Here is a 57,671-nt window from a genome sequence, read left to right as displayed (position 1 = left end):
TGACGAACGCAACCGTGCCGGACCGCTCCGCGGCGGCCGTACAGACATACACCGCACCCCGCCGGGGCTGGGCGCTCACCGGCGCCATCGGCGGGCTCGCCGGCGCCGTCGGCATCTTCCTCGGCGCGAACCTGACCGCCGACGTCGGCGACGGCATCAAGGACAACGCACAGCTCGTCGCGGCGATCGTCGCGCACCGCGACCTCGTCTGGGTCTACCAGGTGAGCAGCGTGATCGCCGCCGTGAGCCTGATCGTGTTCGCGGCCGGGCTGCGCCGGCACCTCGCCGTGCAGGAGCCCGCCGGCAGCCTCGTGCCCGGGGTCGCGGCCGCCGGGGTGGGGCTCGTCGCCGTGGCCGCGTTCATCGGCGGCGGCATCTGCACCGAGCTGTACTGGGCGCTCGGCGAACCCGACCGCTGGGACCCCGACACGATCGCCGCGCTGGTCGAGGTCTACAACACGATCAGCTGGCTGTGGGCGGGCGCCGGGATCGCCGCCGCCGCGGTCGCCTTCGGCGGGTTCCGGCACGGCTCGGCCAGCAAGTGGCTGGCGGGGGCCAGCGCCGTCCTCGCGCTGCTCGTGGCCGCGACGCAGGCGTTGCCGGTGCAGTACGCGTCGCTGTTCCCCGGCGCGCTGTGGGTCCTCGTCGCGGGCCTGGGGTTCGGGCTCCGGAAAGCTCGTTAAGGTCGGTAGGCGATGCACCGTGCAGCCTGGGCCACCCTCGCCGTCGCGGGCGCGGCGGTGTGGCTGGCGATGGCCAACGGCGCCCCGCTCGCCGGCGTCAGCCACCTGTTCGCCGTCTCCGCCTGTACGGTCGCCGGCGGCCTCGTCCTGCGGCAGCGGCCGGCCAACCCGTTGGGCCGGCTGCTGCTGCTCGGCGCCGCCTGCTTCGTGTTCCTGGAGGCGTTCGGCCAGTACGCGATCCGCGGCCTGCCGGGCGCGACCGCGGCGGCGTGGCCGCAGACCTGGCTGTGGGCGCCCGCGAACCTCGCCCTGGCCGCGGTGCCCGCGTTCTTCCCCGACGGCCGCCCCGGCCGGTGGATGCGCCGGGCACTGTGGACGGTCACCGCCCTCGCCGCCGCCGCGGCGGTCACCGGCGCGCTGCGGCCGGGGCACAACGACCAGGTCGGGCCCGACGGCCTGCCCAACCCGTTGGGTGTGGCCGGGTTCGGCGGCGTCGCCCCGGTCGTCGAGTCCGTGTTCACCGCGGCGGCGGGCCTGCTGTTCGTCGCCGGCGCGGCCGGGGTCGTCGCCGAGGCCGTCACCGCGACGGGCGCCAGGCGCGCGCAGGCCCGCTGGCTGGCGTACTCGATCGGCCTCGTCGCGCTCGTCGTCGTCGGCCGGCTCGCCGCCGGGCTCACCGACGGCCACCGGGACAAGATCTGGCCGGCCGGGAACGTGTGGTGGGACCTCGCCGGCAGCGTCTCCCTCGCGCTCGTCCCCGCCGGGATCGGCGTCGCCGTGCTGCGGCACCGGCTCTTCGACATCGACCTGCTGATCAGCCGCACCGCCGTGTTCGTCGTGCTGACCGGCGGCGTCAGCTGCGCATACCTCGTCATCGTCGGCTACCTGGGCGCCTCGTCCGTGGTGGCCGCGGTCACCGCCGCCCTGGTCTTCGGCACGGCCCGCACCTGGGTGCAGCGCCGGGTGAATCTCCTGGTGTACGGCGAACGCGACGACCCCTACACGGTGCTCGCCAGGCTCGGTGAGCGGCTCGCGCAGACCCAGGACCCCCTGGCCGTCCTGGCGACGAGCACCGCGACGGTCCGGGAGGCGTTGCAGCTGTCGTACATCCGCATCGACGCCGACGGAGGGCGCTCCTATGAGATCGGGACCCGCCCGGCGGAGCCCGTCGAGCTGCCGCTCGTCGCCGGTGGCGTCACCGTCGGCACGCTGCTCATCGGCCCGCGACCCGGCGAGCCGGCGCTCGGCCCCCGCGACCTGCGGCTGCTCGCGGACGTGGCCAGGCACATCGGGCCGGCCGTGCAGGCCGGCCGGTTCGCCGCCGACCTGCAGCGCTCCCGCGAACAGCTCGTCCAGGCGCGGGAGGAGGAGCGCCGCCGGCTGCGCCGCGACCTGCACGACGGCCTCGGCCCCACCCTCGCCGGGCTCACGATGCGGGCGGAGACCGCCCTCGCGGTCGGCCCGGACGCGGCGGAGCGACTCCTGGAGGAGATCGTCCGGGACGCGGAGACCGCCATGGCCGACGTGCGCCGGCTCGTGGAGGGCCTGCGCCCGCCGGCCCTGGACACGCTCGGGCTGCGCGGCGCGCTCGTCGGCCACCTCGCCGGCTGGCCGCCCGGCGGGCCGCGGGCCGGCGTGGACGCCGCCGACGACCTGCCGGCGCTGCCCGCCGCGGTGGAGGTCGCGGCGTACCTGATCGCGGTCGAGGCGCTCAGCAACGCCCGCCGCCACGCCGGCGCGACCACGGTCCGGCTAGCGTTGCGGGTGGACGGCGACCGGCTGCGGTTGTCGGTCACCGACGACGGCCGGTTCACGACCAGCGGGGCGGGGGTGGGCATGCATTCGATGCGCGAACGCGCCGACGAGCTCGGCGGCACCCTCGACGTGACGGCCACCGACGACGGCACCACCGTCACCGCCACCCTGCCTATCGGAGAGACTGCGTGAGCGAGTCCGTACGGGTGCTGATCGTTGACGACCACGCGCAGTTCCGGGCCGGGCTGCGGGCGTTGCTCGCCACCACCGGCGAGGTCGAGGTCTGCGGCGAGGCGGCCAGCGGCGAGGAGGCCCTCACCGCGCTCGCCCGCGCGCAGCCGGACGTCGTGCTGCTCGACCTCGCGATGCCCGGCATGGGCGGGATCGCCGCGACCCAGCGCATCCTGGAGGCCAGCCCGCACGTGCGCGTGCTGGTGCTGAGCATGGCCGACGACGACGACTCGGTGTTCGCCGCGCTGCGTGCCGGGGCTCGCGGGTACGTGCTGAAGGGCGCCCGGCGGTTGGAGATCATCCGCGCGGTGAAGGTGGTCGCCGACGGCGAGGCGATCTTCGGCCCGGCGATCGCGACCCGGCTGATGGGCTACTTCGCCAACGTCGACCGGGACCCGCCCACCCCGGCCATCCCCGGGCTGACCGCGCGCGAGCACGAGATCCTCGCGTTCGTCGCGCAGCACCTGACGAACCCGCAGATCGCGCAGCGGCTCGGGCTGAGCCAGAAGACGGTCCGCAACCACGTCTCCAACATCTTCGCGAAGCTGCAGGTCGCGGACCGCGCCCAGGCCATCGACCTGGCCCGCGAGGCCGGTCTGGGCTGATCGATTCCCAAGATCCGCGGCCGGTGGCGCCGGTAGGCTCGCTGGTGCCGGCCCCCTCCCTTGGTTTGGACCTCACCCCACCATCACGGAGGTCATCGAAGCCATGCACACCGCAGCATCGACCCCGAACGCCAACTACGGCTACCCGTTCCCCGGCCCGCAGCGGCCGACCGGCCAGGACGTGATGGACAACGTCTTCTTCGTCGGCGCCGGCGACTGGGAACGCATCCGCGCACAGGAACGCTTCGACCACATCGTCATCGGCACCGGGCACTGCGGCCTGGCGTTCGCCGAACAGGTCCTGCAGCGCCGCCCCGAGGCCAGGATCCTGATGCTGGAGCGCGGGACGTTCTTCCTCGCCGAACACTTCCAGAACCTGCCGCTGCCGTACGAGCAGACCCTCGGCGGGCTGTCGGAGACGTTTCCCTGGACGCTCTCGTCGCGGACCGTCAACGGCAAGCACATCCGCTGGCAGCACGGCATGGTGCCGTTCGTCGGCGGCCGGTCCATCATGTGGAGCGCATGGTGCCCACGGCCGACGGAGGCGGAGATGGCCGGCTGGCCACGGCCGGTCATCGACGTCGCACACGAATACTTCCGCTCCGCGGAGCGGCTGCTCAACGTCGTGTCCGCCAGCGACATCGACAGCGGCCCGACGGCCCCGCCGCCCGGCTTCCGCCCCGTCTTCGGCGCGCTGCAGCACCGGCTCACCGCCCGCCTCGCCGAGGACCTGCACCGGATCCCGGCCGCGACCCGGGTCATGCCCGCTCCCCTGGCGGTCGGCGCGCCGCAGCTGCACGGCCTGGACTTCGACAAGTTCGCCACGCCCGGCCCGCTGCTCGGCCTCGTCGACCGGCAGCGCCGGCTCGCCGTCGAGGGGCACGGCAGCCCGCTGCACATCCTCACCGACTGCACCGTGCGGCGGATCGTGTCACAGGACGGCCGGGCGACCGCGCTCGACACCAGCCGTGGCATGATCACCGTCGGCGACGCCGACGTGGTGCTCGCCATGGGCACGCTGCCGCCGACGACGTTGATGCTCAACTCGTTCCCGCAGCTGCGGCACGCCGGAGAGCGGTTCACCGCGCACTTCATCAGCGCCGTCGTCGCCCGGGTGCCGCGCCAGGACTACCCGTTCCACGGCGAGATCGCCGACCTGGAACTCGGCGCCATCTACCTCGCCGGCCTCGACGAGGGCAGCCACGGCCAGTTCCACGTGCAGCTCACCGTCCTCGCCGACCGCGACCCGCAGGCCAACGCGCAGACCGCGGCCCGCCACATGCCGGACGTCGTCGCGACCGCCACCCCGGAGCAGCTGCGCACGTCGACCGACCACGTGGTCTTCGTGTGCGCGGTCCTCGGCGAGCTCGACGCCGACAACCCCGACAACTGGTTGCACCGCCACCCCGACGGGCCCGACGCCGAGGACCCCACCTCCAACGTGCTGCTGCAGGTCGTGCAGAACGACCGGGACGGCGCCACCTGGGACACCATGGACACGGCGACGTTCGCGATGCTGGAGGAGGTCCTGTCCCCGAAGGGCGCCGAGCGGGTCGAGTACTGGCACGTCGACCCCGACGGCCGGCACGGCCGCTGGCTGCCGCACCGCCCGCCGACCGACCAGATCCGGGTCCCCGCCCTGGTCCATGAGGGCTCCACGATGTGGATCGGCGAGCACGACGACGCCCCCGTCGGCCTGGACTACCGCCCGCGCGGCGTCGACAACGTCTACGTCACCGGCGGGTCGCTGTGGCCGCGCGGCGGGTCGTGGAACCCGACGATGACGATGGTCGCGCTCGCCCAGCACCTCGCCGACCTGCGCACCGACGCGGCGAAGAACCGCTCCCGCGACCCTTACGGCTCCCTCGAACAGCGGCACACGCCGTACACCATGTCCTGAACCATCTATCCTGCACCGGTGGACTGGCTCGACTACCTCGGCTGGGCCGGCTCGGCGGTGCTCGTCTGGTCGCTGTCCCAGGCCCGTCTCCTGCGCCTGCGGGTGCTCAACCTGATCGGGTCCGTCGTCCTCGTCGTCTACAACGCCGCGTTGAGTGTCTGGCCGATGGTCGGCCTCAACGCGGCGATGACGGCCATCAACACCTACCACCTGTACAAGATGCTGCGGACCCGCCACGACGAGGCCACCTACACCGTCGTGCAGGTCGGCACCGACGACACGTTCCTCGCCCACGTCCTGCGCGTGCACTGGGCGGACCTGGCGAAGTTCAACCCGTCGTTCCGGTTCGACGACAACCCCGACCGCGCCGCCTTCCTCATCACCCGCGCCGACGAGGTCGTCGGCGTCCTCTTCCTGCGCCCCGCCGACGGCCCCGGCGCCGAGGGCGTCGCCCAGATCGAGCTCGACTACGTCACGAAACGCTTCCGCGACCTCAGCCCCGGCGAGTTCGTCTTCCGCAGCAGCGGCCTGCTCACCGCCCGCGGCTTCCACCGCGTCCGCACCCCACCCGGCATGCTCGCCCCGTACTACGGCCGCCTGGGCTTCCACCGCGTCGGCGACCACTACGAACTGGAGCTGCCCAGCACGCCGTCACCGGCTTGAGCCGGACCACGTCGCCGGCGGGCAGCCCGTCGGCGCCGCCGCTGCCCGCGCGCCGGAGCCGAACCGCGCCATCGGCCGCGAGCAAGTACGCGTCGATGGCGGCGGCGAGCGTGGCGGTGACGCCCCACTCCCGACGCGGAGGAGCCGCCGGGCGGACAGATGTCGTACAGTGGCAGGCACTTCCGGCCGCGGTGCCGCACGTCCGCCCGCCCGAACCGGCCCGGCGGACAACACGCCACCTCGCCACCCGGACAGCCGTCGGCGACGGGCCACAGCCGCCGCAGCGGGAGATCGAGGCCGCCGGGGCAGGACCTGTCGCCGCGACGGACCCACCGATGGTGGTCGTCCACCGTGAGCCGTATCTGATGTCTCCGGCACTGGCCGAGGTCGTCAACGCGGCGATCGCCATCGGTCGGCCGCTGCTGTTGCAGGGCGAGCCCGGCGTCGGGAAGACCCGCCTGGTCAACGCCGTCGCGTACGAGTTCGGACTTCCGCTGGAGCAGGTCCCCGTCGACTTCGGCACCCGCAGCCGCGACCTGCTGTACGAGTTCGACGCCGTCCGCCGCCTCGCCGACGCCCAGACGGGTCACCTCGCACCTCCGCACGCCTACGTCCAGTTCGGTCCGCTGGGCCGCACGATCGTCCGGGCCATGCACGGCCGCCGGTCCGTGGTCCTCATCGACGAGATCGACCGCTCGGGCCCCGACTTCCCCAGCGAGCTGCTACGCGTCCTCGAGAACCTGCGCTTCGAGATCGCCGAGGCGCCGGGCGAGTCGTACGGGGTGCCGGCCGACCGGCCTGACCTCCGCCCGATCGTGATCATCACGAACAACGAGGAGCGGGCGCTCCCGAGCGGCTTCCTGCGCCGCTGCGTGACCCATATCGTCGAGCCGCCGGACGACTCTGCGACGCTCGACCAGATCCTCGTCCTGCACGGCATCGACGACCCGGACCTGCGATGGCACGCGATCCGCGTGTTCCTCCGCCTGCGGGCGATGAACCTCGAGCGCAAGCCCGGCCTCAGCGAGCTGCTCGACTGGGTCGCCTACCAGCAAGCCGTCGGCGCCCGCCCGGCCAACCTGCCGTTGTTGCCGTCGCTCGGCATGTTGGTGAAGCGCCGCGCCGATCAGGTGGCCGTCGCCCGGGCGTTCGCGTTCGACGACGGGTGACGTACGGAGGGCGATCCGCTTGTACGGCCGCCGACGGGACGACATGTCAATGTGTCGACCGGTTGGGGGGATCTGACACACGCAGCGTTGTCGTACAGTGACAGGCGCTCCGGCCAGTCGATCGAAGGTGGTGCCGCATCTCCAGTCCGTTGACCGACCGGCGCGCCCTGCCGCCGGCCCTCGCCACGTTCTGAGGGGGCACGGCATCGAGCGCGCGCAGGTCCAGCAGTTCGCCGCCGCGATGCTGGACGCGTACACCAGCTGGTCGCAGGTCGACAAGGTGGTGTTCTACGCCGACCACGACCTGGCGGCGATCGTCGGCGACGTCGGGCTCGACACCGTCGTGTTCCGGCTGCTGCGGCAGGCGAAGGCCGAGGGCTGGCTGGACTCGCTCGTCGACGCCGTGATCGAGGATCGGGCGGGCAACACCCTCGTCAAGCGCTTCGCCGAACAGCACGGCCGGTCCGCCGAGGTCGCGTCCAGTCTGGCGGTGCCGCCGAACGTCCGCGTCCTGGACTCCACCTACTTCGACCTGGAGGCGATCAGGAAGACGGTCGTGCACCGGGTCGTACGCCAGCCGCCGGGACTGCACGCCATCAGCCTGGCCTCGCGCGAGGACATCCTGGTCAGCAAGTTCAGCACCTGGCTGCAGCACCTTCTCGGCGAGGCCGAACACGTCGGCACACTGACGCTGCAGCCCGAGTTCGCGCAGCCGGACCTGCGGGTCAAGCAGGTCCTGCAGCAACTGCCGGACCCTGACGACGGCGGCCGGATCTGGTCGATCCGCGTCGATCACGCGCCGCTGACCGTGGTCCGCGACTTCTGGCAGGGAGTCCGCGACAACTGCCCCCAGCTCGACCAGTGGTTCGTGCTGATCCTCACCGGTGCACCGGGACCCCTGTGCCTCGACGACGTCATCGACCTGGCCGAGCCGGTGTTCGGCGACGAGGACGTCTCGGCGTGGGTCTCCGACGCCCTGATGGAGATGCGGTGGGACCGCCAGCTCCTCGCGCCGTGGAGTCGCTACGTCGAGCAGGAGGCGACCGTCGCGGGGGTCCTCGACGTCCTGCTCACCTACGGCGCGCTCGACAAGAGCATCGGCGCGCTGCGCAAGGATCCGCACCCGCAACGATTCCGGCACTGGCTGGAGAAGGTGAGCTGACGTTGTACGTCCACACCGTCGACACCTCGATGCGCCTCAGGGCCGACCGGCCGGCACCGGAGGTGCAGGACATCGAGGACGTCGAGGTCCACCCGATCGCCGAACAGGATCCGCCGGTACGGCAGATGCGTCCGGAGCCGTATCTGCTGACACCGCAGCTCTGCGAGGCGGTCAACGTCGCGATCACCCTCGGCCGGCCGCTGCTGCTGCAGGGCGACCCGGGCGTCGGCAAGACCCGGCTGGCGCACGCCGTCGCGTACCGCCTCGGGCTGCCGCTGGAGCAGGCGCACATCAAGTCGACCAGCCGCGGCCGGGACCTGCTGTACGTCTTCGACGCCGTCCGCCGGCTCTCCGACGCGCAGCTCGGCGGCGTCGGCGGCGCGCCCCTGCCGGACCAGGCGGCCTACGTGCGCTTCGGCGCCCTCGGCCGGGCCATCGTGCGGGCCTCCTACGGCCGCCGCTGCGTGCTGCTCATCGACGAGATCGACAAGGCCGACCTCGACTTCCCCAACGACCTGCTCCGCGAGCTCGACGAGCTGCGCTTCGACATCGACGAGGTCCCCGGCGCCCGGCACCAGGTCCCACCGGACCGCGCGGACCTGCGCCCGATCATCATCGTCACGAACAACGAGGAGAAGCAGCTGCCGGGCGCCTTCCTGCGTCGCTGCGTCTTCCACTTCGTGGAGTTCCCCGACGACAGCCTCGACACGATCCTGCAGATGCACGGCATCCGCAGCCAACGCCTGCGGCACAACGCGATCGAGGTGGTACGCCGCCTGCGGGGCATGGGCCTCAACCGCGCGCCCGGCCTCAGCGAGCTGCTCGACTGGGCCGACTGCCTGCAGGCCGACGACGCCGACCCCGCCGGGCTGCACACGCTGCCCAACGGCGGCGCGCTGATCAAACAGCGCGACGACCAGCTCAAGGCCAGGGAACGGCTCAGCGCACCGTGACCGCCCCGATGCCGTCGTTCGTCCGGGATCTCGTCACCCGGCTGCGCCGGCGTGGCCTGCCGCTCGGCGTCGACGACTGCGCCGCCCTGCGGACCGCCCTCGCCGCCGGGCACGGCCTCGACTCCCCCGCGAAGCTGCGGGCCCTGTGCGTCACGCTCTGGGCCAAGTCACCCCGCGACGCGGAGCTGATCAACGCCACGATGCATCTGGTACGGCTGCCGGACTGGCCCACCGCCGACACCCCTTCCCCGTCCAAGCCGGCCGACGTCGCCCTCGGGAAGCGGGCCGCACAGACCGCACCGGACATCGACGCTCCCACCGCGGCACCCGCTCCCGAGCAGGTCGAGGAGGAGCTGACGGTCGTAGTACCGCCGCGCCGCGCCGGCCCGGCCGAGCCGCCCCACTCGGGCATGCCGTCGCCGTTCCTCGTCGTCCGGCCGCAGTATCCGGTCGCCGAGCGGGACGTCGCGCAGATCTGGCGGCGGCTGCGGCGCCCGGTACGCCGCGGCCCGCTGACCGAGGTCGACGTCGACGCGACCGTCGACCGCTTCGCCCGCACCGGCCTCGCCGAAGGCCCGGTCCTGATGCCCCGCCGGGTCAACGCGGCCCGGCTGCTGCTGCTCGTCGACCGCGACGGCTCCATGGCGCCCTACCACGGGTTCGTCGACCACGTCGTCGGTTCCGTCGTGCGCGCCGGGCGCCTCGACGACATCACCGTCGCCTACTTCCGCAACACCCCCGGCCGCAGCCGCGACCGCAGCGCCCTGGCGTCGCTGCCGGACACGCTCGCCGCGGACCTCGACCCGATCCTCGACCGCGTCCCGCCGATGAACACCGGCCGGGTGTACCGCGACCCCGAGATGCTCACCTCATGGCCCGTCGCCGACCTGCTCTCCGGCGTCACGCCCGCCACGGTGGTCGCCGCGATCAGCGACGCCGGGGCGCTGCGCGGCGCGTTCGTCACGACCCGGCTGTTCGACACCGTGGCCTTCGCCCTGTCGGTGCTGCGTCGCGGTGCCCGCCTCGCCTGGCTCAACCCCGTCGACCCCGACCGCTGGCCCGGCACGACCGCCGGGCAGATCGCCCGGCACGTGCCGATGTTCCCGCTGACCCGCGCCGGCATGTACAGCGCCGTCGACGCGCTACGCGGCCACCCCGTCCCGCTGGAGCGCCCGCTGTGACCGTCTTCGACCGGGTGTCGACGGCGGCCGCCAGGCTCGCCGAGGCCCGCGCGACCCTCCCGCCGGGCGCCATCGAGCTGGCCTGCCACGCCGCCGTCCCCGTCGCCGTCGACCCGACCCTGCTCAACCTGCTGCGGATCAACTTCTTCGTCGACCCGCCGCACGACCTGCCGTGGTCGGTGGAGGCCGCGCTGCTGACGTCGCCGCTGTTCAAGGAGCTCGGCGGCGACCTGTACGAGATCGACGACGACCTGCGCCGCCACCTGCTGATCAGCCTGCGCACCACCTACGGCCCGGACCGCGCCGTGCAGGTGGCGCTGCTGCTCGAACGGTACTGCGACCGCCCCGGCGTCTGGGGCGCCCACCCGTTCCTGGAGCAGGCGCAGCGGCTCACCGCCATCGGCATCATCGACCCATCGACGGCCCACCGCTGGCTGGAGGACGCCGCCGGCGACTCCCGCGCCGAGACCGGCCTGTCGAAGGACTGGTTCGTCGCGATGCGTGGCCGCCTCGACCGCCAGCCGGACCCGGCCCTGCGCCTCGGCGCGGAGATGGAGGACGCGATCGGCCTGCTCCCGTCCAATGCGGCGGTCCAGAGGCTGGCCGAACTCGGCCAACTCCCCGGCGCCGACCTCGACGCCATCCGCAACGCACTCAGTTTCGTGCGCTCGGACGCGGCGGCGTCGGCCCTGGCGCTGCTGGACCGCCTGGCCGGCCCTGAGCCCTCGGACGCGGACCTGGAGGACGCACCGGTCCCGCTGACCGACCTCCTCGGCGGGTTCCCGATGTGGGACGAACACCTGGACGGCCGCCTCGTCCCAGTCCCGTTCGGCGTCGACGACGCCGGCAGGCCAGTCACGCTCGACCTGGAGCGGCACGGCCCGCACGGGCGGGTCGTCGCCCCTGTCGGCACCGACCGGCGGGAGCTGCTGCGCACGGTCGTCCTCGCGCTCGCCGCCGCCCACCCGCCGCACGAGCTGGAGCTGCTCCTCGTCGACGCGGGCGGCGCTCAGACGTTCACCGACCTGAAGTTCCTGCCGCACACCGTCGGCGTCATCTCGGGCCTGCTCACCCCGGTCAGCTCCGGACGGCTCGCCAACGACATCGGCCGCGAACTGGACCGCCGCCTGCACCTGCCCGCGAGCCGGCCGAAGCTGGTCATCGTCATCGACGACTCCCGGCACTTCCCACCAAGACAGGCCGGTCTTCTCGGCCGGCTCGTCGACGGCACAGACGCCGGTCTCCACGTCCTGCTGACGGACCGAATCCACGACGTCCGGTCGTACGGATTGCCGGGGCATCTGGGGTTCGAGATGCGACTCGAACCGAACGCGCTGCCCGGTTTCGGCACCTTCACAGCTCGCTCCAGCGAGCCGCAACAGTTCCGGGGCGCCGTCACGTTCCTGCCGCACGACCCTCCGAGGCGTGGCACCGTCGCCGAGTGGCTGGTCGGACGAATGGCCGCACTCGCCAGACCCCGACCATGGATCGCCGCGCCGGCCCCGTCCACGCAGCCGGCGTTGCTGGACCTGCTCGGCCCCGGCCGCGTCGTCGAGGGCCGCGGCCTCACCGCCGGCTCCCAGGCCCTCTGGGGCAAGGCCGCCGGCATCGCCGGCAGCGTGGGCCGCAAGGACGGCACCGGCTACGAGCCGCTGGAGCTCGACCTCACGGCCGGGAACGTCGCGATCGTCGGCATGCCGTACACCGGGCGCGTCGACATCCTGATCTCGCTGGTGCTGTCCCTCGCCCTGACGAACACCCCGGACGAGGTGCAGTTCCTCCTCCTCGACCACGGCGGCGGCCTGGCCCCGCTCTTCGCCCTGCCGCACGTCGGGCTCGCCGTCGACGACGAGGACGACCCGCAAGCCCGAGGCACAGCGCTGCGTGCCGCGTTGCGGTTCATCGAACGGCGCCGCAGCACGCGCCGGCTCTTCCTGGTGATGAACCGGTGGGGCCCGCCCGACCTGCCTGAGCTGCGCACGCTGGCGGCCGCCTCGCGCGACCCGTCACACGGCTTCCACATCCTGGCGTCGGCCGTGTCGTGGGACGTCGGCGGCATCGAGTCGTTCACCACGAAGATGGAGACGAAGCTCGGGGACCCGTCGACCTCCCGCATCGACGCCGGCCGCGCCGCGGAGCTGCACGCCGAACGACTCGACTACGGCCTCGCCCCGGACGGCGAACCCTTCGTCATCGGTCTCATCGGCGAGCACCGTGCGGACAACAGCGACAACGCCGCGGCGCTCGCCGCCGACATCGCCATCCAGTGGATCACCTCGGCGGCCGGCGGTCAGCGGTCGTTAGGCAGCGGACGGTTCGCGTTGGTGATCGGCAACGTCAGGTACGGCGACACGATCGCCATACGGGGGAACGTCGCGGCGATGTCCGAGGTGCTCGGCGATCCGTCGATCGGCGGGTTCGCCGTGACCAGCACCGTCGACCGTGACCCGCGACGGATCCGTCAGGCGATCGGCGAGTTCCTGTCCGATCGCACGCACACCGATCAGGTGGTGCTCTACCTGGCCGGCCACGTGCTGCGTGACCTCGACGGGCCGGACGCGGTCGCCGGGGTCGGCGTCCAGTGGCTGCGCACCCGGCTGAACGCGTGCCGGGCCCGCCGCCGGCTGGCGATCCTCGACGTCTGCACCGACGACGAAGGCGACGGCACGCGCCTCGCCGACCTGCTGAGCGCCACCGGCGACGTCACCGGGGCGTGGATGGTCGGTTCCTATCCGCGCGGCGGGTTCCCGAGCTTCACCCGCGCGCTGGTCAGCGGGCTCCGCGGCGGCTCGGCGGACAACGACGGCGACGGCGTCATCACCGCCGGCGAGGCGTTTCGACACGCGGTCGCCCACGGCGTGGCCGCTGATGCATGGACACCGCTGCTGCGCGGGAACGGCTTCGGGGACGAGTTCGTCGTCGCCGCCGCCTGAACAGCGAGGCGCCCCGGTGTGGTCTCCCGAACTGGACCACACCGGGGCGGTTCCCCCGCCCCTGGGGGCTCAGCCGAACGCGCGCAGCTCGTAGATCCGGGTTGCGGTGTCCGTCGTCTGGGTGGGTGTGGTGATGTTGAGGCGGACGTAGCGGGCCGAGACCGCCACCGGATGGGTGGTGTTCGCGGCGGTGTTGTTGGTGACCGTCACCGGGGTGCTCCAGGTGGTGCCGTCGTTGGAGACCTGGATGGTGAAGGCCTTCGTGTTGTAGTCGGCGGACTCGCCGCCGGCCTGGGCGTGGGCGACCTCGAAGCGGGTCAAGGCGCGGACCGAGCCGAGGTCGACCTGCAGCCAGGCGCCCGCGACGCCGGAGCAGAATTTGTCGGTGTTGCCGCCGGAGACGCTGCCGTTGACGGCCTTCTCGGGGCCTTCGGTGGCGGCGCACGCGGTGGAGCCCGTGGCCGGCCGGTTCAGGGCCAGGTTCACCGGGACGGTCGCCGAGCCGTACGCCTCCAGCTCGTAGATGCGCGTCGCCCCGTCGGTGGTCTGCGTCGGGGTGGTGACGTTGAGCCGGACGTACCGGGCGGACGTCGACGCGAACTGGTGGATGGTGACCGGGTCGGCGTTGTTGGTGACGGTGACGGGGGTCGACCAGGTGCTGCCGTCGGTGGACAGCTGCAGGTTGAACGCCTTGGTGTTCAGGTTGGCCGTTTCCGCGCCGGCGCCGGCGTGCTTGACCACGATCTTGTTCAGCGACGCGGCGGACCCGAGGTCGACCTGCAGGTAGGCGCCGGCGACCGTGGAGCAGAACTTGTCGGTGTTGCCGCCGGTCACGCTGCTGTTGACGGCCTTCGACGGGGACTCGTCGGCGGCGCACGCGGTGGAGCCGGTGGCGGGCTTGCCGGCCGCCAGGTTCACCGCAGGGGCGGGGAGGGCGGTGTGGTTCGACGACGGCGGGGTGTCGCCGGCGCCGGTGCCCCACGAGCCCGGCGTGCCCGTCACCGTGTAGGCGAGGTTGCCGCCGTGCGCGATGTCCGCCTGCGACAGCCAGGTGCGGCTGAAGCCGGTGCCGTTCAGCGAGGCGGTGCCGATGTAGCGGTTGCTGTCGCTGACCGACGGGGCGGTGATGTTCAGGACCCCGCCCTGCTGGCTGCCGTACGAGCCGATCGTCACCTTCGCCGACGGGAACTGCGGCGTGCTCACCCCGTAGAAGTTGGCGCCGTTCATCAGCGGGTACAGGCCCAGCGACGAGAACACGTACCACGCCGACATCGTGCCGAGGTCGTCGTTGCCGGTGACGCCGTTGGGGCCGTTGGTGAAGAGGGTGTAGGCGGCCCGCAGCACCGTGGAGGTCTTGTACGGCTGCCCGGTCCACAGGTACGTGTACGGCGCGAGCAGGTCGGGCTCGTTGTTCGGGTTGTACGTGGTGAAGCTGTAGTAGTCGTAGGCGCCGTTGACCCAGGTGTTGTGCGCGGTCCCCGACGGGTCGGTCAGCAGGTTGTTGTAGGCGAAGAAGCTGTCGAGCCGGTTGTTCGCCGCGGTCTTGCCGCCCAGCAGCGAGACCAGGCCGTCGGGGTCCTGCGGGACGAGCCACTGATACTGGTAGGCGCCCGCCTCGTGGAAGGTGTGCGAGCCGTCCGTCGGCGAGTACGGGGAGCCCCAGACGCCGTTGGCGTTGCGCGGGCGGAAGAAGCCGATCGACGGGTCGAACAGGTTGCGGTAGTTCTGCCCGCGCGCCTCGAACATGGTGGCGTCGGCGGTGTTGCCGAGGCCGCGCGCCATGATGGCGAGGGCGGAGTCGGCGGCCGCGTACTCCAGGGTGGCGGAGCTCGGGAACTTGCAGTCGTGGTCCATCGGCAGCACCGGGCCGCACGTGACGCCGGTCGGGATGTAGCCCAGCGACGCGTAGTAGGGGTTGCCGTTGCGGCCGTTGATGTTGGTGGGTACGCCGAGCGCGTTCTTGCGCAGCGCCGCGTACACCTGTGACTCGTAGCCGCCGAGCAGGCCGCGCGCCCACAGGTCGACGAGGAACGGGGTGACCGGGTCGCCGGTCATCGTGTTGGTCTCGGTGTTGGCGAGGGACCACTTCGGCAGCCAGCCGAGCTCGCGGTCCACGGCGAGCAGCGACAGCCCGTAGTCCCGGGCGACCTGCGGCTCGAGCAGCGCGACGAGCTGGTTCTGCGCGCGGTACGTGTCCCACAGCGAGAACGTCTGGTAGGGCGTGTACCCGGACGCGGTCCGCACCACGTTGTCGAAGCCGCGGTAGGAGCCGTTGACGTCGCCGGACAGGTTGGGGTGCAGCAGCGAGTGGTACAGCGACGTGTAGAACGCCACCTGCCGGTCGGTCGTGCCGCCGTCGACCTCGGCCTTGTGCAGCTTCGCGTTCCACGTGTCGCGCGCGGCGTTGCGGATGGTGTCGAAGTCGAAGCCGGCGGCGCTGGTCTCGGCGCTGAGGTTGGCCTGGGCTCCGGCGATCCCGGTGTACGAGAGGCCGACCTTCGCCGTCACGACCCGGTCGGACGAGGTGTCGAAGCGGACCCAGCCGCCCTTCGCGCCGCTGCCGGACGAGGCGCGGCTGCCGCCGGTGAACGTGGTGCCGGACCAGGTGCCGAAGGAGGCGAACGGCCGGCTGAACTTGGCCGAGAAGTACACGGTGTGCGCGGGCGCCGAGGCGCAGAACCCGGCGGTCGTCACGGACCCTTCGACGGTGTCGCTGCCGACGATCGAGATCGACGACGACTGCGCGCCGGTGCCGCTGCCCCGCGCCTGCGCGGTGTTGAACAGCACGTTGGCCTGGGTGCTCGACGGGAAGGTGTACCGCTGCCAGCCGCTGCGCAGCGTCGCCGTCAGCTCGGTGGTGACGCCGTTGGGGGTGGCGAGCCGGTAGTAGCCGGCGGTCGCCTGCTCCTGGGCGTGGTTGAGCGTCTGGCCGTAGGTGTTGGGGTCGGCGGAGTTGACCGCGCCGATCGTCGGCATGAGCGGCACCTCACCCATCACGGGGCAGCCGACGCCGGACAGATGGGTGTTGGAGAAGCCCCACACCTTGCCGTGGTCGTAGTTGTACCCCGTGCCGTGGCCGGTGTCCGGGCTGACCTGCACCATGCCGAACGGCAGCGCCGCACCCGGGAAGGTGTTGCCCTCCTTCTGGGTGCCGATCATCGGGTTGACCAGCGTGGTCAGGTCCGCCGGCACGGCCGCCTGAGCCGGCACCGCGGGCAGGCCGGCGACGGCCGTGGTGACCGCCGCGGTGACCGCCACCAGCAGTGCGCTGAACCGCAGTCTTCTCACAAACGCTCCGTTCGGATGCCACGGCACAGCCGCGGTGAGTGTCCCTGTGACCGCGGCGCGCCGATCGCCGAGGGAAGGAAGCTGGCGGGCTTCCTGCTGGAGAGGTTGGTCGCTGCCCCGAGTTCTGTCAATACTTGACATTTGCTACGGCCGTCGATCCGGTCCATCCACGGACACGAAAACGCCCGCCGCGCCGGACGGCGGGCGGGCGTTACCGGAACAACGGGCGTCAGATCATGCCGATGACCGCTCGCAGGACGATGATCGACAGGAAGACGACGATGAACGCGAGGTCGATCCCGACCCCGCCGAGGCGCAGCGGCGGCAGCACGCGCCGGACCGGCGCCAGGATCGGCTCGGTGACTGCGAACACGCCCGCGGACACCCGCGAGCGGATCGAGCCTTGGGCCGACGGACCGGCCAGGACCACACTCCAGTCGAGGATCGCGCGCGCTATCAGCAACAGCTGCACCACCAGCAGCACCAGACTCACGATGCCGAGAACGAGACCCATCGGATGCCTCCAGTGACCGGGCGGGACGTTCCTCCAACTGTGCGTCACGAATCTGTGGATCCGCTGAGCGCCGGCTGAGTTTTGGTTCATGATCCCGGTCACCCGGCCGATGCCGACCTGTGTGAGAGGTGTGGCGGTCTGGCGTCCGACCGGTCTCCTGATCGGCGCGGCCGTCGTGCTGGTCGTCGCGGAGGCGTGGTTCCTGGTGGGCCTGGCCCGGACGACGCCGGCCCTGGTGAGCTGGCTCGCGGTCCCCCTGACGGTCGGGTGCGCGGTGCGGGCCTGCTGGACGACGAGCGCGGCGGAGGGGATGGCGCCCGGCGCGCGCCGCTTCTGGCGGCACGTGGGGCTCGGCATGGTCTTCATCGGCCTCGGCGGCGCCAGCAACGGCGTCGACATGTTCCTGCGTCTGGTGGCGCCCCAGCACGTGAGTGGCCTCACCGCGGCGGTGTACCTGATGGGCCTGGTGGTGATGCTGTGGGGCCTGTTGCGGATCCCGGGCGCCCACCGCAGCCGGGGCGAGTGGCTGCGCTTCGGCCTCGACACCGCGACCGTCCTCGTCACCGTGGTCACCTTCGCCTGGCACTTCATCTTCCGGCGCTGGGAGACGTGGTCCGGCGGCAACACCAGCGGCATGTGGGCCGTCATCGCGATCGTCGCGACCGGGTCGGTGTGTGTGTTCGCGTTCATCAAGGTGGCGTTCACCGGCACCGGCCCGCTCGACCGCAAGGCCCTCTACCTGCTCGCCCTCGCCGGCGGCGGCGGCGCGACCGGCGGTGCGCTGACGCCGCTGCTGACCGACCGCCCGCACCTCAACGGCACGCCGGTCGTGCTGCCCCTGACCTGCTTCATCCTGTGCCTGGCCGCGGACCGGCAGCGGCGGGCGGCCGGGGTCGAGCCGCCGGCGGCGGTGCGGCGGGACCGCCGGCCGCTGGTGCCCTACCTGGCGGTCTTCGCCACCGGGGTGCTGCTGCTCGCCGACGCGGCCGACGGCGGCGACGACGTGCTCGGGGTCGCCCTGGGCACCGTCGCGCTGGTCCTGCTCGTCGCGGCCCGGCAGGCGGCGGCGCTGCGCGACAACGCCGTCCTCGTCGACACGCTCGACAGCCGGCTGCGGGAGCTGGAGGAGTATCAGCAGACCCTCGCCTGGCAGGCGACCCACGACGCCCTCACCGGGCTGGCAAACCGCCGGCTGCTCATGCAGTACACCGGCGAGATCCTCGACACGGGTCAGGACCCGGTCGCGGTCGCGCTGGTCGACGTGGACGACTTCAAGGGCATCAACGACGACCTGGGGCACGCCGTCGGCGACGCACTGCTGACCGCGGTCGCGGCGCGGCTGGAGTGCCTGCAACCGGACGGCGGACTGGTCGCCCGGCTCGGCGGCGACGAGTACGCGCTGGTCTTCCCCACCACCGGCGAGCAGCACGCGCTGCACGTCCTGGACACCGTGGCGGCCGAGCTGCGCCGCCCGCTCGACGCCGCGGGCCACGCCCTCGTCGTCGAGGCGAGCATCGGCCTGGCATTGCACGCCGGCGACGCGACCGCGGAGGAGCTGCTGCGGCGCGCGGACGTCGCCATGTACGAGGCGAAGGCGCAGGGCAAGGGGCGGCGCGTCACGTATGCGCCGTGCCTGGACCAGCACAGCGCCGAGCAGGCCCGCACCGCCGCCGACCTGCGGGTCGCGCTGGACACCGGGCAGCTGCGCCTGCACTACCAGCCGATCGTGCGGCTGTCGGACGCCCGTACCGTCGCCGTGGAGGCGCTCGTGCGCTGGCAGCACCCGGAGCGCGGCATGGTGCGCCCCGACCTGTTCATCCCGGCCGCGGAGCGCACCGGCCTCATCGTCCCCGTCGGCCAGTGGGTCCTCACCGAGGCGTGCCGGCAGGCCGCCAGGTGGCGTGACGAGCTCGGTCCCGACGGCCTGGAGTACGTGTCGGTGAACGTGTCACCGCGGCAGCTGCGCGAGGCCGGCTTCGCCGCGCAGGTCCAGGCGACCCTGCACAGCGTCGGCCTGCACCCCCGCCACCTCACCGTCGAGGTCACCGAGACGGCCGTGTTCGACGGCGGGTCCGGCCTGGAGGAGCTGCACCAGCTCAAGCGCCTCGGCGTCAACGTCGCCCTCGACGACTTCGGCACCGGCCACTCGTCCCTCGGCCTGCTGCGCACCTGCCCCGTCGACCTGCTGAAGGTCGACAAGTCGTTCGTCGACAACATCACCGACCGGGGCGACCGTTCGGTGATCGCGGAGGCCCTCATCGGCATCAGCGACGGCCTGCGCCTGCGCGCCGTCGCCGAGGGCGTCGAGACCGGGGCCCAGGCGGGGGTGCTGCGCCGGCTCGGCTACCGCTACGCGCAGGGCTACCACTTCGGCCGCCCCATGCCGGCCGCGGACCTCGCCGCCCACGTGCGGGGCGCCCACCCCGCCGCCGTCGGCTGACCGCCCCGGCGGCGTCACCCGTCGACCGGGAGCGGGGTGTCGCAGACGGCGCAGGCGAAGTCGCCGTCGTGCACGATGTTGCGCTGGCCGCAGGCGGCACAGCGGCGGAAGACCACCGCATCGGTGAATCCGCCCGGGTGGGGTATGCCGGCCGCGTCGAGGGCGGCCGCGACGGCCGGCCAGCATTCCGGGCCGGGGCAGTAGCCGGTGGACTGGTTGCTCACCCGGTCGACGCGCCAGCCGGCGGCGAACCCCGACTCCCCCGTGGCGAATCCCATCTCCCCCGCGGCGAGGACGGGCCGGCCGCCGGCGCAGGCGACGTGCTCGCTGCGCCGCGGGGCGAGCCGGAGCATGCCGCCGAGGTCGACGACGAACGTGAACGGCTCGGCGCGCTCCCCGCGCGGGCGGGCCGCGAGCCACGCGGCGAGGTCGTCGCGGGAGCGGATCCAGGCGACTGCCACGGGCGGCAGGTCACGCAGCTCGGCGGGCCCGACGTACCCGTACCGCCGCATCACGCGGCCAGGCGGGCCGTGGCGGCGGCGCGGACCTCGGGGGTCTCCAGGGGGTCGTCGCGCAGGACGGCGAGCCGGTGTTCGACGGCGGGGCTCAGCGGTGCCCGCGCGGCGGCGAACTCGCGCACGTCCGCCTCGCAGTCCCAGAGGCCCTCGGTGAGCTGCCGGGTCGCGGCGTCGGGGTCCAGGGCGGTGAACGCCTTCAGGGTGGCGGCGCGCTCATAGGAGTGCGGGGTGAACCAGGCGCGGCGCAGCTTCGGGACCGCGGCCCGGGCCGCGTCGCCGCCGATCCGGGCGAGGCCGGCGGCGAGCTGGTCGTAGCCGCACAGGTCGTCGCGGCCGTCCAGCCACGTCCAGCCGGCGAGCAGCGCCGGCCCGTCGGACTCGTCGCCGTGCTCGGCGAGCAGCCGGCACCCGGTCCAGCCGATCGGGTGCGGCAGCCTGGCCGCCCACGCCCGGGCGACCGGCACGGCCGCCGCGCCGAGCTCGCTCAGGGCGTTGCCGAGCGGGCGGTGCAGCTCCTCCACGGGCAGGGTGGCGACCAGGTCGAGCAGCGCCGGCTGCGGGCCGTGCCGGCGCAGGTGCCGCAGCGCGTGCCCGCGCTCCTTGACGGTGCCTGTGCGCACCTTGGCGAGCAGTTCGCCGGCGGTGTCCCCGCGCCACGGGCACTGCCGGTCCGGCGGGCGGCACGCCGCGATCGCGGCGGCGACCCGGTCGTCGCGGGCGGCCCAGCCGGTCCACGGCCGCGCCGCCCAGCCGATCATGTCGCCGGGACGGAGCCGGTCCGCGGCCACGGGCAGCAGGTCGTCCCACAGCCCGGCGGGCCACGCCGCGGCGATCTCCTCCAGCGCGTCGACCCAGTCCGCCCCGTGCCGGACGTGCTCCCGGAGCCCGTCGATCGCGACCTGGTCGCCGCCGCGGCCGAGCTCCACCAGCACCTGCGTCGCGTTGCCGACGGCGTTGTCGTCGTCCTCGCCCCGCAGCACGCCGACGATCCGTCCGGCGTCGATCCCCAGGTCGCGGACAAGCCGCGCCAGGTACAGGGCCCTGTCGTCGAAGATCCGCCAGTACCGGTGGTCGCGCCGGACGCAGGCCATGACGTCCTCGGGGTCCCGCACCAGCGCGGCGCCCCGGCCGAGGCCGCGCTGCAGCGCCCCGGCGACCGTGGACGGGCTGTCGTAGTACCACTCGCTGCTCAAGCACCACATGCTCCGCCCGCCGTGCCCGGTCCGCGAGCGAATTGCCGCCTGCCGCTCAGTAGGTGCGGTGGTGGCACCAGGAGCGGGCGGCGCGGGTGTTGAGCAGGATCAGGAACAAGGCCGGGAAGGCGGCGCTGACGATCGTCGACATGGTGAGCAGCGACGTGGAGTAGGCCTGCCACGCGACCGAGGCGAGGCTGAGGACGTTGAGCACGGTGAGCAGGATCCGGGCCCAGTTGCGGCCGCGCTGGACCTTGCGGCCGAGGATGATGGCGATCAGGCCGACCCCGGCGAAGACGGCGACGACGACCGCGACGGCCGACGTGACGGACGCGTCGTAGGTGCCGAGGCGACCGCCGAGCTGCTTGGTCATCTCCGAGGCGGCCAGGGCGAAGAGCGCGGCGATCCCCAGCATGAGGAGGCCGCCGAGGTACTGGAAGATCGCGACGACGTGCAGCGAGGCGGGTGCGGTGGTGCGCATCGCGTACGCCTGCTGCGGCGGGTATGCGTAAGCCATACCGAGGAGCATGGCCCGGCGCCGCCGCGGGCGACTCGCACGTTCATGCCACTTCAGTCCGGTGGGCCCCGGCGGATGTACGGCAGCACGGCCCCGTCGTCGGCGCGGACCACGCGGCGGTCGCCGAGCGGCCTGGACAGCGTCAGCGAGTCCCAGGCCGTCTGACCGTCGGAGCCGAGGCCGGCGCAGGCCCCGCCGGAGCGCGGCGTCCTGCTGACGACGTCACCGACGCGGACCTCGGTCGACGTCTCCGCGGCGGCGATGGTGAACTGGCCGGAGCACCAGCCGTCGTGCGGCCAGTCGAAGCGGATCATGATGGTGTCGGGGTCGCCGCCCTGGCCGAGGTCCGAGTACGCGGTCGGCCGGTGCCGCGTCTGCGCCGGCCCGGCGGAGCCGCCGTAGAAGAGCGCGGTCACGACCAGGCCCGCGAAGGCCAGCAGGACGATCCACCAGTGCCGCACGCGCCGATGGTACGGTCGCGGCGCGCTACGTGAGGGCCCGCAGCGCGGCGGCGATCTGGGCGACGGCGACCGCCGCGTCCTTCGTCAGCGCCAGCTTCCTCGGGAAGTTGTGGAAGGTTCCCTGGTAGCGGGTGGCGATGACCGGCACGCCCGCGGACGCGAGGAAGGCGGCGTACCGCTCGGCCTCGTCGCGCAGGATGTCGAGCTCGGCGGTGACGACGACCGCCGGCGGCAGGCCGGCCGGGTCGGCGAGGAACGGGTCGAGGTCCGGCTGGTGCCGGTCCACGCCCGGCGGGCAGAACAGGTCCCAGAACTCGGCCATCTCCTGCGGCCACAGCCCGTCGTTGCCGAGATCCGGGTAGTCCATGGCGGGGCTCAGCGCCGGGCAGATCAGCACCTGCGCCAGCAGCCCCCGGCCGGCGTCGCGTTCCCGGCGGGCGGTGACCGCCGCGAGCAGCCCGCCGGCGGAGTCACCGGCGACCGCGACGGCCGTGGGGTCCAGTCCGTGCTGCCGCCCGTACACCCGCAGCCAACCGCACACAGTGTCGATGTCCTCGAACGCGGCCGGGAACGGCGACTCGGGCGCCCGCCGGTAGTCCACGGCGAGCACCGCCCAGCCGGTCTCGGCGGCGAGGAGCCGGCACAGCCCGTCGTGCGTGGTGAGGTCGCCGAGGACCCAGCCACCGCCGTGCGCGTAGACGATCACCGGCGGCTCCGCCGCGGCACCGTCCTGGTAGAGCCGGACGGGCACCCCGTCCGCGTCGAGGTCCCGCACGGTCCGGACGGCCCGGCCGGGCCCGACCTGCTCGCCGACCGCGTCGACCATCACCTGCCGCTGCGCCACATGATCCACCGCAGCAGTATGCCGCAGCGCCGCACATCCTGAGCCTGTGCGCCCAGCGGTCGTGCAGCTCGAAGCCGGCGACCTGCCGGCGACCTGCTGGCGACCTGCCGGCGACCTGCCGGCGACCTGCCGACGATCTCAGGCGGGCGCGGTCCGGGCCGATGCGCCGGAGCGGGCGGATGCGTTACTGTGCCGCGCCATGACGCGTGCGCGGTCCCGGCTGGGCATCGACTTCGGCACGTCCACGACGATCGCGGTGCTGCAACGGGCCGACGGGCGCGTCCAGCAGCTGCTCTTCGACGGCTCGCCGCTGCTGTCCTCCGCCGTGCTGCTCGGGCCCGACGGGCGCCTGCACACCGGGCGCGACGCGGCCCACCTGTCGCACAGCTTCCCGGAGCGGCTCGAGCCCAACCCGAAGCGCCGCATCACGGACACCGCCGTCCTGCTCGGCGACGCGGAGGTCGGCGTCCGGGACCTGGTCGCCGCGGTCCTGCGGCGGGTCGCGGCCGAAGCGGCCCGGGTCGCCGGCCCCGTGCACGACGTCACGCTCACCCATCCCGCCGACTGGGGCGCGGGCCGCCGGGCGCTGCTCACCGACGCGGCGCTGCTCGCCGGGTTCGACCCCGGCGGGTGCGGCTGGTGCCCGAGCCCGTGGCCGCCGCGACCTTCCTCGCGCAGGCGCAGGAGGTGCCCGTGGGTGCCGTCGTCATGGTGTACGACCTGGGCGCCGGCACCTGTGACGCCACGCTGCTGCGCCGCCGGGCGGACGGGTTCGAGCCGTTCGCGTCCGCGGGCCTCAACGACCTCGGCGGCCTCGACGTGGACGCGGCGGTCGTCGGGTTCCTGCAGGCGACGTACGGCACCCTCTGGACCGACGCGGCGACCCGGCGCCGGCTGTGGGACCAGGTGCGGGCCGCGAAGGAGATGCTGTCGCGCGCCAGCGGCACCGTGATCATGGTGCCGGCGCTCGGACGGGAGGTGCCACTCGGGCGGGAGCAGCTGGAAGGCCTGATGCGGCCGGTGCTGCGGCCGAGCGTGGCGATGGTGCGGTCGCTGCTCGCCGAGGACGGGCTGCGGCCTTCCGACCTCGCCGGGCTGTTCCTCGTCGGCGGCTCCAGCCGGATTCCCCTGGTGGCGACGATGCTGCACGAGGCGCTCGGGATCGCGCCGGTCGGCGCCGAGCAGCCCGAGCTGGTGGTGGCCGAGGGCGCGCTGACCGTCTCACTCCCGGCCCCTGCCACGGCGGCCACGGCCGCCGGCGCCCCCACCCCGGAACCCCGCAGCGACGTCGGTGCGGCCGCCGGCAGCGCCTCGTGCAACGCCGTCCGGCTGCACGACAACGGGGTCGTGCGTGCCACCTTCGTCGCCGAGGTCCGGATCACCCCGGAGGACTCGACCGCCGCGTACGACTACAAGCAGCGCATCGCGGGCGACGCCGACCTCAACCTGCAACCGGTCCAGCTGACGGGCCTCGGCGAGGAGGCCGTCATCTTCGAGATGCGCGGCTCCAGCGCGCAGGCGAAGACGATGCTGACCCTGCGCATCGGTGTCCGCGACGGCAACCTGGTCTGGCAGCTGCGGATCTCCGTCGACCGTCAGGACAAGGCCGGCTGGACGGCCGCGCAGAAGCAGGACCTCCGCGACCGTCTCGTCACCGTCACCCGGGCGGCGCTGCCGAAGGTCACGGCTGCGGTGCGTTGACGATCTGGATGTCGTCGACGTAGCCGCGGAACGTGCCGGTGGCGCCGGGCTGGTCGTAGCCGATGCGGATCTGGTCGACGGTGCCGCCCGCCAGCCCGGCGAGGCTGACCTGCACCAGGTTCCACTGGTTGACCACCAGGCGCCGGCCCTCGCCCTGGAACTGCGGGTGCGCCCTGACCCCGGACTGGTCCACGGCGCCCGAGTCGCGCAGCGACCGCCCGTCGGTGAGCGCGAGGTCGAGCGCCACGAAGGTGCCGTTGAGGGACTGCGGATAGATCCAGTAGGTGAGCGTCGTGCCCGCGGTCAGCGGCAGGTGCACGTCGAAGACCCGGTTGTAGGAGTACGACCCGGCCGCGCTGGTGTCGGTGCCGGAGTACATGAGCGCGTAGGTGCCGCCGTGCGCGGCCTCCGCCCGGCGGCCCGACTCCATCGACGTGAGGCCGCAGCAGTACCCTGTGACGTTGCGCGCCGCCTGCACCGTATCGGTCCACGTGAGCGGCGGCGCGGCGGCCCCGAAATCGGTCTTGAACAGCGGCCACGGCCGGCCGGCGCCGAGCACCGGCTGGAGCGCGGAGAACCACACGTCGGCGAGCTTGGCGTAGCCGCCGTCGGTCGGGTGGATCCGGTCGGGGCCGATGTCGGCCAGGGTCAGGTTGGCGTGGAAGTCGGCCAGGCGGACCTTCTTGCCCGCCGCGGCCTTGGCCTGGACGATGCCCGGGATCTGGCCGTTGTACGCGCGGACCCTCGCCTCCACCGCCGCGTCCGGGTTCGGCACGAGCGTCGAGACGACGACCGTCGCGGTCGGGGCGGCCCGCAGGATCTGATCGACCAGGGCGCTCAGGCGCGCCGGCGCGTTGGGCAGGTCGTAGCTCTGCAGCATGTCGTTGGTGCCGACGTTGAGCAGCACGACGTCGGGCCGGGCCGCCGCGATCCAGGCGTCGGCGCCGGCCGCGACCTGGTCGACGCGGAACCCGGGATGCCCCTCGTTGTCGTTGTCCGCGGCGGTGCCGGAGCGCTGCGAGCCGACCATGTCGAGCGCGACCCCGGCGTCGTCGGCGAGGTGCCGGCGCAGCGCCTCCCGGTAGCCGTTGCCGTCGGTGGAGCTGGTGCCCCACGTGATCGACGCACCCAGCGGCATGATCCGGGCGGGCGTCGCCGCCTGGGACGCGGCCGCGGGGACCACGGCGCACGCCGCGGCGGCCAGCACCATCGTCAGGGCACGGACGGACGCACGCACGGCAGCTCCTCGATCGACCGGGATGTTGCCGTACAGCTAAGAGCATCGATACGAGTTGTGTCAACGATGTCAGATCACCGGGAGCGCCCCGCCGCGCGTCGGCGTCAGCGCAGCCAGGCGCGGATGCCGTCGAAGACGGCCGGGCCGTAGTCGCCGGTGACACTCTCGGCGAGGTCGGCGATGGTGACCGCCCGCAGCGCCTCCCGCCAGGCGTGCTCGGCGGCGGCCATCGCCCGGCTGATCGCGCACGGCGCCGTGCACATCTCCGCCGGGGTCGCGAGGGGCCCCCGCTGGCGGATCTCCGTGCACACGAACGCGGGCTGCGGCCCGTCCACCGCCACCACCACGTCCAGCACGGTGATCTCGCCCGCCGGGCGGGTGAGCCGGTAGCCGCCGGCGTGCCCCTGCACCGAGTGGATCAGGCCGGCCCGGGACAGGCTCTGCAGCTGTTTGGCCAGATAGCTGCCGGAGACGTCGTGCAGCTCGGCGAGCCGCCCCGCCGGCACGGGCGCGGGCGCCGCGGTGAGCACCACGCAGCAGTGCAGCGCCCACTCGACCCCGCCCGACATCTTCACCCCGCCATCCTACTTGACTCGGACACTCCATGTCCGGGTATGGTGGTGACATCATCCCGGACAAGATTTGTCCGAGTTGGATCTGTGGAGGAGACCCTCATGAAGTTCGTCATCATCGGCGGCACGGGCCTGATCGGCGGCAAGCTCACCCACCTGCTGCGCACCGCCGGCCACGAGGTCGTCCCGGCCTCCCCGGCCACCGGCGTCAACACCGTCACCGGCGAGGGCCTGCCGGAGGTCCTGGCCGGCGCCCAGGTCGTGGTCGACGTGTCGAACTCGCCGTCGTTCGAGGACGCGGCGGTCCTCGAGTTCTTCCGCACCTCGGCCCGCAACCTCCTCGCCGCCGCCCGCACCGCCGGCGTCTCCCACGTCGTCGCCCTGTCGGTAGTCGGCGCCGACCGCCTGCCCGACAGCGGATACCTGCGGGCCAAGGTCGCCCAGGAGGCCGCGATCACCGGGTCCGGCCTGCCGTTCACGATCCTGCGGGCCACCCAGTTCTTCGAGTTCACGCAGGCGATCGCCCAGTCCGCAGTCGTCGACGGCGCCATCCACCTCCCGCCGGCGCTCTACCAGCCGGTCGCCGCCGACGACGTCGCCGCCACCCTCGCCGACGTCGCGCAGGCCGCCCCGGTCGGCGGGATCGTCGAGCTCGGCGGCCCGGAGCCGGTGCGCATGGACGAGCACGTCCGCCGCTTCCTCGCCGCCCAGGAAGGCGCCGAGCCGGTCCAGGAGGTGACGACCGACCCGCACGCCCGCTACTTCGGCACCGAGCTCGACGACACGTCCCTGACCCCCGGCCCGGCCGCCCGCCTCGGCGCCATCCACTTCGTCGACTGGCTCGGCAAGCCCTGACCGCACATTCATCACTCACGGTGACCGGGGCACCGAAACGCGTGATGATTGGCTACCGTGGATGGGTGACTACCGCGCCGAGCACGCCGATGTTCACGCAGGACTTCTGGGACGACCCGCATCCGGTGTACGCCGCGATGCGGGAGCAGGCGCCGGTGCACCGGCTGCAGCTGCCGACCGGCATGGAGATGTGGCTGGTCACCAGGTATGCCGACGCAAGGTCGGCGCTCGGCGACCCGCGGCTGTCGAAGCGGGTCGGCGCGACCGCCAACGCCGCGGCCCTCGCCCGGGAGGTCAGTGCCCCGCTGACCAGACACCTGCTGGCGAACGACCCGCCGGACCACACCCGGCTGCGGCGGCTCGTCGCGAAGGCGTTCACCGCACGGCGGGTCGAGCAGCTGCGCGGCCGGATCGAGGAGCTCAGCGCCGCCCTGATCGCCGGCATGGCCGAACGGGAGCGCGGCGACGTCATCGACGACTACGCCGTGCAGCTGCCGATCCAGGTCATCTGTGAGCTGCTCGGCATCCCGCAGGAGGACCAGACGGAGTTCCGGCGCTGGACCGGTGTCCTGGTGGCCGGGTCCGTGGAGCGGTCCGGCGTGCCGGAGGCCGCCGCGAGCTTCCTCGCCTACCTGCGGACCCTGATCGCGACGAAGCGCGCCGAGCCGGCCGACGACCTGCTCAGCGCGCTCATCGCGACCACCGACGAGGGCGACCGCCTCGACGAGGACGAGCTCACGTCGATGGTGTTCCTGCTGCTGATCGCCGGGCACGAGACCACGGTCAACCTGATCGGCAACGGCATGTGGACCCTGCTGACCCGCCCGGAGGAGCACCGGCGCCTCCTCGCCGACCCGGCGCTGATCCCGCGGGCCGTCGAGGAGTTCCTGCGCCTGGAGTCACCGGTGGAGACGGCGACGTTCCGGGTGGCGATGGAGCCCGTCACGTACGGCGGCATCACCATCCCGGCGGGCGCCGTCGTCGCCATCTCACTGCTCAGCGCGGACCGCGACCCGGACCGCTTCCCCGACCCGGCCACCGTCGACCTGGACCGCCCCGACAACCAGCACCTGGCCTTCGGCCACGGCATCCACTACTGCCTCGGCGCTCCCCTGGCCCGGCTGGAGGCGCAGATCGCCTTCCGCGACCTCCTCGCCGCGTTCCCGGCGATGCGCCTGGCCGTCCACGCCTCGGAGCTCATCTGGCGCCCCGGCGTCCTCATCCACGGCACCACGACCCTGCCGGTCCACCTCGGCTGAACACCAAGGCGCCCAGCCACCGCGGCTGAACACCAAGGCGCCCAGCCACCGCGGCTGAACACCAAGGCGCCCAGCCACCGCGGCTGAACACCAAGGCGCCCGGCCGCCTCGGCTGAACACCGAAGTGGCCGGGCACGAAATGCCCGGCCACCGGTTGCGCACAAGTTGCTAGGGCAGGACCCAGCGCTGGTTCGCGCCGGCGAAGCAGTCCCAGATCTGCAGGCGGGTGCCGTCGGTAGACACGTTGCCGGTCACGTCGAGGCACCTGCCGGAGACGGGGTTGCGCAGCGTGCCGTCGGACTGCGACTGCCAGACCTGGGCGCCCGTGCCGTTGCAGTCCCAGAGCTGGATCTTCGTGCCGTTGGCGGTGCCGGCGCTGGTGACGTCCATGCACTTGCCGAGGGCCCGCAGCGTGCCGTCACCCGCGACGGTCCAGTTCTGCGCGTTGGTGCCGTTGCAGGTGTACAGCTGGACCGCGGTGCCGTTGGCGGAGGAGGCGGCGGCGACGTCGACGCACTTGCCGGCGATCCCGGTGATGCGGCCGGTGCGGCCACCCGGGTTCGTCGTCGGGCCGCCGGTCGGCTGGGTGCCGCCGGTGGCCGTGGTGTAGATCGCGCTGACCAGCGAGGTGCTGGTGTTGGTGTCCTGGGACAGCTCCCAGTTCATGATGCCGCCGGCGTTGGCCATGGCCCACGTGGTCTTGCGCTTGATCGTCGGGATGCCGTTGTAGCACTCCTGGACGCCGTTGATCGTGGTGCAGTCCCGGTTGGCGTTCGCCGGGTCGCGGGCCACGAGGTCGCTGTACGTGTAGTAGCCGGGCCGCGAGTAGAACGGCACGCCGAGGACCGCCTTCGAGGCCGGCAGGCCGCGGCCCTTCCAGAAGTTCACGGCCGCGATCGACCAGTCGTAGTTCGCGTGCGGGCTGCCGCCGTCGTAGGCCATGATGTTGAGCCAGTCGACGTAGCCGAACACGGCCGGCTGCACGCCGTTGGCGGTGCCGCCCTCGGACACGACGGCGGCGGTGAGAAGCTTGCCGCGGCTGTGCATGGCGGTGCTCAGCTGCGACATGAGCGCGGTGTAGTTGTTGCCGGAGGTGCCCGGGTCGGGGTACTCCCAGTCGATGTCGACGCCGTCGAGGTTGTACTGGTTGACCAGGTTCACGATGTTGTTGACGAACGCGGTCCGGGCGGTCGCGTTGCCGGCCATGCCCTCGAAACCGGAGTCGTTGCCGTCGTTCCAGCCGCCGACGGCGATGGAGACCTTGACGCCCGCGGCGTGGCCGAGCGACACGATCGACTGCAGCTTCGACGGGTTGTCGAGGCCCTGGAGGCTGCCGTTGCTGTTGGGCAGCACGAACGCGTAGTTGATGTGGGTCAGCTTGCTGTACTGGATGCTGTTGGCGCTGCCGGCCCACGACGGCATGTAGCCGACGCTCTTGAACCCGTTGGGCAGCGTGGCGGCATCGGCGGCACCCTGGTTGACCAGGGCGAAGACGCCACCCGCAGCAGCGGTGGCGATGGCGAGCGCACCGGCGGCGAAGGCCGACCGGCGGGCCCGGTGGCGTCCGGGGCGGGCGGCCCCGGATTCCGGGGAGGAGGACGAGGAGGACAACGGGTGCTCCTTCGGATGGTCGGCCGGCGGCGAACGGGCAGGGTGGGATACCCGCAACCACTGAAGGAGGTGCCACCGGCGCGATGACAGGTGGCTGAAACGATAGGAAAGTTAACTGTCGGATGTCAATCAAAGTCGCGAAGAAAGTCGGTACCAGCGGGTATTCATCCGCTGAAATGTGTCAACCCGACCACTGAGAGCAACGCCAGCTTCTCCGCGGCGTCGGTGCCCGGCTGCGGCGTCAGCACCAGCAGCTTCTGCCCCAGGTCCGGCGTCACCAGCGTCTCGCAGTCCATGTGGATGACCCCGACCTGCCGGTTGACCAACCGCTTGCGGTCGGAGCGGCGGACCGCGACCTCGTGCTCGCCCCACAGCGCCGCGAACTGCGGGCTCGCCGCGAGCAGCCGGTGCACCAGCCCGTCGACGTCCGAGTCGCCGTGCCGCCGGGCGGCGGTCGCCCGCAGGTCCGCCACCGTGACCCGGCTGTGGTGCTCGGCGTCCTCCCGCGGGTACACCTGCCGCCACTCCGGATCGGTGAACCATCGCCACGCGTGGAAGCGCCGGTCGCCGCGGAAGCTGGTCTGGTCGCCGAACAGCAGCGTCGCCATCCGGTTCTGCGCCAGGGTCTCCCCCAGGTCGCTCACCACCGTCGCGGGCGTGTCACCGAGCAGGTCGAGCATCCGCAGCAGGCCCGCCCGCGCGTGCGTGGCCCCGCCCGGCGACCGCGGCGGCTGCTGCCCGGCCAGGTGGAACAGGTGGTCCCGCTCGTCTTCGGTCAGCCGCAGCGCCCTGGCCAGGGCCGACAGCATCTGCGCCGACGGCTGCGCGCTGCGGCCCTGCTCCAGGCGCACCACGTAGTCGGTGGACATGCCGGCGAGCAGGGCGACCTCCTCGCGGCGCAGCCCGGCGGTGCGCCTTCGCGGCCCCTCCGCGAGCCCGACGTCCGCCGGGCGGATCGCTTCGCGCCGGCGGCGCAGGAAGTCGGCGAGGTCGTCACGCTGCATGCCTTCATCGTCGCCGCTCGCGGGGCCGCGCAGCCAGGGACCGCCGCTCCTACGAAAAGCGCTCCGCTGTGTGTCGCCCTCCATCCGGGGCAGTGTCGAGGCATGGAGCACAACATGAACGGCCCCGTGATCGGGCTGGGCGCGATGGGCATGTCGGGCATGTACGGCCCGGCGGACCGCGCCGAGAGCATCGCCACCATCCACGCCGCGATCGACGCCGGCGTGACCCTGATCGACACCGGCGACTTCTACGGGATGGGCCACAACGAGCTGCTCATCCGCGACGCGCTGCGCCCCGGCGACCGCGACAAGGTCCGGCTCAGCGTCAAGTTCGGCGCGCTGCGCGGCCCCGACAACGCGTGGGGCGGCATGGACACCCGCCCCGCCGCGGTCCGCAACTTCCTCGCGTACACCCTGGTCCGCCTCGGCGTCGACCACATCGACGTCTACCGCCCCGCCCGCCTCGACCCCGCGGTGCCGATCGAGGAGACCATCGGCGCCATCGCGGACCTGGTCAAGGAGGGGTACGTCCGGGAGATCGGCCTCTCGGAGGTCGGCGCCGACGTCATCCGCCGCGCGCACGCCGTGCACCCGATCGCGGACCTGCAGATCGAGTACTCGCTGCTGTCCCGCGGCGTGGAGGACGAGGTGCTGCCGGTGCTGCGCGAGCTGGGCATCGGCATGACCGCCTACGGGGTGCTGTCCCGGGGCCTGCTGTCCGGCCACTGGCGCGCCGACCGCCCGCTCGCGGCGGGGGACTTCCGGGCGCACGGCCCGCGCTTCGCACCCGAGAACGTGGGCCACAACCTGGCCCTGGTCGAGGCGCTGCGGTCCGTCGCGGCCGCGAAGGGCGTCACGGTCGCACAGCTGGCGATCGGCTGGGTCGCCGCGCAGGGCGCCGACATCGTGCCGCTGGTCGGCGCGCGGACCCGCGAGCGGCTCGCCGAGGCCCTGGTTCCGGTCCCGCTCACCGCCGCGGATCTCGCGGCGATCGAGGCCGCCGTGCCGGCGGACTCGGCCCACGGCTCGCGCTACCCGGCGCCGATGATGGCCCACCTGGGCACCGACCGATAGCTGACCGACGATGCGTGACTGACCGTTCGCCCTGTGTACATCTGTCGATCCCATCCTTACCGTCAAAGGTAAGCCTGACGGGTGGGAGGCGAAGGTGGTGGGTGGGGCCCGGGGCGCGGCGGTCATGGCGGTGACGGTCGCGCTGGTGGGGGTGCTGGGGGCGTGCGGCGGCGCTCCACCGGGTCCCGGCCCCGCCACCACTCCCGCGTCCCCCGCTCCCGCCACCCCGGTTTCCTCCGCGCCCACCGCCCGGGCCACGGCGGCACCGACGACGGACCGCCCGACTTCGACCTCGACGAAGACGCCGTCGGTGAAGCGGACCACCACGGCGGCCCGGCCGTCGCTCACCGAGAGCCAGCTGAAGAAGGCGCTGATCGCCGCCGACGACATCGGGCCGGGCTGGAAGACCATGAGCGGCGGCGGCAGCGGGGTCTGGCCGTGCGACGAGGAGCCGGACACCACCGCCGACGCGACCGCGGTCCGCAAGTTCGACCACCCCGGCAGCCCGGAGACGCAGGCGTCGGTGTCGCTGGCCGCGTATGAGGACTCCGACGCGGCCGCCGACTTCCTCGACGAGCTCCGCGACAACATCGGCGACTGCGAGGACGAGCCGGTCGACCTCGGCGGTGGGATCGAGCTGTCCTTCAAGGAGATCGAGCTGCTGCGGTCCAACGGCAACACCACCGACTCGGAGGTGCTGTCGGTCGCGATCCGGCAGGAGCAGGACGGCCGCTTCGCCGCCGACGGCGTCATCATCTTCATCCGCATCGAGGACGTGGTGGGCTCGGCGCAGGTGATCGCCCCGGCGCGGCGCAGCACGGCGATGGACCAGGTCGCGATCCAGATCGCCCGGCTGCAGCTGGAGCGGGCGGCCGACAAGCTGGGACGGTCGGCATGACCACGCCGCCTGTGCTGACCGATCCGCCGCCGGGTCCGGAGCCCGACCCCACGCCTTCTCCTGCGCCTTCGCCTGTACCCGTACCGTCGCCTTCGCCCGTACCCGCGCCTTCGCCTGTACCCGTACCTTCGCCTTCGCCCGTACCCGCGCCTTCGCCCGTACCCGCGCCTTCGCCCGTACCCGCGCCTTCGCCCGTACCCGCGCCTTCGCCCGTACCCGCGCCTTCGCCGTCGCCTTCGCCCGTACCCGCGCCTTCGCCCGCGCCTTCGCCTGTACCGTCGCCGGAGCCCGAGCCTTCGCCGGATCCGGAGCCGACGCCCGATCCCGGCCCGGAGCCGGCGCCGCGGGACGAGGCGCGCTCGGTGTGGCCGCGCACCGAGAAGATCCTCACGATCGGCTCGGCCGTCGTCGCCGTGCTGGCCGTGGTCGTCTCCCTGTGGGCGGCGAACGCCGGCAACAACCGCGTCGACCAGGGCCGGGCGGACGACCTGCGGGCCAGGCTGCGCGACGACATCACGAAGCTCGGCGAGCTGGACAGCACCCTGCGCGGCGACGCCGGTGACCGGCAGGCGGCGTCGCTGCAGCTCGGCGTCCACGCGATCGACGCCTGGGAGCTCATCAAGGAGCTCGGCCCGCAGCACGTCTCGCCGGTCGACCTGGCGCTCACGGCGCAGGCCCTGGCGGCGTCCGGGATCATCGCCGACGCACGGACAGCGATCGACCTGGCGCTGGGCCGGCCCGCGCCCGAGGACGTGCGGGTCATCCTGCTGACCAGCGCGGTGTCCGTACACCACCAGACGGGCGATCTCAGACAGCTGCGCGAGGAGTCGCAGGAGCTGGTCACCATCTACACGGCACGGCTCGCGCGGCAGCGGACCGAGGGCAACGCCTACGCCAACCTCGGCGAGGTCTACATCGCGCGCGTCCGCTACGTGTGGGGCTCGTCGGAGGCGTCCTACCGCAACTGCGACCTCGCCCGGGCGCAGATCGACGAGGCCGACCGCCTCGCCGGGGGCGTCGACCCGCCGGTGGCCGGCATCGAGGACTTCCGCCGCTCGGCGGGGCAGCTGCTGAAGGCGAACTGCCCGGCGTAGCGGTTGGACGGATTCCGGCGTCCGGTGCTCTCCCTGAAGGAGGGAGGATCGGATGATCGATACGACGCACGAACTCGGGGTGGCACCCCCGGACTTCGCCGAGTTCTACCGGCGGGACGCGCCGGGGGTGCAGCGGTTCATGTGCGCGTTCGCCGGTCGGGAGCTCGGTGTCGAGGCGACCGCGGAGAGCTTCGCCAGGATGCTGGAGCGCTGGCCGCAGCTGCGGCGGCTCGCCGACGCGCAACGACGCGCGTACGCGCTGACGACCGCGAAGAACTACGTGCGCCGGGTGGCGGTGCTCGACGCCCGGTTCGAGCTGCTCGACGACCAGCACGACGTCGGACGGGCCGACAGTGACCTGGACCGGGTCACGGACAGCACGGGGCTGGTGCAGGCGGTGCGGCGCGTGATCGACGCGCAGCCGGCCCGCCGCCGGCAGGTGGCGCTGCTGTTCTTCCTGCACGACGACACCACGGCGGACATCGCGCGGCTGCTCGACATGAGCGAGTCGACGGTCCGCAGCCACGTGTCGGCGTTGCGCAAGCTCCTTCAACCGTACGTGCAGCGGTTCCAGCAGTTCACGGAGGCGAGCGGCGATGCCTGACCAGACCGACCCGACCAGAGAACTGATCCGGCGCGCGTACGCCGATCTCTCGTACAGTGGCGACGACAACGACGTCGAGGGTGACCTCGCGGACGTGGTCCGGCGCGCCGGCCGCCCCCGCGTGCAGGACGACACCGCCGACGTGATCACGCTGGCGCCCCGCCGGTCGCGGCGCCGGTTCGCGGCCGTGGCCACGTTCGCGGCGGCGGTCGTCACGATCCTCGGCGTCTACGCGGCGTCTGCGGGAGTGCGGCCCGGGCAGGACGCCGGCGCGCCGACGCCGATCGGCAGCCTCACGGCGACCCCCGGTGCCACCGAGGAGCCGGCGGGCACACCGACACCGGCCGGGACCGTGCCGCCGGCCGGCACGACACCGCCCGTGTCGGTGCCGTCCGTCCCCCGCGTGCTGCCGTCCTCGTGCGCGTCGTCGTGGGTGATGGAGCTGGCCGGCACCACGTTCAAGGTCACGGAGGCGCGGGGCAGCTGCCCGGCCCTGTCCCTGGACCGGATCTGGCTGCTGGACGCGCGGAGCGGCAACGGGCGGGTCGCCCCCGGCGACGCCGTCCTCTGGTCGATCGTGCCGGTGGACGGCGGCAAGGGGCCGGTGCAGCCGCCCTTCACGTTCCGCCCGGGCGCCTGGCCCGGCCCGGTGGTCGGCCACACCTACGAGGTGATCTACGTGTCCCAGGATCTGGCGCCCCAGCTGAAGCCCGGCGACGACGCCGCCGCCGCCTACGAGACCGCGCTCAGCATCTCCAGGACCGTGATCGCATAAGGTCCGGACGCCCGGTGCCGAACTGGTCATCGTGGGTCCCAACGTACGCCGGTGGACCCGCCTGCTGCTTCCTGCGGCGGGCGGGCTCGCCGGTCTCGCGGTCGCGTTCCTGGTGATGCAGCTGATCACCACCGGGGCGTTCGAACGGCTCGAGGCACGCCAGGTCGCCCAGGACGCCGACCGGATCCGGATCGGGCTGAACTCGCAGGCGGCGCTGCTCACCGCGTTCGGCGCCACGAACGCCGTGTGGGACAACGCCTACCACGACGTCGGCGACAGCGACAAGGCCGGCTTCGCCGCCGACTTCCCGCCCGAGGCGCAGAGCTCGGCCAACGACATCGACGGCATGTTCGGCATCGGCGTCGACGGCACGCTGCGGGTCGGCGGCATGACCACCGACCAGCCGACGCACGGGACCCCGCCGCCGCAGCTGCGCGACCCGGCGGTGCTCAAGCAGCTGTTCGACCCGTCCGCCGCGCCCGGCGTGTCGCGGTGCGGCGTGGTGTCGGCGGACGCGCCGTACCTCTTCTGCGGCGTCGGCACGTTCCTGAGCAGCGGCGAGGGCGCCCCGTCCGGTGGCATGATCATGCTCAAGCGCCTCGACGACGCCCGGGTGGCGCGCCTCGCCAAGGCCCTCGACCTGCCGCTGCGGCTCGCCCCGCGGGCCCGGCCCGGCGCCGACCCGCAGCCGGCGCTGCACAGCGAGCTCGGCGACCTGCGCATCACCACCAAGGTCCTCGGCGCCGACCACATCGCGGTCGACGCCGTCATCGACTCCGTGAACGGCGACAGCATCGTGCTGGAGGTCGTCGGGGCCCGGCCGATCCACGCCGCGGCGAGCGCGACCGCGGTGAAGCTGTTCGCGTTCGTCGCGGTCGCGACCGTGCTGCTCGTGATCGGGATGCTGTGGGGGGTACGGGCGGCGCTGCGCCGACGGGTTGGGCCGCTGCGGCGCACGACCGAGCAGATCATCGCCTCCGGCGACCACCAGCTGCGGATCAACCCGACCGGCACCGACGACATCGCCGTCCTCGGCAGGGCCGTCGACGCCATGCTCGACTCGCTGCAGGAGCAGGAGCGCAGCCTGGCGGAGGAGCGCGCGACGAAGGAGGCGCAGCTGCTGACGACGAACGTGCGGCAGCAGCTGGCCGAGCAGACCGTCCGCCGCCGCGCCGGCGAGGTCATCGACGAGACCAGCGCGTCGGCGCTCGCCGAGCTGCGCACCGTGATGAGCGACGCCGCCGACGTGCTCACCGCCGCCGACGCGATCGAGCAGCAGGCGACCACCGCGGACCGGGTCACCCGCACCGTCGTGAACCGCGCCGCGGACGCCGACGCCGTGATCCAAGCCGTCACGACCAGCCTCGGCCGGGTCGACGGGATCGCGAACCTGATCGCGGGCGTCGCCGGCCAGACGAACCTCCTCGCCCTCAACGCCACCATCGAGGCGGCCCGCGCCGGCGAGGCGGGCCGCGGCTTCAGCGTCGTGGCGGGCGAGGTGAAGAACCTGGCGACGAAGACGAAGGAGTCGACGGGCGACATCACCAGCACCGTCGAGGCCCTCGGCGCCGACGCGGCCGCCATGGCCGGCGTGATCACCGACATGAGCCAGGGTGTCAACGCCGTCGGCGGCGCCACCGCCGAGCTCACCGCGGTCGCCGCCCGCCAGCGCGCGTCGGTCGAGCAGCTCGTGGGCGCGGTGCGCACCGCGATCTCCCGCATCGAGAGCCTGGCGCAGGTCACCGACCGCCTGGAGCGCCGCCGCCACAACCGCGCCGCCGTCGAGGGCACCGTCCTGCTCGGCCACGGCACCATGCAGGCCGAGGCGGACCTGCTGGACCTGAGCGTCTCCGGGCTGCGCTGCGCGGCGAAGTCCGGCTGGCGGCCGCCGCTGGAGTCCGTGGTCGATCTGACCCTGACGCTCGGCACCGAACGGCTCCGCCTGCAGGGCCGCGCGGTGCGGCACCTGGACACCGACACTGCGGGCGAGGTCGGCATCGAGTTCGTGAAACCGCCACCGCAGACCGTCGCCACGATCGCCCGCTACATCACCACGTTGCTCGGCGAGGAGTGACCCCGGCGGCGGGCACTCCGCTTGAACCGACCGTACATCATGCCTGCAAATCGCCCTCACACACAGCGATCCGCCGCGACCCATCGTAGTACCACGCAGGTCAGCGACACGAATCCGAGCTGCCGCCCCCGGCCTGCGTACTGGCGCACCGGCCGGGAGCCGTTCGGTGAGCCGCTCCTGCACCGCCGCCGGGGGGCGCTGCTGCACCTCGGTGAGCCGTTCCTGCACCGCTGCGGGGGCCACCGCTGCCGGGGGCTACGACCGGTCGGCGATGACCAGCTACGGCGCCTCGCTGCCCGCACCCGCCCCGCCCGATCGCCGCACCCGCCCCGCTGCCCGCACCCGCCCCGCTGCCCGCACCCGCCGCACCCGATCGCCGCACCCGCCCCGCCCGATCGGCAGGGCGCGCACGGCATCCGGTGCGCGCAACGAGGCTGGCAGGGCGCGCGGTGCCCCGGTGCGCGTCGTGGACTCTGGGGTGAGGCGCGTCCGGGCACGGTTTCCGCGGCGGTCGGTAGGGGGCGCTATGGGCGTGGCGGGAGGCTCGCGTCGTACATCGGCGGCAAACGATTCACGGGGAAGGCTGGTCGTCCGGGAGGGCGGCGAGGATGGCGGCGCGGGTGGGGCGGCGGTCGATCTCCATGAAGCGGCCGGGGCCGGCGACCGGTTCGAAGCCTGAGCGGCGGTAGACCTCGTGGGCGTCCCGGGTGGCGAGCAGGAAGCGTTGCAGGCCGGCGGCGGACAGGTCCTCGACGATGCTGTCGACGAGCCACTGGCCGAGACCGCGGCCGCGGTGGGCGGTGTCGACGAACACGTCGCAGATCCACGCGAAGGTGGCGCCGTCCGTGACGGTCCTGGCGAAGGCGACCTGGGTGTCGTCGTGCCAGACGCTGTACGGCAGCGAGCCGGCGATCGAGCGGGCGATGACGTCGCGCTCGCGGCCGAGGGCCCAGTAGGACTCCTCCGACAGCCACTGGTGCACGCGGCCGATGTCGACGCGGGTGGCGTCGCCGGTCAGGACGTAGCCCTGGCGGGTCCGGTCGGTCACGCCCTGGCGGGTGCGGTCGGTCACGGGGTGGCCTCCGATCGCAGCCAGTGCAGCGCGGTGTGGGCGTGGCGCATGACGGTGATGTGGCCTTCCGACGCGACAATGCGCACGGTGGCAGCCGGAGCACCCGAGGCGGCCGGGGCACCAGGGGCACCCGGAGCGGCCGGGGCGGCCGGAGCGCCTGGCAGGGCGGCGGCGAGGCGGGTCGCGTGGACGCTGGGCACCATCCGGTCGGCGGCGCCGTGCATGAGCAGGACCGGGGCGGTGACGGCGGCGAGCGGGAAGCCCCACGGCCGCACGTACGCCAGGTCGTCGTCGACGAGCGGCGCCGGGCCGTGCGCCACGCCGGCCGCCACGACCTGCTGGAACCAGGACCAGTCGGTGTCCAGCGCGGTCCAGTCGGCGGGGTTGAAGCCGATGTCGGCGCCGTCGCCGGGGCGGGCCGCGTGCGCCTCCTTGGCGGCGCGGCCGTCGAGGGCGGCCCGCAGCGACGCGACGCCCCCGTCGGCCATGCCGTCGAAGTAGTCCGAGTCCGCCGTGTACGGGCTGAGCGCCGCGATACTCACGACGGCGGTGACCCGGTCGGGCAGCAGTGCCGCGCAGGCGAGCGCGTGCGGGCCGCCGCCGGAGTGCCCCATGACCGCGAACCGCGAGACCCCGAGCGCGTCGGCGACCGCGGCGGCGTCACCGGCGGCGGAGGCGACGCTGCGGTCGGGCCGCGGGGTGGATCCGCCGTAGCCGGGCCGGTCGTAGGCGATCCAGCGGATGCCGAGCGGCTCGGACACGTCGAACAGCGGCGACGGCGGCGCCCCGGTGTTGGGTGTGCCGTGGTGCCACAGGACCACGAGGTCGCCCTTGCCGGTGTCGTACGCGTGCAGTGTGCGCCCGTCGTCGAGCCGGATGTCGATCTCTTCCCCCATGGGCACCGACCCTAGCCGTCCATTCCGACCCGCGGCGAACGGGTTGCGGGAAGGCATACCGGGTATGCATACTCCGTATCCATGTCCATCAAGTACGGTCTGCTGGCGCTGCTGCAGCGCGGCACGATGTACGGCTACCAGCTGCGGACCTCGTTCGAGGAGTCCACCGGCGGGACGTGGCCGCTGAACATCGGACAGGTGTACACGACCCTGTCGCGGCTGGAACGCGACGAGCTCGTCCGGTCGCTGCCGGAGCACGACGGGGGGCAGCGGCCGTACGAGATCACCGACGCCGGGCGCGCCGAGCTCGCCGCGTGGTTCGCCACCCCGATCGGCCGCGGCGACCGGCCCCGCGACGAGCTGGCGATCAAGCTGGCGCTCGCGCTGACCACGCCGGGCGTCGACGTGCCCGGCATCATCCAGAAGCAGCGGACCGCCACGGTGCGGATGCTGCAGGAGTACACGCGGATGAAGCAGCGCGCGAGCGGCCCGGCCGACCTGTCGTGGCGGCTCGTCCTCGAGTCGATGATCTTCCAGGCGGAGGCCGAGGTCCGGTGGCTGGACCACTGCGAGGCCAGCCTCGCCCGGCACGCACCCCTTCCCACGCCGGCCCCGCAGGCGGCACCCGTTCCGGAGAAGGAGACGGAGAAGACGACATGAGCGTGTTGGAGCTTCGGGACGTGCACCGCACCCACGGGCACGGGGAGGCCACGGTCCACGCGGTCCGCGGCGTGTCCCTGACGGTCCGGCCGGGTGAGCTGATCGCGGTGATGGGGCCGTCCGGGTCGGGCAAGTCGACGCTGCTCAACCTCGCCGGCGGGCTCGACTCGCCGACCCGGGGTGAGGTCGCCGTCGAGGGGACCGTCCTGGGCGGGCTCGGCCGCAAGGCCCTGGCCGCGCTGCGCCGGCGCCGGATCGGCTACGTGTTCCAGGACCTCAACCTGCTGCCGAGCCTCACCGCGGCGGAGAACATCTCGCTGCCGCTGGAGCTGGACGGCGCCGGGGTCCGGCGGGCCCGGCGGGCCGCGTTGACGTCCCTGGCGGAGGTGGAGCTCGAGGGGTACGCCCAACGCTTCCCCGACGAGATGTCCGGCGGGCAGCAGCAGCGGGTCGCGATCGCCCGGGCGCTCGTCGGCGAGCGGCGGCTCATCCTCGCCGACGAGCCCACCGGCGCGCTCGACTCGACCACCGGCGAGGCGGTGCTGCGGCTGCTGCGCGCGAAGGTCGACGCCGGCGCCGCCGGGGTGCTCGTCACCCACGAGGCCCGGCACGCGGCCTGGGCCGACCGGGTGGTGTTCCTGCGCGACGGGGTCGTCGTCGACACCTCCGGCCCCCTCGCGGAGCCGGAGCAGCTGCTGGACGGGGCGGCGTCGTGAGCGGCCAGGCTGACTCACGCGGACGCCGGAGCGCAGTGGAGGTGGCGTCGTGAGCGGCCAGCGAAGCGTCTCGGTCGGCTCAGGCCGGCGCCGGAGCGCAGCGGAGGTGGCGGCGTGAGCGGGTGGTTGGTGTCGTTGCGGATCGCCCGGCGGGAGGCGCGCCGGGCGAAGGGGCGCACCGCGCTCGTGCTGTCGCTGATCCTGCTGCCGGTCCTGGGGCTGTCGTTCGCCGCCGTCACCTACGACATGTTCACCCTCACCCCGGCCGAGCAGCTGGACCGGGAACTGGGCCGGTTCGACGCGTCGGTGTACTGGCCGTACGCGGGCACGATCACGCAGGACGTCCAGGGCTACGGCATGATGGGCGCGGGCGACGGTGGTCCGTCGAACCCGACCGCCGAGGGGCTGCTGGCGCTGCTGCCCGCCGGGTCCCGCCTCGTCCGGATCGACGAGCGCGAGGTGCACCTGACCGGCTCGACCGGTGAGCAGAAGCTGCGGGGGCACCAGCTCGACCTCGCCGACGCCTCGTACGGCGGCAAGGTGTCGGTCCTGCGCGGCGCGCCGCCCGCCACGAGCGCCGAGATCGCCCTGAACGCGGCCGCCATGGAGCTGCTCGGCGTGCGGCTCGGCGGGACCGTGCGGCTGCGGGACCGGGGCGACGTCAGGGTCGCCGCCGAGATCGAGTTCCCCGACAACCTCACCCCGCTCGCCGTGCTGCCGGCCGGCACCCTGCCCGTGGAGGCGCCGGCCGGCAGCACCATGTGGCTCCTCGACGCGCCCGGCCCGGTCACCTGGGAGCAGGTGAAGGCGCTGAACCAGCACGGGATCGTGGTGCGGTCCAGGGCCGTCGTGCTCGACCCGCCGCCGGGCGCGCCGTCGTGGAACACCAGCGACGGCGAGGTGTTCCGGCTCGGCATCCTCGTCTTCGGCCTCGGCGTCCTGGAGGTCGTGCTGCTCGCCGGGCCGGCGTTCGCGGTCGGCGCCCGCCGCCGGCGGCGCGAGCTGGCGCTCGTCGCCGCGAACGGCGGCACGCCGGCGCAGCTGCGCCGCATCGTGCTCGCCGACGGGGTGCTCCTCGGCGTCGTCGCCGGGGTGGCCGGCACGGCCGTCGCGATCGTCGCGGCGTTCGCGCTGCGGGGCGTGTTCGAGGAGCACGTCTCCCACGCCCGGGCCGGCGGCTACCGGGTCTTCCCGCTGGCGCTGCTCGGCATCGCCGCGCTCGCGTTCGTCGCCGGGGTCGGCGCGGCGCTCGTCCCGGCGTTCACGGCCGCCCGCACCGACGTGGTCGCCGCCCTCGCCGGCCGGCGCAACCGGACCGGGCCCGGCCGCCGCTGGCTGGTCGTCGGGGCGTGCACCATCGCCGCCGGGGCGGGCGTCGCCGGGTATGGGGTCGCCGCGATCGACTCGACCGTCGTCATGGCCGGCCTCGTCCTCGCCGAGCTGGGCCTGGTCGTGTGCACGCCGTCGCTGGTCGGGCTGCTCGCCCGGCTGGGGCGGCGGCTGCCGCTGGCGCCCCGCATCGCGGTGCGGGACCTGGCCCGCAACCGGTCCTCGACCGCGCCCGCGATCTCCGCGGTCATGGCCGCCGTGCTCGGCGCGGTCACCATCGGCGTGATCTTCGCCAGCGACGTGCAGCGGCAGCTCGACATGCAGGTCAAGGCGCTGCCCGACGGGTACGCGGACATCACCCGCGGGTGGGGCAACCACGGCGAACGGGCGGAGCCGCTGCCGACGCCGCGGCTGGTCGAGGCGGCGACCGCGACGCTGCCGGTCACCCGGACCGTCGAGCTGCGGGGGCCTGGGTGCGCCCCGCCGGCCACGGCCGACGCCTCGTGCTGGATCACCCCGGTCAAGCCGGCGCACCGGCGCTGCCCGTACCGGCAGGGTGAGACGACCAAGGAGCAGGAGCGCAAGGCGGCCCGCGACCCGCGCTGCCGCCAGGACTCGTACATGATGAGCGGCGGCGGCAACGCGACCACGATCGTCGACGACGGCTCGACGGTGGGCGTGGTCTCCGCCGCGACCGGTGACGACCTCGCCCGGGCCGAGGCGACCCTGCGCGCCGGCGGCGTCGTCGTCGCCGACCCCGACCTGGTCGAGGACGGCAAGGTCATCCTGGCCGTGCCCAGCAAGGACGACCCCGACGGGGACCGGCACACCGTCACCGTCCCCGGCTACGTCAGCACGACCGCCGTCTCCCGGATCTTCGTCGCGATCTCGCCGGAGGCCGTCGCCAAGGCCGGGCTGGCCGTGGAGGTCAAGGGCATCGTCGTGGCCACCAGCCGGATGCCGACCCGGGCCGAGATGGGCGCGTTCAACGCCGCCGCCGAGGCCCTCGGCAACAACTACCACGGGTCGGTGGCTGCGCCGTACAAGCCGGACTCCACGGTCACCCTGGTCGTCCTCGCGATCGTCGCGGGCGTCATCGCGCTCGGCGCGGCGGGCATCGCCACCGGCCTGGCGGCCGTTGACAGCCGCCCGGACCTCGCCACGCTCGGCGCCGTCGGGGCCTCACCGGGGGTCCGCCGCCGGTTGACGCTGAGCCAGGCCGGGGTGATTGCCGGGGTGGGCTCACTGTTGGGGGCCGTGGCCGGGTTCGGCGCCGGGTGGGCGGTGCTCGCCGCGCTCAACCGCAAGGCGCTGACCGAGTGGCCGAGCGAAGCGCTGTTTCCGCTGGTGGTGCCCTGGTTGAACGTGGTCGTGGCGGTGCTGGTCGTCCCGCTGGTCGCGATGGTGAGCACCGGCCTGCTCACCAGGGCCCGGCTGCCGATCGAACGGAGGGTCTGATCTCCTGGAGGTCGCCGGGCCACGCTAGGATGTCCCGCAAGTCCGAATAGGGAGATCCCGTGACTTCCGACGAAGAGCCCGAAACGTCCGAGTTCCAGGACGGCGGCGCCAGCGCCAACGGTTCCGGCGCGCTGATCCTCTTCGGGGTGATCGGTGTGCTGGTGATCGTCGGCTTTCTGTACTCGGTGATGAGCCGCTGACGTCGTGGGGCGCCCGCCATACGGTGGGCGCCCCACTTGCCGTTCAGCCGGTGCCGTCGGGCGCCTGCTGGTAGCCGGCCGGCCGGGTGGTGAACGTGCCCCGGCCCTGGGTGCGGCTGCGGAGCCGGGTCGCGTAGCCGAACAGCTCGGCCAGCGGCACCGTCGCCGTCACGACGACGGTCCCGGCCCGGGTGGTCGAGTCGGTGACCCGGCCGCGGCGGGCCGCGAGATCGCCGAGGACCGCGCCCACGGTGTCGTCCGGGGCGGTCACGGTGACCTCGGCGACCGGTTCGAGCACCGCGAGGGTGCTCTGCCCCAGCGCCTGCCGCAGGGCGAGCCGGCCGGCGGTGCGGAAGGCCAGCTCGGAGGAGTCCTTCGGGTGGGTCTGGCCGTCCACGAGCGTCACGTGCACGCCCGTCACCGGGTGACCGCCGAGCGGGCCTTCGAGCAGCGCGTCGCGGCAGCCGGCCTCGACCGCCTTCACGTACTCCTTCGGGACCCGCCCGCCGACGACCGCCGACGTGAACGCGAACGGCTCGTCCGACGGGGCGACGTCGATGAGCACGTGCGCGTACTGGCCGGCGCCCCCGTCCTGCTTGACGTGCCTGTACAGCACGCCGCCGACACCCGACACGACGGTCTCGCGGTAGGAGACCTGGGGACGGCCGACGTTGACCGTCACGCCGGCCGTCTGGCGCAGCTTCTCCACGGCCACCTCCAGGTGCAGCTCGCCGAGGCCGGACAGCACCGTCTGGCCGGTCTCCGGGTCGCTGCGCACCGACAGGGACGGGTCCTCGTCGACGAGCCGGGCCAGCGCCACCGACAGCCGGTCCGTGTCGCCGGCGACGCGGGCCTCCACCGCCACGGAGACGACGGGCTCCGCGGTCGAGGCGGCCTCCAGTACCAGCGGCGCATCCGGCGAACAGAGGGTGGCGCCCACGCCGGCGTGCTTGACGCCGACGAGCGCGACGATGTCGCCCGCGGCCGCGCCGTCCAGGTCGGTGTGCCGGTCCGCCTGGACGTGCAGGATCCGGCCGACGCGTTCGGCGCGGCCGGTGCCGGTGTCCAGCACGGTGGCTCCCTTCGTGATCTCGCCGGAGTACACGCGGACGTACGTGAGGCGCCCGGTCGGCGCGGCGTGCACCTTGAACACCAGGCCGGCGAACGGGGCATCCGGGGTCGCCGGGCGCTCCGGGTGGACGGGCGGGACGTCCAGCGGTGACGGCAGGTAGGCCACGACCGCGTCGAGCAACGGTTCGACGCCCCAGTTCTTGTACGCGGACCCGCACAGCACGACGACACCGGCCCTGGTGTTGGTCAGGTCGCGGAGCGCGTCGCGCAGCGTGGCGTCCTTGAGTGCGCCGTCGGCCACGAACTCCTCCATCGCCGTGTCGTGCAGGTCGGCGACGGCCTCCTCCAGCGCCCGCCGGTGCCGGTCGGCGCCGGCCGGGACGCCGGTCTCGGCCATCACGCCGTCCACCCACCGGAAGGCGCGGCGCGTCACGAGGTCGACGACGCCGTCGCCCGTCGCGAGGGGCAGCTGCACGACCAGCGGCGTCACCCCGAGCCGCGTCCGGATGGACCCGACGGCGGCGTCGAGGTCGGCGCCGGCCCGGTCGAGCTTGTTCACGAACGCGATCCGCGGCACGCGGTGCAGGTCGGCCTGCCGCCACACCGACTCGGTCTGCGGCTCGACCCCGGCGACCCCGTCGAACACGACGACGGCGCCGTCGAGGACGCGCAGCGAGCGCTCCACCTCGGCGGAGAAGTCGACGTGGCCGGGCGTGTCGATGAGGTTGATCCGGTGGCCGTCCCAGGTGCAGCTGACCGCCGCGGCGAAGATCGTGATGCCGCGCTTGCGCTCCTGGGCGTCGAAGTCGGTGACGGTGGTGCCGTCGTGGACCTCGCCCTGCTTGTACGTGGCGCCGGTGCGGAACAGGATCCGCTCGGTGGTGGTCGTCTTGCCGGCGTCGACATGGGCGAGGATGCCGATGTTGCGGGTCTGGTCCAGGCTTCTGGTGTGCACGGCTCTGCGGCCTTTCAGGGAATCTGAACAGGGCAGCGCGATTACCCCGCCTCGACACGGGCAGGGTCCGGCCGGTGCAGCCGCGCGGGCTTACACCAGCGGGCGGGAAGACACCAGGATCACCTCGTGCCGGGACTGGGGGACGACGACGCGGTAACGCATGGCGGTCTCCTCCCCCTTCCTCGGCACGGTCCGGCGATCATCTCAGACGGTCGTGGCGACCGGAACCGATTTTCCGCCCCGCAACGCGTACACGCCGGCGAGCGCCGTGCCGACGCAGAGCGCGGCGGCGCTGAGCCCGAGCGACCAGTGCACGCCGATCGCGGCGCCGAGCAGCCCGACGGTGAAGCCGCTGCCGGCCCGCAGCCCCTGCGCGGACACGCCGTAGACGCCGATGACCCTGCCCCGGTCGGCGGGCGGCGCGAGCAGCTGCACGACGGTCTGCCCGATCGACATCGACGCGAGGTTGGCCACGCCGCCGAGCAGCAGCAGCGCCACCGCCAGGGGGTAGCTGGTGGTGACCGCGAAGCACAGGCTGGTGACGCCGTAGACGGCGGTGCTGATCACCGCGGCGAGGACCGTGGGCCTGATCCTGCCGGTCGCCTCGAGGAGGATCCCGCCGATGACCCCGCCGGCGCCGTTGGCGAAGAGCAGCACCCCGTACGCGAGGCTGGCCCCGTCGATCCCCTCCCCGCTCGCCGCGCTCCCGGCCCCGAGGTCGTGGGCGAAGATGGGCATCGCGGACTGCATCGACGCGCCGACGAAGAACGACCCCAGCCCACCCAGGATGATCATGCTGACCAGGGTGTGGTTGCCGCCGACGGCCTTCAGCACCCGCACCGACTCCGCGAGCCCGACCCGCGCCCGCGGCGCCCCGTGGTCCCGTGTGTGCCCGGTGAACTTCGTGCGGAACAGGAACAGCGTCAGCGGCAGGAAGAACAGCACGTTGACGAAGATCCCGGCGGTCGCCCCGAGCCCGAGCAGCAGCGCCGACCCGACGACCGGCCCGAACAGCACCCCGAGGCTGCGGAACGTGGCGTTGAGCCGGACCGCGCTGGGCAGGTCCTCGTCGCCGACGAAGTCGTGCAGCATCAGCTGCTCCCCCGGCCCCCACAGCGACCCGGCCAGCCCGTGCAGCACCAGCAGCACGCACGCGTGCCACACCTGCAGCGTCCCGGTCACGAACAGCACGCCCCACGCCACCGACACCGAGGCGAAGAGCAGCTGCGCGGCCTGGATGACCCGCCGGCAGTCGAACCGGTCCGCGAGCGAGCCGAAGTACACGGAGAACAGCAGGAACGGCACCCAGTGACTGATCACCTGGAACCCCGACAACGCGGGCGAATGGAACTTCTCCCACAGCACCCAGTACGTGATGACGTGCTCGATGTTGTCGGCCATCATGGCCAGCGCGGCCCCGAACAGGTACGGCCGGCAGTCCTTGTTCCGCAACGCCGCGAACCTCCGCGGTTTCTGGACCTGCCCGGCTGCGCTCATGCCCACCAGCCTGCCCCCGCCGCTGCGGGCCGATCCGCCCCGCTCACCCCGAAGTGATCACCGCCACGATGGTCAGCGGAGCTGAAGCCCACCCGTGAGCGCCAGCCACCGCAGCGCCTCGAACGGCGCCGGGTAGTCGTCGTGCTCGAGGTCCACCAGGACGCGAAGCCCACCGGCGTCCACCCGGACGTCCCCGACGCTCCAGAACTCGTTCTCCGCCGAGAACCAGTGCCCCCAGCTCGACGCGGTCCAACCGGACGCCCGCTCGAAGGCGAGCTTGTCCGCTGCGGCCCGCCACTGGACGAGCCACGCCTCGGCCTCCTCGACCGTCCGCTCCGGGGCGAACGCGCCGGCCAGCCAGCGCGGCGCCGCCCGCAGCACCCGCTCCGCGTCGTCGCCGCCGTGTTCCTTGAGCACCACCAGCAGCTCCGCGACCTCCCGGACCCGCTCCGCCTGGTCCGGCCCACCGATCAGCTCGACCCTCGTCCGCATTCCACCATGCCCCACCTCTTGCACAGCAGCCTCTCCAACGAAGCTCCGCCCGCCGATGTACCGAAAGTGCGGAAACACCAGTGCTACGGCCGCCCGCGAACCCCGCGCGGCCAGTGCCGCTCGGCTGAACGCAGGACATGGCAGCACTCCGTGCACGCCTCACCGTGGTCCGGATTCCAGCTGTAGTTCTCCGCGACGAACGTCGCGTCGAATCGTCCGCAGGCGCTCAGCGTGTCAAACACGAGAGCATGCCGCACGACCGATGCGCCACGCCACTCCTCGAACGTGGTCCACCGATCTTTCAGCGGCCGGTATGGCGGCAGGCCCGGCTGCTCGCCCTCACAGACCACTGCGGTCGCGAAGCATCGCGGGCAGGACCACCAAGTCCCCCACAGCGGGTCAGTGGCACCGTACGCCGCACCATCGCACATGGCATCGCCGCACACATCGCACTGCACGCCGGTGATGCTAGTCCGGCGGCCAAGCGTTCACCGGGGTGAAGTTCCGCCGTCACCGACGATTGTTCTCCGCCCACCGGCTCAGGTGCTGATCGACGACCGCTCGCACCTGGCGGCGGAGGTCCGGGTAGGTCATGTCGCCCGGCCCTCCGCCTCGATGACCGCATCGGTGAAGCTGTCCACGTCGCCGCGTTGACGGGCGGTGAACGTGACCGCATAGTGATCGCGGCCCGGATCTGGGCGGGGACGCGACGCGGGGAGTCACGGGTGATCGACAGGGAGCTGCTCGCCGAGCGGATCGCGGCGGCGCGCGAGCGCCGGAGGGCGCGGCCGACGTGGCAGAAGGTCCTCGTCACGGTCGCGGCGGTCGGGCTCGGGTTCGCGTGCAGCTACAACCTGAGCGTGGACGACGACGCGGCCCGCCCGTCGAAGCCGGCCGCCGAGGTGCGCGACGCCTGCGGCCATGTCGACGGGCAGGCCCTCGCCACGCTGTTCGAGACGCCGTTGCCGGCGGTGAGCGAACGGCCACGCGCGGAGGCGGGCGGGGTCGTGACCTACAGCTGCCTGGTGGAGTCCGACCCGGGGCTGCGGCTCCGGCTCGACCTGAGCGTCCAGCACGGCAGGGCGCGGGCCGACGATCCGCTCCTGCTCATGTCCGTGACCAAGCAGAGCGTGTACTCCGTGGACGGCACCGACGGCGTGCTGACCGCGGCCAAGCAGTCGAACGGCACCCTGTTCGGCATCACGCTGACCGGCTCTTCGGGCGCGCCGCCGGTGCCGCTGGCCGAGGAGCGGCTGCGCGCCGTCGCCGCCACCGTCGGCGACACGCTGTAGCGCGCAGCACGCCGCGGGTTCACGCCGTGGGCCGGATGCGCTCAGAGCGGGAGCAGGGCCGGGGCGACGGAGTGTTCTGCTGGCCGTACCAGAGGCAGAACATCAACACGGTCCAGATCTTGCGGGAGTGGTCGGCGTCGCCGCGGCGGTGGGCCGCGAGGAGGCGCTGGACGTGGCCGAGGTCGAGCAGGTGGTCGACGGCGGCGTCGGCGAACACGTCGCCGGCCCACACGCCGATCTCGCCGCGCAGCCAGACCCGGGTCGGCGTGGGGAAGCCGAGCTTGCGGCGGTCGACGACCGCGTCCGGCACGATGCCGCGCATCGCCTCCCGCAGCGCGAACTTCGTCGTCCTCGCCAGCTTCAGCTCCGTCGGCAGCTGCGCGGCGGCGGCGTAGACGGCCCGGTCCAGGAACGGCACCCGCAGCTCCAGCGAGTGCGCCATCGACATCCGGTCGGCCTTGGTGAGGATGTCGCCGGGCAGCCAGGTGTGCAGGTCGACGTACTGCATGGTGGCCACGTCGTCGAGGTGGGCGGCAGCCTCGTACAGCGGCGCCGTGACCGTCGTGTGCGGATCGGCCGGCCCGCGCATGAGGCGGGCCTTCTCCGCGGTGCCGAAGATGCGGGCGTTGCCGTAGTAGCGCTCGTCGATCGGGGTGGTGGCCCGCTCCAGGAAGCTCTTGCCGCGCACCCCCTCCGGCAGCGCCGCCGACACGGCGCGCAGGCCGCGGCGCAGCGGGGCGGGCAGCCCGGCGACGCCGGCGAGCGCGGCCGGCTCCCGGTAGATCTCGTAGCCGGCGAAGAGCTCGTCGGCGCCCTCCCCGGACAGCACGACGGTGACGTCGCGGGCGGCGGTGCGGGCCAGGAACCACAGCGGCACGATCGCGGGGTCGGCGACGGGGTCGTCGAGGTGCCAGACGATGCGCGGCAGCTCGGCGATCACGTCGGCGTCGTGGACCAGGGTCGCGGTCAGCCCGACGCCGAGCGCGGCCGCGGTCTCCGTCGCCGCCTCGATCTCGCTGTAGCGTTCGTCGTCGAAGCCCACGGTGTACGTGTGGATGTCCGGGTGTTTCTCGCGGGCGAGCGCGACGACGGCGGTGGAGTCGATGCCGCTGGACAGGAACGCGCCCAGCGGCACCTCCGCCTGCAGGTGGGCGTGCACACTGTCCCTGAGCGCGTCGCGGACGGCCGTGATCGCGTCCGGCCGCTGCGCCGGCCGCAACGAGTGCCGAAAGTATGCGCTTATTTCCGTTTTTTTCGCATGTACTGTTAAAGCATGGCCTGCGGGCAGCCGGCGCACCGACGGGTGCAGCGTCTCCGGCTCCGGAACGTACTGCAGGGTCAGGTAGTGCGACAGGGCCGCCGTGTCGACGCGGGTCCCGGTGCCGGCGAAGGGCAGCAGCGCCTTCTTCTCGCTCGCCAGGTAGAGACCGTCGGGCGTCGTCAGGTGGTACAGCGGCTTGATGCCGAACGGGTCCCGGAACGCGTGCACGGTGCCGGTCGCCCGGTCCAGCGCCACGATCGCGAACATCCCGCGCAGCCGGCGCACCGCCGAGGGCCCCCAGTGGTGCAGCGCCGCCGCGAGGACCTCCGCCTCCCCCTCGGTGGCGAAGACCGCCGCGTGGTCGCGGGCCAGCTCCGCGCGCAGCTCCAGGTAGTTGTAGATCTCGCCGTTGAACACGACCGTCCACGAGCCCCACAACGCCGGCTGCCGGCCGTGCGCGACGTCGACGATGGCGAGCCGCTGGAAGCCGAACGCGGCACCGTCCTCCACATGCAGCGTCGTCTCGTCGGGCCCGCGGTGACGCAGCAGCTCGAGGGCCTCGGCGAGCCGGTCGGTCTCGACCTCACCGGAGGCGCTGATGAAGACCAGGAATCCACACATGCCGGTGATGGTGCGGAGCCGGTCGTTGGGAACTGATGAAGAAGTGTGCGCCGGATCGAAACCCGAAGGAGGTTTCGCAGGTTCTTCACATCCTGCGCGCGACAATGATCGGCGATGAGCGCACGGATCCTGGTCGCCGAAGACGACCCGAAGCAGGCCGAGCTGATCCGCCTGTACCTGGAGCGGGACGGCCACAGCGTCCTGACCGTCCCCAACGGGCGGCTGGCCCTGGAACAGTGCCGGTCGCGCCGGCCCGACCTGCTGGTCCTCGACGTCATGATGCCGCTGGTCGACGGCCTCGACGTGTGCCGGATCATCCGGGCCGAGTCGACGGTCGCGATCCTGCTGGTCACGGCCCGCTCGACCGAGGACGACCTGCTGCTCGGCCTGGACCTCGGCGCCGACGACTACATGACGAAGCCGGTCAGCCCGCGGGAGCTCGCCGCCCGGGTCCGGGCGCTGCTGCGCCGCTCCGGCATCGGCAGCCCCGGCCACCAGCAGGTGCTGCGGGTCGGCGACCTGATCGTGGACGCCGGCCGGTTCGAGGTCCGCGTCGACGGCACCGTGGTCGTGCTGACCGCGAAGGAGTTCGGCATCCTGGAGCTGCTCGCCGGCGATCCCGGCCGCGTCTTCACCCGCGGCGAGATCATCAACCGGGTCTTCGGCTTCGAGCGCGACGTCTCCGAACGCACCGTCGACGCCCACGTCGTCAACCTGCGCCGCAAGATCGAGTCCGACCCGGCCGAGCCGCGCTACGTGCAGACGGTGTACGGCCGCGGCTACCGGCTGAACGAATCCGCATGAGCTTTCGTTTCCGGGTGTTCGGGCTGGTGCTGCTGGTCGCGGTGATCGCGATCGGGGTCACCGCGTGGCTGAGCATCCGGCTGACCGCCCTGGAGATCGCGCAGTCGCAGGAGACCTCGACCCGCAACGAGGTCACCACGGTCACGGAGATCCAGGCGTACGCCCTGCGCCACGGCACCTGGGCGGGCGTCGACAAGACCGTGCAGCGGCTGTCGATCGCCAACCACCAGCGGATCCGGCTCACCAACCTGTACGGCCAGGTCACCGTCGACAGCGACCACCTCGCCAACCGCGCCGCCCGGGCCGTCGTCAGCCCGCCCGCCCTCGTCGACTCCCGCCCGACGCTCAAGTTCCCGCCGGAGATGCTCGGGGCCCCGCGGACGCCCCTCGAGCAGAAGACCGGCATCACCGAGCTCGAGACGAAGACGCTGCTGCAGATCGCCCTGTTCCGCGGCACGGTCGTCTTCGCGCGCTGCCTCACCGACCTGCACGTCGACCCGCCGCCGGTGACCCTCAACGAGTTCGGCGTCCCGTACGCCACCACCGGCGTCGAGGACAGCCACGACTGCGGCACCCGGGTCGGCGACGTCGGCGCGGCGGAGCAGCCCTACGACGAGCTGCCGGTGAAGCCGTGCCGAGCCGAGAAGGACCAGGCGAAGTGCCTGATCAAGGCGTTCGGCGAGCGGGTCGCGACGTTCACCCCGGAGCCGCTGCAGCTCTACCTCGGCGCCGTCACCGACGACGCGACCAACCTCATCAGCCGCCCCGGCCTCGTCGCCGGCAGCGGCGTGCTGATCCTCGTCATCCTCGGCACCGCCGTCATCGCCCGGCACGTGAGCCTGCCCGTCCGCGACCTCACCGTCGCGTCCCGGCGCCTCGCCGACGGGCACCTCGACACGCGCGTGCCCTCGGGCGGCCGCGACGAGCTCGGGCAGCTGTCGGACTCGTTCAACCGGATGGCGGCCGCGCTGGAGGCGTCCGAGCAGGCCCAGCGCCGGCTCGTCGCCAGCGTCGCGCACGAGCTGCGCACCCCGCTGTCCAACCTGCTCGGCTACCTCGAGGCGCTGCAGGACGGCCTGGTCCCGCCGAGCCGCGAGCTGTTCGCCTCGCTGCACGACGAGGCCGAGCTGCAGCGCCGCATCCTCGACGACCTGCAGGACCTGACCCTCGCCGAGGCGGGGCACCTCACGTACCGCCGCAGCGACTTCGACCTGGCCGACCTGGTCGACACCGCCCGGGTGGCGCACCTCGCGGTCGCCGAGGCCGCCGGCGTCCGCCTGACCGCGGAGACCGCCGGCCCGCTGCCCGTGCACGCCGACCACGACCGTCTCCGCCAGGTCCTCGGCAACCTCATCGGCAACGCCATCCGGTACACCGACCGCGGCGGCCACGTGGCACTGCGCGCCTTCCCCGACGCCGACCACATCACCGTCGAGGTCCGCGACACCGGCTGCGGCATCGCCCCCGCCGACCTGCCTTTCGTCTTCCAGCGCTTCTGGCGCGCCGACCCCGCCCGCGACCGCGCCACCGGCGGCAGCGGCCTCGGCCTGACCATCGCCCGCCAGATCGTCCGCGACCACACCGGCGACCTCACCGTCGAGAGCACCCTCGGCGAGGGCTCGACCTTCCGCTTCACCCTCCCGACCACGAAGTGACCCGCTTCGCCGCCTACTTGAGCGTCAGCACGATCACCGCGGCCTACGACTCGTCTGGGCCTCACCAGCACTGCCCGGCGCGGTCCACGACCTCACCGCCGCGCGCGTGCACGGCCTGATCGACGCGCTCACCGCCCACGGCGCGAAAGTGCTGGCCGACAAGGGCTACCAGGGCGCCGGCGGCACGATCCGCACGCCGTTCAAACGGCACCGCCACCGGGCCCGGCTTTCCCGTCGGCAACGCGCCGTCAACCGCGCCCACGCCCGTGTCCGCGGCATCGACGAACGCGCGGTGGCCACGCTCAAGAGCTGGAGGATTCTGACCAAGCTGCGCTGCTGCCCTCGCCGCGCCACGGCCATGGTGCAGGCCATCACGGTCCTGCACCACATCGAAACGAACCGCTACCCACGATGAAATGGCTCCTTACCAGGACACGGACATCCTCGCTCCCTCGCCTGCCCGGCATCATGACGGCGTCCCGATGATCGTGTACCAAGTCGTCTACATCGACCATCAGCACGTTTCGGACCCCACCGGTCCGGCGCTCGGCTGCTCAGGGCATTCGCGTCCGTTCGACCCATCGGCCACCCCCGAACCTCGATCCCGGTCCGACTGAGGTCAGATCCTGGCCGCCCTGGACAGGCCCGCGAAGCCGGCCTACCGTCGGCTGAGCACCTCTCGGTGGAACCGCTCCACGAGCGCCCGCGCCTCGTCCGCCCGCCCGGCCGGCACGACGAGGTCGGCCATCTGCTCGCGAATCCAGTAGGCCCACGGCGGCTGCGCCAACCGGGTGGCGGTGAACACGATCCGCATCGGCGCCGTGCCCACCAGCTCCACGCGGGTCAGCGCCCCGGTGGGCGCGAACGCCGCATACGTGCCCGGGCGCCGCAGCACCCCGAGCCGCCCGACCAGCACCTCTCCCGCGCGGGCGCGCCGCGCCGCCGGCCCGCCGGCGCCGAGCCACAGCACCAGCCACGTGGCGGCGCCGACGAGCACCATGAGGGCGGGGACCGCGAACGGCGTGGACACCTCGGTCACCAGCGAGACCACGACGGCCACGCAGCAGGCGACACCGAGCGCGACGAAGGCGGGCCGGTTGAGCCGCTGCCGGCGGGCGCGCTCGGCCGCGACGGCGGACGCCCACTGCGCCTCGTCGTAGCTCCACCTGACCCAGCCGCGGCCGGCCTCCAGCTCGGCCAGCTCCTCGACGTACCGCTGCGGCCCCATCACCCGCAGCACCACGAACGCCCCCATCCCCCAGATGACGAGCACGGCCGCCGCGACGGGCAGGAGGCTGGCGGCCGGTCCCGCCCCGGTGAGCAGCCAGATGACCGCGGCGTACACCGGCGCGACCGCATAGATCATGAGCAGATGCACCCGTACGTGCTCAACCGCGAGGAGTCTCTTCACGGCCGCCGACAATAAGCATGTTCACACGCGTCCCGCCGTCTCGGACGACAACCCGACACTGTACGGATACGCTGCCGATCGGCAGGTCCAACCGGTCCGTCGACCTGGATGTAGCAGTCGACCAAGATCCGATGCCCCGACCGGGAGCGCGGTAGCGTTAGCTCCACCACGCCGCACCCCACCCTGACCCGGGCCGCGATCACTATGCGGTCATGTTCGTGGCCCGTCAACGCGGTTGGGCCACCGGCTGGACCGTGTGGCAGGCAGAATGTGGTCATGGTGGTGCTCGTCGACGACGACGTCGCGATCGCCTACGGGCAGATGTACGTCGACAGCCGGGCCCCGGCGGACCGGGACGGCGATCCCTGGCCGTTCGTGGGGCAGCGCAACGGGCTGTGCGGCGCGGCCGAGCCGGGCTATCTGTTCCTGAAGACCGCGACGCACACGGGGCACGTGCCGCTCACCGTCGAACGTCATGACGAGGATCCACCGCTCGCCGCGTTCTGGGAGGACGTCGTGGAGGTGTCGTTCCGGCCCGCCACCGCCGAGACGTGGTTGCTGCAGTGGGACATGTCGCGAAGCTGGCGGCTGGACCTCGAGCAACGCGACTACCGGGCCCGCTACTGCGCATACGGCTGGGACTTCGCCGAGGGCGACGACGACGAGGACTCCGAGGAGCAGTACCTGCTGCAGTTCTGGCCGGCGCCGCCCGCCGAGGATCGGCTGGTCCGGCAGGAGAGCCGCGGGGGCGAGCACCTCGCCGCCCGCTTTTAGCTTGTTATTTAACCTTCATCGCTGTTTGCGATCCTTGAGGTTCTTGTCTCGTTTGGTGGTCTTTCCGACGTCGTGCTGGATGGCGTGTAGGCGGTTCTTCGACCCTGGCGGGCGACCTGGGCCGGCTGTGGCGGGTTTCGGCGCACTGGCCGGTCGGGTGGTTTTCGGGCGCAGGTACCGAAATCCGCGGCGGACCCGGGCTGGGGTGAGCCGGTCCGGGGCGGTGGGGCGTTCCCAGGGACGGCGGAGGTCCTGAGTGAGTTGGCGGGCGAGCCGGAGCTGGATGTGGCAGGCGATCACGAGCCAGGTCCATCGATCGGCGGCCTCGGGGCTGCGCAGTCTCGGGGCGGTCCAGCCGAGGGTCTGTTTGAACAGGCGGAAGGTGTGTTCCAGGTCGAACCTGCGCAGGAACGCCTGCCACAGTTTGTCCACATGCGACGGTGAGGCGCCGGTGCGGGATGACCACAGCCACAACGGTTTCGGGTCGCGGTCGCCGGGAAGGTGCTGCACGGTGAGCCGGATCAGGGTGCCTTCCAGCACGGGCAGGTCACCGGCGTGGTCCAGCCAGGCAGCCCGGCGAGTCAGCCGGGGATGCAACCGGTCCCACGCCTGCGCGGTCGCGGTGCCGTAGCGGGTGGTGCCGGTGGTGGTCGCATGCGCCGGCGCCGGCCATGTGCCGGCATCGGCGAGGCGGAACTCGCCGCCGTGCTTGGCCGGCCGGCCCATCATTCCCGGCCGGCGGGGCGGTGCGGGCAGTCGCAACACCCGGTCGCTGCGCAACCGGCCCAGCACCTCAACCGACAGATCGGCGAGGAGGAACGCCAGCCGGGCCAGGTCGTAGCCGGCGTCGAAGACGACCAGCACATCCGGGTCGCCGATCTGCCAGTGCCCGGCGTCAAGCAGCCGGTGCAGCACCGCACGAACCTGCAAGGCGGTCACCTCGGCCACGTCATCGTCCGGGCCGAGCCGGACCGCGTCCAGCACCGCGGTCCACGATGTGCGGCCGGGTTCCAACGCGGCCACGAACGAGTACGGCCAGCCCGGGATCTGCTGGTCCTGGTTGCGGCCGCGGCCATGAACGTGGCAGAACAGCCGGTCGGGGCTGGTCGCCGCGTCCGGGCGCAGCCACGGGCTGACGTCGACAGCGAGCATGAGCCGCCCCTCGCTCGACCGGGGTAACGGCAGGCCCGCCACGGCCGTGCGCAGCCGCTGCACATCGATGCGGCCCGCGTTGAGTCCGTCGTACATCGCACCGTGCCCACGCCGATGCTCCGGCGCCAACGTCAGGTCCACCAACGTCTTGACCGGCCCGTCGGTACACAGCAGCGCGTCGGTGAGTTCGAACAACGCGTCGGCCCGAGCCGTCAAACACCGGTAGAACTCCCGCCGGAACCTACCCAACTCCCCGAACGCGCCCGCCACGGCAGCATCAGGCACACTGATCATCCAGACAGCCCTTGGTCATAGATCTTCTTCCCTCGACAAGAAGAAGGATCAACCAAGGGCTGTCCCCATGATCAGTCAGGGTCACCCCCGACCGGCCGCAGGTTAAATAACAAGTTTAGGGCGCGTTTCATAAATTTGTGCAGGCCGGGTGAAGTCACGGCGTGGCGGTGATCGAAATCTGAAGAGGTCTCCGGTAAGTGGTTCAGCGACCAAGCAGAACTTCATACCGGAGACCTCGTGGCCACCTTATCGGTGACGAGGCGGCACGACCTGACCGACGCGCAGTGGGCGGC

At 72.9% G+C, this 57,671-nt stretch carries 48 protein-coding genes and 1 pseudogene (1 of these 49 running past the window's edge); 29 read left to right on the top strand and 20 right to left on the bottom strand.

The annotated features are described in order from the left end of the window. The 10 genes from AB0I21_RS23595 to AB0I21_RS23550 all read left to right on the top strand — a co-directional run. Window positions 1-683: the 3' portion of a hypothetical protein gene (locus tag AB0I21_RS23595; RefSeq protein ID WP_360564167.1), read on the top strand. 1 nt of this gene lie to the left of the window's left edge; the window shows 683 of its 684 coding nt (coding positions 2-684); only part of the start codon is in view: it crosses the left edge, with 2 bases visible at window positions 1-2; its stop codon occupies window positions 681-683. Window positions 684-695: 12 nt separating this feature from the next. After that, entirely contained in the window at window positions 696-2,630 is a 1,935-nt protein-coding gene (locus AB0I21_RS23590; protein WP_360564165.1) for a sensor histidine kinase, read from the top strand. Next, the gene (locus AB0I21_RS23585) at window positions 2,627-3,274 is read left to right on the top strand and encodes a response regulator transcription factor (RefSeq protein ID WP_344499044.1); all 648 of its coding nucleotides are present in this window, start codon (window positions 2,627-2,629) and stop codon (window positions 3,272-3,274) included. The genes AB0I21_RS23590 and AB0I21_RS23585 overlap by 4 nt, the downstream gene beginning before the upstream one ends. 103 nt (window positions 3,275-3,377) lie before the next feature. Continuing rightward, window positions 3,378-5,174 carry a GMC oxidoreductase gene (locus AB0I21_RS23580; RefSeq protein WP_360564163.1) on the top strand — a complete coding sequence of 599 codons (1,797 nt, stop codon included), beginning with the start codon at window positions 3,378-3,380 and terminating at the stop codon, window positions 5,172-5,174. Between the two features lie 18 nt (window positions 5,175-5,192). Further along, entirely contained in the window at window positions 5,193-5,837 is a 645-nt protein-coding gene (locus AB0I21_RS23575) for a hypothetical protein (protein WP_360564161.1), read from the top strand. A gap of 335 nt (window positions 5,838-6,172) precedes the next feature. Beyond that, window positions 6,173-7,006: a MoxR family ATPase gene (locus tag AB0I21_RS23570; protein ID WP_360564159.1), complete on the top strand. Its 834-nt coding sequence runs from the start codon at window positions 6,173-6,175 to the stop codon at window positions 7,004-7,006. Window positions 7,007-7,103: 97 nt separating this feature from the next. After that, window positions 7,104-8,168 (top strand): effector-associated domain EAD1-containing protein, encoded by a 1,065-nt coding sequence (locus AB0I21_RS23565; protein WP_360564157.1) that lies wholly within the window; start codon window positions 7,104-7,106, stop codon window positions 8,166-8,168. Between the two features lie 2 nt (window positions 8,169-8,170). Continuing rightward, the gene (locus AB0I21_RS23560; RefSeq protein ID WP_360564155.1) at window positions 8,171-9,121 is read left to right on the top strand and encodes a MoxR family ATPase; all 951 of its coding nucleotides are present in this window, start codon (window positions 8,171-8,173) and stop codon (window positions 9,119-9,121) included. 8 nt (window positions 9,122-9,129) lie between these two features. Further along, a complete protein-coding gene (locus AB0I21_RS23555) occupies window positions 9,130-10,302 on the top strand; it encodes a VWA domain-containing protein (protein WP_360564153.1) in 1,173 nt (390 codons plus the stop codon). Next, window positions 10,299-13,235: an FtsK/SpoIIIE domain-containing protein gene (locus AB0I21_RS23550; protein WP_360564151.1), complete on the top strand. Its 2,937-nt coding sequence runs from the start codon at window positions 10,299-10,301 to the stop codon at window positions 13,233-13,235. Before AB0I21_RS23555 ends, AB0I21_RS23550 begins: the two co-directional genes overlap by 4 nt. A gap of 69 nt (window positions 13,236-13,304) precedes the next feature. On the opposite strand, the gene AB0I21_RS23545 is transcribed toward AB0I21_RS23550, so the two are convergent. Together AB0I21_RS23545 and AB0I21_RS23540 are read right to left on the bottom strand one after the other, a co-directional pair. Then, entirely contained in the window at window positions 13,305-16,523 is a 3,219-nt protein-coding gene (locus AB0I21_RS23545) for a GH92 family glycosyl hydrolase (protein WP_360564149.1), read from the bottom strand. Window positions 16,524-16,752: 229 nt separating this feature from the next. Next, a complete protein-coding gene (locus AB0I21_RS23540) occupies window positions 16,753-17,007 on the bottom strand; it encodes a YggT family protein (RefSeq protein ID WP_344499025.1) in 255 nt (84 codons plus the stop codon). Between the two features lie 160 nt (window positions 17,008-17,167). On the opposite strand from AB0I21_RS23540, the gene AB0I21_RS23535 reads away from it, so the two are divergent. Then, window positions 17,168-19,477, top strand: a complete 2,310-nt coding sequence (locus AB0I21_RS23535) for a bifunctional diguanylate cyclase/phosphodiesterase (protein ID WP_360564147.1) — start codon at window positions 17,168-17,170, stop codon at window positions 19,475-19,477. A gap of 14 nt (window positions 19,478-19,491) precedes the next feature. Here AB0I21_RS23535 and AB0I21_RS23530 read toward each other — a convergent pair whose 3' ends face one another. The 6 genes from AB0I21_RS23530 to AB0I21_RS23505 form a co-directional block, all read right to left on the bottom strand. After that, complete coding sequence (locus tag AB0I21_RS23530) at window positions 19,492-19,992, bottom strand: hypothetical protein (RefSeq protein ID WP_360564145.1); 501 nt, start codon at window positions 19,990-19,992, stop codon at window positions 19,492-19,494. Next, the gene (locus AB0I21_RS23525; protein WP_360564143.1) at window positions 19,989-21,188 is read right to left on the bottom strand and encodes a hypothetical protein; all 1,200 of its coding nucleotides are present in this window, start codon (window positions 21,186-21,188) and stop codon (window positions 19,989-19,991) included. The genes AB0I21_RS23530 and AB0I21_RS23525 overlap by 4 nt, the downstream gene beginning before the upstream one ends. Window positions 21,189-21,243: 55 nt before the next feature. Further along, window positions 21,244-21,705, bottom strand: coding sequence for a hypothetical protein (locus AB0I21_RS23520; protein WP_360564141.1), 462 nt, complete (start codon window positions 21,703-21,705; stop codon window positions 21,244-21,246). A gap of 53 nt (window positions 21,706-21,758) precedes the next feature. Next, window positions 21,759-22,166, bottom strand: coding sequence for a hypothetical protein (locus tag AB0I21_RS23515; protein ID WP_360564139.1), 408 nt, complete (start codon window positions 22,164-22,166; stop codon window positions 21,759-21,761). A gap of 25 nt (window positions 22,167-22,191) precedes the next feature. Beyond that, entirely contained in the window at window positions 22,192-23,019 is an 828-nt protein-coding gene (locus tag AB0I21_RS23510; protein ID WP_360564137.1) for an alpha/beta hydrolase, read from the bottom strand. Window positions 23,020-23,194: 175 nt separating this feature from the next. After that, the gene (locus tag AB0I21_RS23505; RefSeq protein WP_360564135.1) at window positions 23,195-23,566 is read right to left on the bottom strand and encodes a hypothetical protein; all 372 of its coding nucleotides are present in this window, start codon (window positions 23,564-23,566) and stop codon (window positions 23,195-23,197) included. Window positions 23,567-23,649: 83 nt separating this feature from the next. On the opposite strand from AB0I21_RS23505, the gene AB0I21_RS23500 reads away from it, so the two are divergent. Then, window positions 23,650-24,711 (top strand): Hsp70 family protein, encoded by a 1,062-nt coding sequence (locus AB0I21_RS23500; protein WP_360564133.1) that lies wholly within the window; start codon window positions 23,650-23,652, stop codon window positions 24,709-24,711. On the opposite strand, the gene AB0I21_RS23495 is transcribed toward AB0I21_RS23500, so the two are convergent. Both AB0I21_RS23495 and AB0I21_RS23490 read right to left on the bottom strand, forming a co-directional pair. Then, entirely contained in the window at window positions 24,692-25,948 is a 1,257-nt protein-coding gene (locus AB0I21_RS23495; RefSeq protein ID WP_360564131.1) for an SGNH/GDSL hydrolase family protein, read from the bottom strand. The genes AB0I21_RS23500 and AB0I21_RS23495 overlap by 20 nt on opposite strands. 104 nt (window positions 25,949-26,052) lie before the next feature. Next, entirely contained in the window at window positions 26,053-26,517 is a 465-nt protein-coding gene (locus AB0I21_RS23490) for an Rrf2 family transcriptional regulator (protein WP_360564246.1), read from the bottom strand. Between the two features lie 105 nt (window positions 26,518-26,622). Here AB0I21_RS23490 and AB0I21_RS23485 point away from each other — a divergent pair, with 105 nt between their 5' ends. Beyond that, window positions 26,623-27,375 carry an NAD(P)H-binding protein gene (locus AB0I21_RS23485; RefSeq protein ID WP_360564129.1) on the top strand — a complete coding sequence of 251 codons (753 nt, stop codon included), beginning with the start codon at window positions 26,623-26,625 and terminating at the stop codon, window positions 27,373-27,375. A 65-nt stretch (window positions 27,376-27,440) separates the two neighbouring features. Continuing rightward, entirely contained in the window at window positions 27,441-28,634 is a 1,194-nt protein-coding gene (locus tag AB0I21_RS23480; protein ID WP_360564127.1) for a cytochrome P450, read from the top strand. A gap of 168 nt (window positions 28,635-28,802) precedes the next feature. Here AB0I21_RS23480 and AB0I21_RS23475 read toward each other — a convergent pair whose 3' ends face one another. Together AB0I21_RS23475 and AB0I21_RS23470 are read right to left on the bottom strand one after the other, a co-directional pair. Further along, the gene (locus AB0I21_RS23475; protein WP_360564125.1) at window positions 28,803-30,245 is read right to left on the bottom strand and encodes a glycosyl hydrolase family 18 protein; all 1,443 of its coding nucleotides are present in this window, start codon (window positions 30,243-30,245) and stop codon (window positions 28,803-28,805) included. A 164-nt stretch (window positions 30,246-30,409) separates the two neighbouring features. Then, window positions 30,410-31,249 carry a helix-turn-helix transcriptional regulator gene (locus tag AB0I21_RS23470; RefSeq protein WP_360564123.1) on the bottom strand — a complete coding sequence of 280 codons (840 nt, stop codon included), beginning with the start codon at window positions 31,247-31,249 and terminating at the stop codon, window positions 30,410-30,412. 114 nt (window positions 31,250-31,363) lie between these two features. Here AB0I21_RS23470 and AB0I21_RS23465 point away from each other — a divergent pair, with 114 nt between their 5' ends. The 6 genes from AB0I21_RS23465 to AB0I21_RS23440 all read left to right on the top strand — a co-directional run bounded on the left by AB0I21_RS23465 (window position 31,364) and on the right by AB0I21_RS23440 (window position 37,768). Further along, window positions 31,364-32,323, top strand: a complete 960-nt coding sequence (locus tag AB0I21_RS23465) for an aldo/keto reductase (RefSeq protein WP_360564122.1) — start codon at window positions 31,364-31,366, stop codon at window positions 32,321-32,323. 94 nt (window positions 32,324-32,417) lie between these two features. Continuing rightward, on the top strand, window positions 32,418-33,221 hold the full coding sequence (locus tag AB0I21_RS23460) for a hypothetical protein (RefSeq protein WP_360564121.1): 804 nt from the start codon (window positions 32,418-32,420) through the stop codon (window positions 33,219-33,221). Window positions 33,222-33,583: 362 nt separating this feature from the next. Continuing rightward, window positions 33,584-34,315 (top strand): hypothetical protein, encoded by a 732-nt coding sequence (locus AB0I21_RS23455; protein ID WP_360564119.1) that lies wholly within the window; start codon window positions 33,584-33,586, stop codon window positions 34,313-34,315. Window positions 34,316-34,367: 52 nt separating this feature from the next. Beyond that, window positions 34,368-34,919: a sigma-70 family RNA polymerase sigma factor gene (locus AB0I21_RS23450; RefSeq protein ID WP_360564118.1), complete on the top strand. Its 552-nt coding sequence runs from the start codon at window positions 34,368-34,370 to the stop codon at window positions 34,917-34,919. Next, window positions 34,912-35,694: a hypothetical protein gene (locus tag AB0I21_RS23445; RefSeq protein WP_360564116.1), complete on the top strand. Its 783-nt coding sequence runs from the start codon at window positions 34,912-34,914 to the stop codon at window positions 35,692-35,694. Before AB0I21_RS23450 ends, AB0I21_RS23445 begins: the two co-directional genes overlap by 8 nt. A 31-nt stretch (window positions 35,695-35,725) precedes the next feature. After that, entirely contained in the window at window positions 35,726-37,768 is a 2,043-nt protein-coding gene (locus AB0I21_RS23440) for a methyl-accepting chemotaxis protein (protein ID WP_360564114.1), read from the top strand. Window positions 37,769-38,339: 571 nt separating this feature from the next. Here AB0I21_RS23440 and AB0I21_RS23435 read toward each other — a convergent pair. Together AB0I21_RS23435 and AB0I21_RS23430 are read right to left on the bottom strand one after the other, a co-directional pair. Next, window positions 38,340-38,840 carry a GNAT family N-acetyltransferase gene (locus tag AB0I21_RS23435; RefSeq protein WP_360564113.1) on the bottom strand — a complete coding sequence of 167 codons (501 nt, stop codon included), beginning with the start codon at window positions 38,838-38,840 and terminating at the stop codon, window positions 38,340-38,342. Continuing rightward, on the bottom strand, window positions 38,837-39,736 hold the full coding sequence (locus AB0I21_RS23430; RefSeq protein WP_360564112.1) for an alpha/beta hydrolase: 900 nt from the start codon (window positions 39,734-39,736) through the stop codon (window positions 38,837-38,839). The genes AB0I21_RS23435 and AB0I21_RS23430 overlap by 4 nt, the downstream gene beginning before the upstream one ends. An 81-nt stretch (window positions 39,737-39,817) precedes the next feature. Between AB0I21_RS23430 and AB0I21_RS23425 the strand changes: the two genes are divergently transcribed. The 4 genes from AB0I21_RS23425 (at window position 39,818) to AB0I21_RS23410 (ending at window position 44,099) form a co-directional block, all read left to right on the top strand. Beyond that, the gene (locus AB0I21_RS23425; RefSeq protein ID WP_360564110.1) at window positions 39,818-40,396 is read left to right on the top strand and encodes a PadR family transcriptional regulator; all 579 of its coding nucleotides are present in this window, start codon (window positions 39,818-39,820) and stop codon (window positions 40,394-40,396) included. Then, window positions 40,393-41,112 (top strand): ABC transporter ATP-binding protein, encoded by a 720-nt coding sequence (locus AB0I21_RS23420; RefSeq protein ID WP_360564108.1) that lies wholly within the window; start codon window positions 40,393-40,395, stop codon window positions 41,110-41,112. Before AB0I21_RS23425 ends, AB0I21_RS23420 begins: the two co-directional genes overlap by 4 nt. Before the next feature lie 114 nt (window positions 41,113-41,226). Further along, complete coding sequence (locus AB0I21_RS23415) at window positions 41,227-43,899, top strand: FtsX-like permease family protein (protein WP_360564107.1); 2,673 nt, start codon at window positions 41,227-41,229, stop codon at window positions 43,897-43,899. 59 nt (window positions 43,900-43,958) lie between these two features. Further along, window positions 43,959-44,099, top strand: coding sequence for a hypothetical protein (locus AB0I21_RS23410; protein WP_344498981.1), 141 nt, complete (start codon window positions 43,959-43,961; stop codon window positions 44,097-44,099). 43 nt (window positions 44,100-44,142) lie between these two features. Here AB0I21_RS23410 and fusA read toward each other — a convergent pair whose 3' ends face one another. From fusA to AB0I21_RS23395, 3 genes are all read right to left on the bottom strand, one after another. After that, complete coding sequence (fusA, locus tag AB0I21_RS23405) at window positions 44,143-46,125, bottom strand: elongation factor G (RefSeq protein WP_360564105.1); 1,983 nt, start codon at window positions 46,123-46,125, stop codon at window positions 44,143-44,145. A gap of 204 nt (window positions 46,126-46,329) precedes the next feature. Next, window positions 46,330-47,622, bottom strand: coding sequence for an MFS transporter (locus tag AB0I21_RS23400; RefSeq protein ID WP_360564103.1), 1,293 nt, complete (start codon window positions 47,620-47,622; stop codon window positions 46,330-46,332). Between the two features lie 72 nt (window positions 47,623-47,694). Continuing rightward, complete coding sequence (locus tag AB0I21_RS23395; RefSeq protein WP_360564102.1) at window positions 47,695-48,114, bottom strand: hypothetical protein; 420 nt, start codon at window positions 48,112-48,114, stop codon at window positions 47,695-47,697. Window positions 48,115-48,839: 725 nt separating this feature from the next. Here AB0I21_RS23395 and AB0I21_RS23390 point away from each other — a divergent pair. After that, window positions 48,840-49,406 carry a hypothetical protein gene (locus AB0I21_RS23390; RefSeq protein WP_360564100.1) on the top strand — a complete coding sequence of 189 codons (567 nt, stop codon included), beginning with the start codon at window positions 48,840-48,842 and terminating at the stop codon, window positions 49,404-49,406. A 19-nt stretch (window positions 49,407-49,425) separates the two neighbouring features. Here the strand turns inward: AB0I21_RS23390 and asnB are convergent, their stop codons facing one another. After that, window positions 49,426-51,288, bottom strand: coding sequence for an asparagine synthase (glutamine-hydrolyzing) (asnB, locus tag AB0I21_RS23385; protein WP_360564098.1), 1,863 nt, complete (start codon window positions 51,286-51,288; stop codon window positions 49,426-49,428). Window positions 51,289-51,402: 114 nt separating this feature from the next. On the opposite strand from asnB, the gene AB0I21_RS23380 reads away from it, so the two are divergent. The 3 genes and pseudogenes from AB0I21_RS23380 to AB0I21_RS23370 all read left to right on the top strand — a co-directional run. Beyond that, on the top strand, window positions 51,403-52,092 hold the full coding sequence (locus tag AB0I21_RS23380) for a response regulator transcription factor (RefSeq protein ID WP_360564096.1): 690 nt from the start codon (window positions 51,403-51,405) through the stop codon (window positions 52,090-52,092). Continuing rightward, entirely contained in the window at window positions 52,089-53,747 is a 1,659-nt protein-coding gene (locus AB0I21_RS23375; RefSeq protein WP_360564095.1) for an ATP-binding protein, read from the top strand. Before AB0I21_RS23380 ends, AB0I21_RS23375 begins: the two co-directional genes overlap by 4 nt. A 40-nt stretch (window positions 53,748-53,787) precedes the next feature. Next, window positions 53,788-54,162 (top strand): annotated as a pseudogene (locus tag AB0I21_RS23370) (transposase family protein); the annotation flags it as partial. 243 nt (window positions 54,163-54,405) lie between these two features. Here the strand turns inward: AB0I21_RS23370 and AB0I21_RS23365 are convergent. Further along, window positions 54,406-55,158 carry a hypothetical protein gene (locus AB0I21_RS23365; RefSeq protein ID WP_360564094.1) on the bottom strand — a complete coding sequence of 251 codons (753 nt, stop codon included), beginning with the start codon at window positions 55,156-55,158 and terminating at the stop codon, window positions 54,406-54,408. Window positions 55,159-55,434: 276 nt separating this feature from the next. Here AB0I21_RS23365 and AB0I21_RS23360 point away from each other — a divergent pair, with 276 nt between their 5' ends. Beyond that, window positions 55,435-55,932, top strand: coding sequence for a hypothetical protein (locus tag AB0I21_RS23360; protein ID WP_360564093.1), 498 nt, complete (start codon window positions 55,435-55,437; stop codon window positions 55,930-55,932). 15 nt (window positions 55,933-55,947) lie between these two features. On the opposite strand, the gene AB0I21_RS23355 is transcribed toward AB0I21_RS23360, so the two are convergent. Then, window positions 55,948-57,378: an NF041680 family putative transposase gene (locus AB0I21_RS23355; RefSeq protein ID WP_360564092.1), complete on the bottom strand. Its 1,431-nt coding sequence runs from the start codon at window positions 57,376-57,378 to the stop codon at window positions 55,948-55,950. Window positions 57,379-57,671 lie beyond the last annotated feature (293 nt).

This window comes from Dactylosporangium sp. NPDC050588, assembly GCF_040654975.1.
GTDB lineage: Bacteria > Actinomycetota > Actinomycetes > Mycobacteriales > Micromonosporaceae > Dactylosporangium > Dactylosporangium maewongense.
This window is presented reverse-complemented; position numbering and strand designations above follow the sequence as displayed.

What these genes read in the sequence shown, in the direction of transcription:
- AB0I21_RS23590 (WP_360564165.1), top strand. Translation starts at nt 696, where the DNA reads ATGCACCGTGCAGCCTGGGCCACCCTCGCCGTCGCGGGCGCGGCGGTG.
- AB0I21_RS23580 (WP_360564163.1), top strand. Translation starts at nt 3,378, where the DNA reads ATGCACACCGCAGCATCGACCCCGAACGCCAACTACGGCTACCCGTTC.
- AB0I21_RS23570 (WP_360564159.1), top strand. Translation starts at nt 6,173, where the DNA reads ATGGTGGTCGTCCACCGTGAGCCGTATCTGATGTCTCCGGCACTGGCC.
- AB0I21_RS23555 (WP_360564153.1), top strand. Translation starts at nt 9,130, where the DNA reads ATGCCGTCGTTCGTCCGGGATCTCGTCACCCGGCTGCGCCGGCGTGGC.
- AB0I21_RS23520 (WP_360564141.1), bottom strand. Translation starts at nt 21,705, where the DNA reads ATGGCTTACGCATACCCGCCGCAGCAGGCGTACGCGATGCGCACCACC.
- AB0I21_RS23505 (WP_360564135.1), bottom strand. Translation starts at nt 23,566, where the DNA reads ATGGGTGAGCGTGACGTCGTGCACGGGGCCGGCGACCCGGGCCGCTTC.
- AB0I21_RS23490 (WP_360564246.1), bottom strand. Translation starts at nt 26,517, where the DNA reads ATGTCGGGCGGGGTCGAGTGGGCGCTGCACTGCTGCGTGGTGCTCACC.
- AB0I21_RS23485 (WP_360564129.1), top strand. Translation starts at nt 26,623, where the DNA reads ATGAAGTTCGTCATCATCGGCGGCACGGGCCTGATCGGCGGCAAGCTC.
- AB0I21_RS23470 (WP_360564123.1), bottom strand. Translation starts at nt 31,249, where the DNA reads ATGCAGCGTGACGACCTCGCCGACTTCCTGCGCCGCCGGCGCGAAGCG.
- AB0I21_RS23465 (WP_360564122.1), top strand. Translation starts at nt 31,364, where the DNA reads ATGAACGGCCCCGTGATCGGGCTGGGCGCGATGGGCATGTCGGGCATG.
- AB0I21_RS23450 (WP_360564118.1), top strand. Translation starts at nt 34,368, where the DNA reads ATGATCGATACGACGCACGAACTCGGGGTGGCACCCCCGGACTTCGCC.
- AB0I21_RS23445 (WP_360564116.1), top strand. Translation starts at nt 34,912, where the DNA reads ATGCCTGACCAGACCGACCCGACCAGAGAACTGATCCGGCGCGCGTAC.
- AB0I21_RS23430 (WP_360564112.1), bottom strand. Translation starts at nt 39,736, where the DNA reads ATGGGGGAAGAGATCGACATCCGGCTCGACGACGGGCGCACACTGCAC.
- AB0I21_RS23425 (WP_360564110.1), top strand. Translation starts at nt 39,818, where the DNA reads ATGTCCATCAAGTACGGTCTGCTGGCGCTGCTGCAGCGCGGCACGATG.
- AB0I21_RS23420 (WP_360564108.1), top strand. Translation starts at nt 40,393, where the DNA reads ATGAGCGTGTTGGAGCTTCGGGACGTGCACCGCACCCACGGGCACGGG.
- AB0I21_RS23400 (WP_360564103.1), bottom strand. Translation starts at nt 47,622, where the DNA reads ATGAGCGCAGCCGGGCAGGTCCAGAAACCGCGGAGGTTCGCGGCGTTG.
- AB0I21_RS23395 (WP_360564102.1), bottom strand. Translation starts at nt 48,114, where the DNA reads ATGCGGACGAGGGTCGAGCTGATCGGTGGGCCGGACCAGGCGGAGCGG.
- asnB (WP_360564098.1), bottom strand. Translation starts at nt 51,288, where the DNA reads ATGTGTGGATTCCTGGTCTTCATCAGCGCCTCCGGTGAGGTCGAGACC.
- AB0I21_RS23380 (WP_360564096.1), top strand. Translation starts at nt 51,403, where the DNA reads ATGAGCGCACGGATCCTGGTCGCCGAAGACGACCCGAAGCAGGCCGAG.
- AB0I21_RS23375 (WP_360564095.1), top strand. Translation starts at nt 52,089, where the DNA reads ATGAGCTTTCGTTTCCGGGTGTTCGGGCTGGTGCTGCTGGTCGCGGTG.
- AB0I21_RS23360 (WP_360564093.1), top strand. Translation starts at nt 55,435, where the DNA reads ATGGTGGTGCTCGTCGACGACGACGTCGCGATCGCCTACGGGCAGATG.
- AB0I21_RS23355 (WP_360564092.1), bottom strand. Translation starts at nt 57,378, where the DNA reads ATGATCAGTGTGCCTGATGCTGCCGTGGCGGGCGCGTTCGGGGAGTTG.